This is a genomic window from Bradyrhizobium sp. CCBAU 65884 (assembly GCF_028128835.1).
Taxonomy (GTDB): Bacteria; Pseudomonadota; Alphaproteobacteria; order Rhizobiales; family Xanthobacteraceae; genus Bradyrhizobium; species Bradyrhizobium ottawaense.
Genome location: NZ_LBJU01000096.1, coordinates 1 through 57165 on the forward strand (window position 1 = coordinate 1; position 57165 = coordinate 57165).

General features: G+C 65.3%; 50 protein-coding genes and 1 pseudogene (1 of these 51 only partly in view). 24 read left to right on the top strand and 27 right to left on the bottom strand.

Translation table 11 applies throughout. The features are described 5' to 3' along the window. Positions 1–80 precede the first annotated feature (80 nt). Positions 81–2147: a prolyl oligopeptidase family serine peptidase gene (locus tag XI03_RS08230; RefSeq protein WP_271591846.1), complete on the bottom strand. Its 2067-nt coding sequence runs from the start codon at positions 2145–2147 to the stop codon at positions 81–83. A gap of 194 nt (positions 2148–2341) precedes the next feature. Here XI03_RS08230 and XI03_RS08235 point away from each other — a divergent pair, with 194 nt between their 5' ends. Both XI03_RS08235 and XI03_RS08240 read left to right on the top strand, forming a co-directional pair. Beyond that, positions 2342–3589: an MFS transporter gene (locus XI03_RS08235; protein ID WP_271591847.1), complete on the top strand. Its 1248-nt coding sequence runs from the start codon at positions 2342–2344 to the stop codon at positions 3587–3589. Positions 3590–3801: 212 nt separating this feature from the next. Further along, positions 3802–5037, top strand: a complete 1236-nt coding sequence (locus XI03_RS08240) for an MFS transporter (RefSeq protein ID WP_271591848.1) — start codon at positions 3802–3804, stop codon at positions 5035–5037. A 79-nt stretch (positions 5038–5116) separates the two neighbouring features. Here the strand turns inward: XI03_RS08240 and XI03_RS08245 are convergent, their stop codons facing one another. Next, the gene (locus XI03_RS08245; protein ID WP_038946856.1) at positions 5117–5611 is read right to left on the bottom strand and encodes a VOC family protein; all 495 of its coding nucleotides are present in this window, start codon (positions 5609–5611) and stop codon (positions 5117–5119) included. A gap of 89 nt (positions 5612–5700) precedes the next feature. Further along, on the bottom strand, positions 5701–6246 hold the full coding sequence (locus tag XI03_RS08250) for a carboxymuconolactone decarboxylase family protein (RefSeq protein WP_271591849.1): 546 nt from the start codon (positions 6244–6246) through the stop codon (positions 5701–5703). Between the two features lie 138 nt (positions 6247–6384). Between XI03_RS08250 and XI03_RS08255 the strand changes: the two genes are divergently transcribed. After that, complete coding sequence (locus XI03_RS08255) at positions 6385–7599, top strand: acyl-CoA dehydrogenase family protein (RefSeq protein ID WP_271591850.1); 1215 nt, start codon at positions 6385–6387, stop codon at positions 7597–7599. A gap of 157 nt (positions 7600–7756) precedes the next feature. Continuing rightward, positions 7757–8896 carry an acyl-CoA dehydrogenase family protein gene (locus XI03_RS08260; protein ID WP_271591851.1) on the top strand — a complete coding sequence of 380 codons (1140 nt, stop codon included), beginning with the start codon at positions 7757–7759 and terminating at the stop codon, positions 8894–8896. A 195-nt stretch (positions 8897–9091) separates the two neighbouring features. Here the strand turns inward: XI03_RS08260 and XI03_RS08265 are convergent, their stop codons facing one another. The 10 genes from XI03_RS08265 to XI03_RS08310 form a co-directional block, all read right to left on the bottom strand. Continuing rightward, a complete protein-coding gene (locus XI03_RS08265) occupies positions 9092–10129 on the bottom strand; it encodes an amino acid ABC transporter substrate-binding protein (RefSeq protein ID WP_028139718.1) in 1038 nt (345 codons plus the stop codon). 87 nt (positions 10130–10216) lie between these two features. Further along, positions 10217–10810, bottom strand: coding sequence for a L,D-transpeptidase (locus XI03_RS08270; RefSeq protein WP_028139719.1), 594 nt, complete (start codon positions 10808–10810; stop codon positions 10217–10219). 359 nt (positions 10811–11169) lie between these two features. Then, positions 11170–12144, bottom strand: a complete 975-nt coding sequence (locus XI03_RS08275) for a hypothetical protein (RefSeq protein ID WP_271591852.1) — start codon at positions 12142–12144, stop codon at positions 11170–11172. 82 nt (positions 12145–12226) lie between these two features. After that, positions 12227–12790, bottom strand: coding sequence for a thioredoxin family protein (locus XI03_RS08280; RefSeq protein WP_271591853.1), 564 nt, complete (start codon positions 12788–12790; stop codon positions 12227–12229). Positions 12791–12821: 31 nt separating this feature from the next. Continuing rightward, complete coding sequence (locus tag XI03_RS08285; protein WP_271591854.1) at positions 12822–13520, bottom strand: cytochrome c biogenesis CcdA family protein; 699 nt, start codon at positions 13518–13520, stop codon at positions 12822–12824. Between the two features lie 434 nt (positions 13521–13954). Further along, complete coding sequence (locus XI03_RS08290) at positions 13955–14566, bottom strand: sigma-70 family RNA polymerase sigma factor (protein ID WP_018316842.1); 612 nt, start codon at positions 14564–14566, stop codon at positions 13955–13957. Positions 14567–14998: 432 nt separating this feature from the next. After that, positions 14999–15736, bottom strand: coding sequence for a response regulator (locus XI03_RS08295; RefSeq protein WP_028139723.1), 738 nt, complete (start codon positions 15734–15736; stop codon positions 14999–15001). Between the two features lie 10 nt (positions 15737–15746). After that, positions 15747–17492 carry an ATP-binding response regulator gene (locus tag XI03_RS08300; protein ID WP_028139724.1) on the bottom strand — a complete coding sequence of 582 codons (1746 nt, stop codon included), beginning with the start codon at positions 17490–17492 and terminating at the stop codon, positions 15747–15749. Beyond that, positions 17462–19540 carry a sensor histidine kinase gene (locus XI03_RS08305; RefSeq protein WP_246554422.1) on the bottom strand — a complete coding sequence of 693 codons (2079 nt, stop codon included), beginning with the start codon at positions 19538–19540 and terminating at the stop codon, positions 17462–17464. Before XI03_RS08305 ends, XI03_RS08300 begins: the two co-directional genes overlap by 31 nt. Before the next feature lie 6 nt (positions 19541–19546). Beyond that, a complete protein-coding gene (locus XI03_RS08310; protein ID WP_050995577.1) occupies positions 19547–20542 on the bottom strand; it encodes a TRAP transporter substrate-binding protein in 996 nt (331 codons plus the stop codon). Positions 20543–20743: 201 nt separating this feature from the next. Between XI03_RS08310 and ugpB the strand changes: the two genes are divergently transcribed. From ugpB to XI03_RS08360, 10 genes are all read left to right on the top strand, one after another. After that, positions 20744–22069 (top strand): sn-glycerol-3-phosphate ABC transporter substrate-binding protein UgpB, encoded by a 1326-nt coding sequence (gene ugpB, locus XI03_RS08315; protein WP_404515856.1) that lies wholly within the window; start codon positions 20744–20746, stop codon positions 22067–22069. 234 nt (positions 22070–22303) lie between these two features. Continuing rightward, positions 22304–23263 carry an aminoglycoside phosphotransferase family protein gene (locus XI03_RS08320; RefSeq protein WP_271591855.1) on the top strand — a complete coding sequence of 320 codons (960 nt, stop codon included), beginning with the start codon at positions 22304–22306 and terminating at the stop codon, positions 23261–23263. A 360-nt stretch (positions 23264–23623) separates the two neighbouring features. Beyond that, entirely contained in the window at positions 23624–25246 is a 1623-nt protein-coding gene (locus tag XI03_RS08325; protein ID WP_271591856.1) for an ABC transporter substrate-binding protein, read from the top strand. A gap of 230 nt (positions 25247–25476) precedes the next feature. Continuing rightward, positions 25477–26490, top strand: coding sequence for an ABC transporter permease (locus XI03_RS08330; RefSeq protein ID WP_152102247.1), 1014 nt, complete (start codon positions 25477–25479; stop codon positions 26488–26490). 9 nt (positions 26491–26499) lie between these two features. Beyond that, a complete protein-coding gene (locus XI03_RS08335) occupies positions 26500–27399 on the top strand; it encodes an ABC transporter permease (protein WP_212428745.1) in 900 nt (299 codons plus the stop codon). Between the two features lie 289 nt (positions 27400–27688). Continuing rightward, complete coding sequence (locus tag XI03_RS08340) at positions 27689–29512, top strand: dipeptide ABC transporter ATP-binding protein (RefSeq protein ID WP_028139732.1); 1824 nt, start codon at positions 27689–27691, stop codon at positions 29510–29512. Positions 29513–29593: 81 nt separating this feature from the next. Then, positions 29594–29773, top strand: coding sequence for a DUF4089 domain-containing protein (locus XI03_RS08345; RefSeq protein WP_018316853.1), 180 nt, complete (start codon positions 29594–29596; stop codon positions 29771–29773). A 7-nt stretch (positions 29774–29780) separates the two neighbouring features. Further along, positions 29781–31175: an AtzE family amidohydrolase gene (locus XI03_RS08350; RefSeq protein WP_271591857.1), complete on the top strand. Its 1395-nt coding sequence runs from the start codon at positions 29781–29783 to the stop codon at positions 31173–31175. A gap of 1 nt (position 31176) precedes the next feature. Further along, entirely contained in the window at positions 31177–31569 is a 393-nt protein-coding gene (gene hpxZ, locus XI03_RS08355) for an oxalurate catabolism protein HpxZ (RefSeq protein ID WP_028139734.1), read from the top strand. A gap of 4 nt (positions 31570–31573) precedes the next feature. Beyond that, positions 31574–32296: a GntR family transcriptional regulator gene (locus XI03_RS08360; RefSeq protein WP_271591858.1), complete on the top strand. Its 723-nt coding sequence runs from the start codon at positions 31574–31576 to the stop codon at positions 32294–32296. A gap of 144 nt (positions 32297–32440) precedes the next feature. Here the strand turns inward: XI03_RS08360 and atzF are convergent, their stop codons facing one another. Continuing rightward, on the bottom strand, positions 32441–34246 hold the full coding sequence (atzF, locus tag XI03_RS08365) for an allophanate hydrolase (protein WP_442869702.1): 1806 nt from the start codon (positions 34244–34246) through the stop codon (positions 32441–32443). Between the two features lie 208 nt (positions 34247–34454). Continuing rightward, a complete protein-coding gene (locus XI03_RS08370) occupies positions 34455–34949 on the bottom strand; it encodes a MarR family winged helix-turn-helix transcriptional regulator (protein WP_028139737.1) in 495 nt (164 codons plus the stop codon). A gap of 152 nt (positions 34950–35101) precedes the next feature. Here XI03_RS08370 and XI03_RS08375 point away from each other — a divergent pair, with 152 nt between their 5' ends. Beyond that, a complete protein-coding gene (locus XI03_RS08375; protein ID WP_271591860.1) occupies positions 35102–36952 on the top strand; it encodes a feruloyl-CoA synthase in 1851 nt (616 codons plus the stop codon). A gap of 344 nt (positions 36953–37296) precedes the next feature. Here the strand turns inward: XI03_RS08375 and XI03_RS08380 are convergent, their stop codons facing one another. Continuing rightward, complete coding sequence (locus XI03_RS08380) at positions 37297–37803, bottom strand: MarR family winged helix-turn-helix transcriptional regulator (protein WP_038970757.1); 507 nt, start codon at positions 37801–37803, stop codon at positions 37297–37299. An 83-nt stretch (positions 37804–37886) separates the two neighbouring features. Between XI03_RS08380 and XI03_RS08385 the strand changes: the two genes are divergently transcribed. Genes XI03_RS08385 through XI03_RS08395 form a run of 3 tightly spaced genes read left to right on the top strand, consistent with a single transcriptional unit; the run spans position 37887 to position 40711 of the window. Beyond that, positions 37887–39107: a cytochrome P450 gene (locus XI03_RS08385; RefSeq protein WP_038946875.1), complete on the top strand. Its 1221-nt coding sequence runs from the start codon at positions 37887–37889 to the stop codon at positions 39105–39107. A gap of 12 nt (positions 39108–39119) precedes the next feature. Beyond that, positions 39120–39443, top strand: a complete 324-nt coding sequence (locus XI03_RS08390) for a 2Fe-2S iron-sulfur cluster-binding protein (protein ID WP_271591861.1) — start codon at positions 39120–39122, stop codon at positions 39441–39443. 56 nt (positions 39444–39499) lie between these two features. Then, on the top strand, positions 39500–40711 hold the full coding sequence (locus XI03_RS08395) for an ABC transporter substrate-binding protein (protein WP_271591862.1): 1212 nt from the start codon (positions 39500–39502) through the stop codon (positions 40709–40711). Positions 40712–40887: 176 nt separating this feature from the next. Here XI03_RS08395 and XI03_RS08400 read toward each other — a convergent pair whose 3' ends face one another. Next, positions 40888–42150: an NAD(P)/FAD-dependent oxidoreductase gene (locus XI03_RS08400; protein WP_271591863.1), complete on the bottom strand. Its 1263-nt coding sequence runs from the start codon at positions 42148–42150 to the stop codon at positions 40888–40890. Positions 42151–42450: 300 nt separating this feature from the next. On the opposite strand from XI03_RS08400, the gene XI03_RS08405 reads away from it, so the two are divergent. Continuing rightward, positions 42451–43623 carry an ABC transporter substrate-binding protein gene (locus XI03_RS08405; RefSeq protein ID WP_026201746.1) on the top strand — a complete coding sequence of 391 codons (1173 nt, stop codon included), beginning with the start codon at positions 42451–42453 and terminating at the stop codon, positions 43621–43623. A 177-nt stretch (positions 43624–43800) separates the two neighbouring features. Here the strand turns inward: XI03_RS08405 and XI03_RS08410 are convergent, their stop codons facing one another. The 10 genes and pseudogenes from XI03_RS08410 to XI03_RS08455 all read right to left on the bottom strand — a co-directional run bounded on the left by XI03_RS08410 (position 43801) and on the right by XI03_RS08455 (position 53955). Further along, a complete protein-coding gene (locus tag XI03_RS08410) occupies positions 43801–45672 on the bottom strand; it encodes a bifunctional sugar phosphate isomerase/epimerase/4-hydroxyphenylpyruvate dioxygenase family protein (protein ID WP_271591864.1) in 1872 nt (623 codons plus the stop codon). Next, the gene (locus XI03_RS08415) at positions 45669–46727 is read right to left on the bottom strand and encodes a Gfo/Idh/MocA family protein (RefSeq protein ID WP_271591865.1); all 1059 of its coding nucleotides are present in this window, start codon (positions 46725–46727) and stop codon (positions 45669–45671) included. Before XI03_RS08415 ends, XI03_RS08410 begins: the two co-directional genes overlap by 4 nt. Further along, complete coding sequence (locus tag XI03_RS08420) at positions 46724–47461, bottom strand: ABC transporter ATP-binding protein (protein ID WP_028139746.1); 738 nt, start codon at positions 47459–47461, stop codon at positions 46724–46726. Before XI03_RS08420 ends, XI03_RS08415 begins: the two co-directional genes overlap by 4 nt. Positions 47462–47472: 11 nt before the next feature. Further along, positions 47473–48216 carry an ABC transporter ATP-binding protein gene (locus tag XI03_RS08425; protein ID WP_271591866.1) on the bottom strand — a complete coding sequence of 248 codons (744 nt, stop codon included), beginning with the start codon at positions 48214–48216 and terminating at the stop codon, positions 47473–47475. After that, on the bottom strand, positions 48213–49211 hold the full coding sequence (locus tag XI03_RS08430) for a branched-chain amino acid ABC transporter permease (protein WP_271591867.1): 999 nt from the start codon (positions 49209–49211) through the stop codon (positions 48213–48215). Before XI03_RS08430 ends, XI03_RS08425 begins: the two co-directional genes overlap by 4 nt. Beyond that, the gene (locus XI03_RS08435) at positions 49208–50083 is read right to left on the bottom strand and encodes a branched-chain amino acid ABC transporter permease (RefSeq protein WP_038946887.1); all 876 of its coding nucleotides are present in this window, start codon (positions 50081–50083) and stop codon (positions 49208–49210) included. Before XI03_RS08435 ends, XI03_RS08430 begins: the two co-directional genes overlap by 4 nt. Positions 50084–50271: 188 nt before the next feature. Then, positions 50272–51402, bottom strand: coding sequence for an ABC transporter substrate-binding protein (locus XI03_RS08440; protein WP_018316871.1), 1131 nt, complete (start codon positions 51400–51402; stop codon positions 50272–50274). A 58-nt stretch (positions 51403–51460) separates the two neighbouring features. Next, positions 51461–52339 (bottom strand): shikimate dehydrogenase, encoded by an 879-nt coding sequence (locus XI03_RS08445; RefSeq protein WP_271591868.1) that lies wholly within the window; start codon positions 52337–52339, stop codon positions 51461–51463. A 143-nt stretch (positions 52340–52482) separates the two neighbouring features. Then, a pseudogene (locus XI03_RS08450) lies at positions 52483–53423 on the bottom strand (LysR family transcriptional regulator). A gap of 355 nt (positions 53424–53778) precedes the next feature. Beyond that, positions 53779–53955, bottom strand: a complete 177-nt coding sequence (locus XI03_RS08455) for a hypothetical protein (RefSeq protein WP_085968000.1) — start codon at positions 53953–53955, stop codon at positions 53779–53781. A gap of 165 nt (positions 53956–54120) precedes the next feature. On the opposite strand from XI03_RS08455, the gene XI03_RS08460 reads away from it, so the two are divergent. The 5 genes from XI03_RS08460 to XI03_RS08480 form a co-directional block, all read left to right on the top strand. Continuing rightward, complete coding sequence (locus XI03_RS08460) at positions 54121–54849, top strand: helix-turn-helix transcriptional regulator (RefSeq protein ID WP_028139752.1); 729 nt, start codon at positions 54121–54123, stop codon at positions 54847–54849. Positions 54850–54931: 82 nt separating this feature from the next. Next, positions 54932–55591: an acyl-homoserine-lactone synthase gene (locus XI03_RS08465; RefSeq protein ID WP_028139753.1), complete on the top strand. Its 660-nt coding sequence runs from the start codon at positions 54932–54934 to the stop codon at positions 55589–55591. Between the two features lies 1 nt (position 55592). Continuing rightward, positions 55593–55811, top strand: a complete 219-nt coding sequence (locus tag XI03_RS08470; protein ID WP_028139754.1) for a hypothetical protein — start codon at positions 55593–55595, stop codon at positions 55809–55811. Positions 55812–56110: 299 nt separating this feature from the next. Beyond that, positions 56111–57028 carry a branched-chain amino acid ABC transporter permease gene (locus XI03_RS08475; RefSeq protein WP_028139755.1) on the top strand — a complete coding sequence of 306 codons (918 nt, stop codon included), beginning with the start codon at positions 56111–56113 and terminating at the stop codon, positions 57026–57028. Beyond that, positions 57025–57165 carry the 5' portion of a branched-chain amino acid ABC transporter permease gene (locus tag XI03_RS08480; protein WP_028139756.1) on the top strand. Its footprint extends 804 nt past the window's final position, so the window shows 141 of its 945 coding nt (coding positions 1–141); its start codon is at positions 57025–57027; its stop codon lies off the right edge, out of view. Before XI03_RS08475 ends, XI03_RS08480 begins: the two co-directional genes overlap by 4 nt.

Genomic DNA, 57165 nt, shown 5'->3' on the forward strand with positions numbered 1-57165 from the left:
ATGGCCAACCTGTCAGTGATGTGTCCGAACAGGTGTCAGCCATGTCCCCGGACTAAACAGCAAGCCCGGTCATGACGGGCCTAGCCTTCATCCCCCCACCCGATCTTCTCCTTCAAGAACCGAAAACCGAGCACCTCGAAGCCGGCGCGCTCCTTGTTGTCCTTGCCGTAGCCGTGGCCGCCGGCTTCCGGCTCGTAGAACCAGGCCTCGTAACCCATGGCCTGCAGCTTTGCCGCCATCTTGCGGGCGTGGCCGGGATGAACGCGGTCGTCGCGCCGCGTGGTGGCGATCAGGATCGGCGGATAGGTCTGGCCGGCTTTCACATTATGATAGGCCGAGTAGGTCTTGAGCCACTCCCACTCCTCGGCCTTGTCGGGGTCGCCATATTCCGCGATCCAGCTCGCGCCCGCGAGCAGTTTTGTGTAGCGGCGCATGTCGATCAGCGGGATGGTGCAGAACAGCGCGCCGAAGCGCTCGGGGTAGCGCACCAGCATGTTGGTGATGAGGATGCCGCCGTTCGATCCGCCCTGGGCCGCGATCCGTTTTGCGCTCGTCACGCCGCGGCGGACGAGATCGGCCGCGACCGCGGCGAAATCGTCATGCGAGAGTTTCTTGCCGGCGAGCCGGCCGGCATCGTGCCAGCGCGTGCCGAACTCGCCGCCGCCGCGCAAGTTCGCCTGCACAACGGTGCCGCCGCGCTCCAGCCAGAGCTTGCCGAGCGAGGCGTTGTAGTACGGCTTCACCGAATGGGCGAAGCCGCCATAGGCGCTCATATAGACCGGCGCATCGCCGGTCTCGCCGCCCGGGCCGGTCTGGACATAGGGAATGCGCTCGCCATCGATCGAGACCGCCTCGTGCTGCGTCACCACGAGCCCGTCGGCGGTGAACGTCTTCGGCGCTTGCTTCAGCACGACCGGGCTTGCGACGCCGCGCTCGATCAGCAGCAGCGACGGCGGGGTGAGCGGATCCTGCACATTGGCGAGCAGATCGCCATTGCTCTCGCTGGGATGACGATCGAGCGGCCAGACGTCGACGACGCCGATCTCGGGCAGACCGCCAAGCGTCTCGTGGCTCCAGCCGGTGGCCGAGGGCGTGAAGGTCTCAAAGCGCGGACGCAGCTCGTCGAGGATCGACAGCACGAGCTTGCCCGCAGCCCAGAACAGGCCTTGCAACGCGCGCCGCGGTGCCGGCTCGAACAGCACCGCAAAATCGCGACTGCCGTTCAGGAATGCCGACAGTGAGATGCCGAGCACGGTGTCGGTGGCGTAGGTCCGCCCGCCGGCCGTCCAGTCCTTGCGCAGCTTCATCGCGAACCAGTCGCCATGGGCCTGCAGCCAGATGCCGGTCGGCAGATCGAGCTTGGTCATGCGACCGGCGGCATCGCGCAGCCAGACCGCGTGATTGAAGAAGTCGATCTGCTCGACGATCCAGACCCGCGGCTCAGGTCCGGTGTCGTCGGCGCCGCCATAGATCATCATGTGATCGGCGGTGGTCTCGATGATCACCTCAGCCTGATCGACCGGCTGGCCGCGCCGCCACAGGCGAACTGTCCGCGAGTATCCGGAGTCCGTCACCATGCCCTCGCCATGCGCGCTCGACAGCAGCAACGTGTCGGCATCGAGCCAGTCCGCGCCGCCCTTGGCTTCCGGCAGTGTAAAGCCGTCGGCGACGAAGCTCTTCGTAACGAGGTCGAATTCCCGCAACGTCACGGCGTCGCTGCCACCGCGCGACAGGCTCAAGATGGCGTGCGAGCTTCCCGGCGTCGTGGCGATCCCGCTCAGCAGCCAGTCCTCGCCTTCGCGCGCTGCGAGCTGGTCGATATCCAGCATGGTCTCCCACGCAGGACCGGCTTTGCGAAACTCCGTCAGCGTGGTCCGCCGCCACAGGCCGCGCGGGTTGGCGGCGTCCTTCCAGAGATTGTGCAGGTCGCTGCCGCGCCGGCTGACATAGGGAATGTTGTCGGGGCGATCATAGATCGCTGCGAGGATGTCGCGGTCGTGCTCGAAGGCTTTGCCACCGAACGCCTGGAGCGTCAGGCTGTTCTGCCGCTCGACGAAATCGAGCGCTTGCGTGCCCTCGATCTCCTCCAGCCACAGCCAGGGATCGTCGTCGGGAGCGCTGAGTGTAGGCCTGTCGTCGACGGTCATGAACGAAACTCCCAGAAGTCGCGGCGATAGGATTTGATCGAGCGCAAGCCGTCAAGCGCGCGGCCCGCTATCATCGCACCGATTGCGTCAGAGGCATGGCCTGCGCCCGTTTGCGCCGGTTGCCCGGCCACTCGCGTCACTCCATAGTGCCGGGAATCAACCAGCCCTCGAGCCCGTTCGGGCAGAAAAAGCCGATGCTTGACGTGACTTCTGCCCATGAGATCGCCGACGACGCCCGCGTGCGCGCCAATGTGGTGCGCCTGGCCGCGGCCCAGGCGCTGACGGGCGCCAACTCGGCCGTGATCTTCGCCACGGGCGCGATCGTCGGGGCCACGCTCGCGCCGGACATGTCGTTCGCAACCGTGCCGATCTCGATGTATGTGGTCGGACTTGCTGCCGGCACGCTGCCGACCGGCGCGATCTCGCGCCGTTTCGGCCGCCGCGTGGCCTTCGTCATCGGCACGGGCCTCGGCACGCTCACCGGCGTGCTCGGCTCGTTCGCGATCCTGCACGGCTCGTTCGCGCTGTTCTGCATCGCGACCTTCCTCGGCGGCCTCTACGGCTCCGTCGCGCAGTCCTATCGCTTCGGCGCTGCCGATGGCGCCAGCGCGGCCTACCGGCCCAAGGCGGTGTCCTGGGTGATGGCCGGCGGCGTGTTCGCCGGCGTGCTCGGTCCGCAGCTCGTGCAATGGACCATGGACGTCTGGCAGCCCTATCTGTTCGCCTTCAGCTTCCTGGTGCAGGCCGCCGTGGCGCTGATCGCGATGGGCATCGTCGCCGGCGTCGACATGCCCAAGCCCGCGCCGGCCGATCTGCATGGCGGCCGGCCGTTGCTCACGATCGTGACGCAGCCGCGCTTCGTCGCGGCGGCGCTGTGCGGCATCATCTCCTATCCCATGATGAATCTGGTGATGACCTCGGCGCCGCTCGCCATGAAGATGTGCGGCCTGTCCGTGTCCGATTCCAATTTCGGCATTCAATGGCACATCGTCGCGATGTACGGGCCGAGCTTCTTCACGGGCGCGCTGATCGCCCGTTTTGGTGCGCCGAAGATCGTGGCAGCCGGCCTGCTGCTGGAGGCTGGCGCTGCCGGCATCGGCCTCTCCGGGCTCACCGCGATGCATTTCTGGGCCACGCTGATCGTGCTCGGCGTCGGCTGGAATTTCTCCTTCATCGGCGCCTCCGCGCTGGTGCTGGAGACGCACCGGCCGCAGGAGCGCAACAAGGTGCAGGCCTTCAACGATTTCCTGGTGTTCGGCATGATGGCGATCGGCTCGTTCTCCTCCGGGCAATTGCTCGCCAATTACGGCTGGTCGGCGGTGAACCTGGTGGTGTTTCCGCCGGTCGTTCTCGGTCTTGCCGTGCTCTCGCTGGTTTCCTGGGCCCGCCGTCGCAAGGCGCGGCTGGAGGCGGCGATGGGCGAGTTCCCGGACGCGATTTGACTGGCAGGAGATTGTCAGCAACGTTGATACTTCGATCCAGGTCGAAGTGATTTTTTGGCGAGGGCTATTTAGATGTTCGTCATGGCCGGGCTTGTCCCGGCCATCCACGTCTTAGGGACGCGGATCGAAGAACGTGTATGCCCGGGCATAGGCGAGCGGAAGCGACGCCGTCCTTCAGACGGCTATGCCCGGGCATGACGGGAGTAGGCGGCATGCTCGACAATCCTCAACAGCCAGCGATCGACGAATCCTCCCTGCGTTACGAAGGCTGGCGCATCGTTGCGGTCTGCTTCCTGCTTGCGACCTTCGGCTGGGGGCTCGGCTTCTACGGCCAGAGCGTCTATGTCGCCGAGCTGCAGCGCGCGCGGGGCTGGCCGACCACGCTGATCTCATCGGGCACCACGTTCTTCTATCTGTTCGGCGCGCTGCTCGTCGTGTTCGTCGGCGAAGCCGTGAGGAGATACGGCCCGCGCCTCTGCCTGATCGCCGGCACGCTGGCGATGGCGGCAGCTAGCGTTGCGATCGGCGCCGTGCGCGAGCCCTGGCAGCTTTATCTCGCCGATGCCGTGCTCGCCTTCGGCTGGGCCGGCACCAGCCTCGCCATGATCACCAACACGATCAGCCTGTGGTTCGACCACAAGCGCGGCATGGCGATCAGCCTTGCGCTGAACGGCGCCAGCTTCGGCGGCATCGTCGGCGTGCCGCTGCTGGTGACCCTGATCGGCCATGTCGGCTTTGCCAGTGCGATGTATGCCGCCGCCGGCGCCATGCTGGTGCTGCTGCTGCCAGTGATCCTTGTTCTCGTCGGCCGCCCGCCCGATCACCACGGCTGGCACGCGGCGGCCAAGGCGAACCCGCAATCATCGACGCAGATCCGCGCATGGGCGCTGCGCGACGTCGGCTTCCTCACGGTGACGATTGCGTTTGCGCTGGTGCTGTTCGCGCAGGTCGGCTTCATCGTGCATCTGATCTCGTTCCTCGATCCCGTGATCGGCCGCGAGCGCGCCGCTGTCGCCGTCGCGGTGCTGACTGCGATGGCGGTGGTCGGCCGCGTGCTGTTCTCGTTGGTGATAGATCGTCTCAACCAGCGGCTGGCCTCCGCGCTGTCGTTCCTCAGCCAGGCCGCGGCGCTTCTGGTCGTCATCAACCTCCACAACGACTACGTGCTGATCGCGGCCTGCGCGGTGTTCGGCTTCTCCGTCGGCAACCTCATCACGCTGCCGTCGCTGATCGTGCAGCGGGAGTTCGATTCGGCTTCGTTCGGCGTGCTGATCAGCCTCAACACCGCGATCAACCAGGTGACCTACGCGTTCGGTCCGGGCGTCGTCGGCTTTCTGCGCGATTGGTCCGGCGGTTATGCGCTGCCGTTCTATCTCTGCATCGCGCTGGAAGTGGCGGCCGCGGCGTTGATCATGGTGCGGGGAAACAGGTTTCGTAGGGCGGATTAGCGAGGCGTAATCCGCCAACTTCGCTCCGCATTCGCTGAGACATGGTGGGTTACGGCTTCGCCTAACCCACCGTACGGCATCACGTTTCCCGATCCCTCAACAACCCCTCCACATCCAGCCGCTTCGTCACCATCGCGAGCTTGCCATCCGGCCCGAACGGCCATTGCTCCCTCGGCTTGTCCCAATACAGCTCGACGCCATTTTCATCCGGATCGCGCAGATACAGCGCCTCGCTGACGCCGTGATCGCTGGCGCCATCCAGCGCAATGCCGGCCGAGCGCACGCGGTGCAGCGCATCGGCGAGCGCGGCGCGCGTCGGATAGAGGATGGCGGTGTGATAGAGGCCGGTCGTGCCGGGCGGCGGCGGCGAGCCGCCCTTGCTTTCCCAGGTGTTGAGCCCGATGTGGTGATGATAGCCGCCGGCCGAGATGAAGGCCGCGCCCGAACCCATGCGCTGCATCAGCTCGAAGCCGAGCACGCCGCAATAGAAGCCGAGCGCGCGATCGAGATCGGCGACCTTGAGGTGAACGTGGCCGATCCTGGTGCCGGCGGCGACGGCTGGGCTTTGCGACATGGGAATGCTCCGTTGAAGGCATGCACATAAGGCGGGCTTCGGGGCTCTGCTACGGCCGATCCCGAAACCCAGCGTTTCCGGAACAGAAATTAAGCCAGTTCCGACACCTCGCCCTCCGGCAGGCCGAACTCGAACGTGTTCAGCGTCATCGACACCATCGTGTAGTAACCGCACAGGCCGATCACCTCGACCACGCCGCGTTCGCCGAGCAGCTTCACCGCCTCATCATAGAGGCCCTTCTCGACGCCGTGGCCCTCGTGCAGCGATTTCGCCACGTCGTAGATCATCCTGCCCTTGGGATCGTCGAACTCGGGCGTGCGGCGGTCGCGGATCGCGTCGATGATCTCAGGATCCATGCCGCCCGCCAGTGCCAGCCGTTTATGCGCGTACCATTCGTAATGCGCGGTCCAGTGCCGCGCCGTCACCAGGATCGCAATCTCCGAAAGCTTTGCGGGAAATATCGTGTCGTAGCGCAGCACCTCACCGAGCCGCGTGGCGTGACGGGCCATGTCGGGGCTGCTCAGCCAGGCCATCATCGGCGCCGGCGGCTTGCCGCGCTTGCCGGCAATCGACTCGTCGTAGGTCTGCCGCTGGCTCTCGTTCATTTCGCCAGGCGAAAGAAGTTTCAGGCGCATCGTCGTTTCCTCTTTGTTTTCAAGCACCGTCTTGGTCGCGACTATAGCGGAATGCGGCTCGCGGAAGTGGTTGAATTCCGCGGGAGCTTGGCCCAGAGTCGCGCCCAACAAGTCGATTTTGATTGATGGAAACGACCAATGTCTGAATCCAAAACCAGCGATTCTGAGACCGCCGATCTCGAAACATTCCGCGCTGAGACGCGCGCCTGGCTGGAAGCCAATTGCCCGCCGGAAATGCGCAAGCCCGCGACGTCGGATGCCGACGTGTTCTGGGGCGGACGCAACGCAAAGTTCTCGTCCGAGCCGCAGCGCATCTGGTTCGAGCGCATGCGCGACAAGGGCTGGACCGTGCCTGACTGGCCCAGGGAATATGGCGGCGGCGGTTTGAGCGCCGCCGAGCACAAGGTGTTGCGCGCGGAGATGGGAAAAATCGGCGCGCGTCCGCCGCTGTCGAGCTTCGGCATCTGGATGCTCGGGCCGGCGCTGCTGAAATACGGCAACGACGCCCAGAAGCAGGAGCACCTGCCCAAGATTGCCGCGGGCGAGATCCGCTGGTGCCAGGGCTATTCCGAGCCGAACGCCGGCTCCGACCTTGCTTCGCTGCAGACCCGCGCCGAGAGCGACGGCGACGATTTCGTCATCACGGGTTCGAAGATCTGGACCTCCTACGCCAACTACGCCGACTGGATCTTCTGCCTGGTGCGTACCGATCCCGCTGCGAAGAAGCATGACGGCATCAGCTTCATCCTGTTCGACATGACCTCGAAAGGCGTGACGACCAAGCCGATCCTGTTGATCTCCGGCTACTCGCCGTTCTGCGAGACCTTCTTCGACGGCGTCCGCGTGCCGAAATCGCATGTGGTCGGCACCGTCAACCGCGGCTGGGACGTTGCGAAATACCTGCTGCAGCATGAGCGCGCGATGATCTCGGGCATGGGCGAGCGCGGCGTCGGCCGTCCGCTCGGTCAGATCGCGGCCGATACCGTCGGCACCGATGCGCAGGGCCGGCTCGATGATTCCATGCTGCGCGGCAAGATCGCCAGCTTCGACGTCGATGAAGCCGCGCTTGCGGCCTGCGCCGAGCGCGCCGTCGATCTCGCCAAGGCGGGACAGGCGCATCCGGCGTTCTCCTCCGCGATGAAATATTACGGCACCGAGCTCAACAAGCGCCGCTACGAGATCCTGATGTCGGCCGGTGGCGTCGATGCGCTGGAATGGGAGAGCGAACGCTCGAAGCAGGGCGCCCGCCCGCGCGCCTGGCTGCGCACCAAGGCCAACTCGATCGAAGGCGGCACGAGCGAGGTGATGCTCGGCATCGTCGCCAAGCGCATCCTGGATTTGCCGGGGGCGTAAGCCACGCTCTCTTACGGCGTCATTCCGGGGCGCGACGAAGTCGCGAACCCGGAATCCATCTCACCGCATATAAGCGGCCCGATGGATTCCGGGCCTGGCCCTTCGGGCCATCCCGGAATGACGAGACAACATAGATTTTCGAATCGGAAACACGCACATGGCCCTCGTCCTCACCGAAGAACAATCGATGCTCCGCGATAGCGCGCGCGGGCTGATCAGCGACAAGGCGCCGGTGTCGCATCTGCGCCATTTGCGCGACAGCAAAGACCCCACCGGCTTCTCCAAGGAGTTTTGGCATTCCTTCGCCGAGATGGGCTTCGCCGGCCTTTTGGTGCCGGAAGAATTCGGCGGCAGCGGGCTCGGCTATGTCGAGGCCGGCGTCGTGATGGAGGAGATCGGCCGCACCTTGATGCCGTCGCCCTTCCTCGCCACCAGCGTGATTGCGGCCTCGGCGCTGAACCGCGGCGGCAATGCTGCGCAGAAGTCGGAATATCTGCCGAAGATCGCGAGCGGTTCGCTGCTCGCGACGCTCGCGATCGACGAAGGCGCAAAGCATCGTCCGCTCCAGACCAACCTGCAGGCCGTGCGCGCCGGCAACGGGTTCAAGCTCTCCGGCGCCAAGGCGCTGGTCGTCGATGGCCACGTTGCCGATTTGCTCATCCTCGCCGCGCGCACGGGCGGCACCGCCGGCGAGCGCGAAGGCTTGACGCTGTTCCTGGTGAACCCTGCGGCCAAGGGCGTCGCGATCGAGCGCACCATCATGGTCGACGCGCACAATGCGGCGCGGATCGAGCTCGCCAATGTGGAGGTCAATGCCGACAGCGTGCTCGGCGAGGTCGATCAGGGCGCCGCGCTGCTCGACGGCGTGCTCGACATCGGCCGTGGCGCGGTCGCAGCTGAAATGGTCGGCCTCAGCGAAGAAGTTTTCAACCGTACCGTCGAGTACCTCAAAAATAGAAAGCAGTTCGGCAAGCTGATCGGCGAATTCCAGGCGCTGCAGCATCGCGCCGCCGAGCTCTATGTCGACATCGAGATCACCCGCGCCGCCACCATGAAGGCGCTTCAGGCGCTGGATACCGATGTTGCCAAGGCAACGTCAGCCGTCGCGGTGGCAAAAGCCCGCGGCGGCACCACCGCCACCCGCGCGGTCCAGGAAGGCGTACAGATGCATGGCGGCATGGGCATGACCGACCAGTTCGACATCGGCTTCTTCATGAAGCGCGCGCGGGTCTGCGAGGAGCTGTTTGGGGATGCCAACTACCACACTGAGCAGCTGGCGCGGGCGCGGGGGTATTGAGGCGAGGGCGAGTAAAAGCGTGCAGCGTCGCCTCAATCTCGATGTCGTCCCGGCGAAAGCCGGGACCCATAACCCCAGGGAGTAGTTTGGCGAAGGCTCGTGGTTAAAGAGCCTTCCCGCGGTACGGTCACCTGCGCTTATCGATAAATCACGCGGTATGGGTCCCGGCGTTCGCCGGGACGACACGCGTGAGGCCTACCGCATCGGCGGCGCGTACTGCACGCCACCCGCGTTCCACAGCTGGTTCATGCCGCGCGGGATCTTCAGCTTCGACTTCTCGCCGATGTTGCGCTCGTACATCTCGCCGTAATTGCCGACGTGGCGGATGATGCGGACGGCCCAGTCCTTGGTGAGGCCGAGCTGCTCGCCGTAATTGCCTTCGGTGCCGACGAGGCGCATCACTTCCGGCTTCTTCGACTTCAGGGCCTCGTCGATGTTCTCCGAGGTGACGCCCAGCTCTTCGGCGTTGATCATCGCATAGAGCGTCCACTTCACGATCATCATCCAGTCGTCGTCGCGCTGGCGCACCACGGGGGCGAGCGGCTCCTTGGAGATCATGTCCGGCAGGATCATGTGATCGGCCGGCTTCGCCAGGTTCAGCCTGAGCGCGTAGAGCTGGGAGACGTCGGCGGAGAACGTGTCGCACTTGCCGGTGTCGTAGGCCTTCACGACCTCGTCGAGCTTGTCGAACTTCACCTCGTCATACTTCATGTTGTTGGCACGGAAGTAATCGGCGACGTTGAGCGCCGTCGTGGTGCCGGCCTGGACACAGACCTTGCTGCCGGTCAGGTCCAGCGAGGTCTCCTTGTTGCGCGAACGCGGCAGCATGAAGCCGGCGCCGTCGTAATAGGCGACCGCGGGGAAATAGAGGTCGTAGTCGAGCTCACGCGCCATGCTCCAGGTCGAGTTGCGCGAGAGGATGTCCACCTTGCGGCTCTGCAGTTCCTTGAAGCGCTCGCTGGCATCGAGCGGAATGAACTTCGCCTTGCCCGGGTCGTTGAAGATCGCCGCGGCCACCGCGCGGCAGAAATCGACGTCGAAGCCGGCCCAGTTCTTGTTGTCTTCCGAGTACGAGAAGCCCGGCAGCCCCTTGTTGACGCCGCACAGCACCTCGCCGCGGCGCACGGTGCGCTTCAGCGTGCGGGTGTCGTAGAATTCATAGATGATGGCCAGAACGGCGACCAGCACGGCGACCGCGAGCCCGATCAGCAGGCCGCCACGAAAAGTGCGCATCATGTTGCTCTCTCGAAAAATCGGGAAAAGGAATTGGGGGGAGGGCGCGGAGCATGATCCCCTGGGGATCATGCTCCGACGATAGCCTTACAGTTCGGGCTTCTGCCGGATCACGACCTTGGTGCCGACAGGAACGCGGTCGTAGAGATCGGCGACGTCGTTGTTGACGAGGCGGAAGCAGCCCGAGGACACCTTGGTCCCGATCGTATCGGGGCGGTTGGTGCCGTGGATGCGGTAGACGGTGGTGCCGAGATACATGGCGCGTGCCCCGAGCGGATTGCCGGGGCCGCCGGCCATGAAGCGCGGCAGATAGGGCTGGCGCTGGATCATCTCCGGCGGCGGCGTCCAGTCCGGCCATTCCTTCTTGTTGGTGATGTTCACCAGCCCCTGCCACTGGAAACCGTCGCGGCCGACACCGATGCCGTAGCGGATCGCGCGACCGCCCGGCTGCACCAGGTAAAGGTGGCGCTCGGCCGTGGAGATGATGATGGTGCCCGGCGTCTCGGTGGTGCGGAAATAGACCACCTGCTTCTGCCATTCCGGCTCGAGCTGGTAGCCGTCGTCGGCGACCAGACCCGGCTCGTCGCCGCGATCAGGCTGCTGCGCGATGGCATGTGGTGCGGACAGGATCAGGCCGATCGCGGCCACGAACGTCCCGGTCAGGCGACGAAAATCCGTCATTTCAAGCTCTCCCCACTGCCACGGCGCAAATCATTCGGAACCATCAAACCTGAGGGGCATGTTCATGGCAAGTTGATGGCGCGCCACCCTGATATGTCACGAGAATGCTTTGGTTTTTTGACGGGGTCCTCGCAATGCCACAAACAGGGGATGGCGCGAAAAGCATAGGGCTGGGCTCGATGCGCTCCCTCCCCCGCGTGCGGGGGAGGGCGGGGGAGAGGGCTGTCTCCGCAATGGGACACTCCCGATGTGGAGAGAACCCTCACCCGCGCCTTCGGCGCGACCTCTCCCGCAAGCGGGAGAGGCGCAGACCGAGTTCGCGGGAAAGACCGCCTCCGACGATGAGCGCTGTGCGCCAATCAGATCTTATTGCTCTCCGCAGCGATCCCCAGCCGCCTCACAATCTCCGTCCCCACCGCCCGCGCCTCCACCCGCGATCCGATCCGTGGGCTGCGAAACCGTTGCCCCGAGCGCAGCCGGATCGTGACGATGCAGTGCTCGTCCTCGGACCGGCCGCGGCGGTCGACGGTGATCGTCTTCACGTCGCGCCCCTCGATCTGGTCGGCGCGCGGCGTGCCGTCGCCCCACAGGCGTTCGATACGGATATCGCCCTCGCGGATGATCCAGAACGCGCCGGTCACGAGATTGGCGTAGCGATGCACCGCGAACGCCGCGAGCGCGCCGAGCGGCAGCAGCAGGATATCGACATGGCTGGGCGGCCATCCGCGCCAGAGCTTGTAGGCATAGGGCACAGCGGACAACGCGACGGCGATCAACGCGACGATTCGGATGTCCCGTGCGGGAAACGCCTCGAGAGGCTCGCCAAGATGCATCTCGGGATTGCTGGCATCGAGCGGATTGACGGGTTCCTCGACATTGGGAACGTCGAATTGCGTGGCGATCCGGGCCACGGTGTCATGAACATGCGTGACGTCGGAGATCGGCGGCGACGTCAGTCGTTCCCCCGAGGTCAGCGTGAAAACGAGTTGAAAGCGGGCCTTCACCCGCTTGTTGCCGGGAACCTGCAACGCCGTGATGTCGTCCTTCGCGACGATGCGTGTGCGCAGCTTCCCAAACGGGCTTTGCCGCCCGATCAGGATCTCGTTCGCCGTGATGATCCACACCACCGCCGGCGCCATCATGATGCCGACGACGAACCCGGCGCCCACCAGCAGCGCCACCACCGAGATGACGATTTCCAGCGTGTCGTGCGTGAACAGGCCGGGCGTGAAGCATAGCGCAACGGCCGCGGCAAAGGCGGACATGACCAGCCGCTGCGCGATCGAGGAGCCTTCACGAAGGCGAATGTCGTTATTGAGGGGCGTGTCGTCCATTGCGGGCGGCTGATTGCGTCAGCGCGAAACTCCACGGACGGGTCCGTGGAGTCAAGCAACAAGGGAGCCGCGCGTGCCGCACTCAGCCATTGACGTTCAGCAGCTTGGCCACGGTGCGGTCGATCTCGTCGTAGCGGCCTTCGCCGGCGTGCTGGAACACGATCTTGCCGGTCTGGTCGATGATGTATTGCGCCGGCCAATACTGGTTGCGGTAGGCGTTCCAGGTCTTCGAATCGTTATCCTGCGCCACCGGATAGGTGATGCCGTGGCGCTTCAGCGCCGCCTGCACGTTGGAGGCCGAGCGCTCGAACGGGAATTCAGGCGTGTGCACGCCGACCACGATCAACCCTTTGTCCTTGTACTTCGCATAGAGGTCGGTGACGTGCGGCAGCGTGTTGACACAGTTGACGCAGCCATAGGTCCAGAAATCGACCAGCACGACCTTGCCGCGGAGATCGGCCATGCTCAGTGGTTTCGAGTTGAACCAGGTGGTGACGCCGGCGAAGTCCGGCGCGGTCTGCTGGCTTGCGGCGGCGGTGACGACGGGGGTCGCGCGCGCAGCCTCGTCGCAGATGCCGGGAATGACGGCGCCGGTGACGGTGAAGCCGATCAGGGCGGCGGAGACGGCGAGCAGTCTGAAAGTCATGGAAGCGTCCTCCGGTGACGATGAGGGATGATCACAGGCCGATCTGGCCGGTGGGATAGAAGCCGGTGAGCCACGCCACGATCAGCGTGTCGTATTGGAAATAGGCGGCGACCGCGAAGCCGATCACGACGATGCCAAAACCCTGCTGCAGCCGCGGCGAGATCCGCGAAAGGCTGCGCACCCGTGTGGTCGCGGCCTGCCCGCCATAGGCGATTCCCAGCATCGGGATCGCGGCGCCGATGGCATAGGCGATCAGCAGCGTGCCGGCCCACGCAAGATTCTTCGAGGTCGCGACCAGCGTCAGGATAGAGCCGAGCACCGGGCCGGCGCAGGGCGTCCACACCAGGCCGAGCGTGGTGCCGAGGATGAGCCCGCCGAGCGCGCCTTCGCGTTGCGTGCCGCCGGCCGCGCCGAGATCGAGCCAGCCATTGAGCCGGCTCGACAGCCATTCGAACGGCGCCGGCCACAGCATCAAGAGGCCGAAGCCGAGCAGCAGGATCGACGCCGCCTCGCGCAGCACATTCGGATCGAAATCGAACAGCCGCGTCAGCGCACCGAGCAGCAGCGCGACCGCGGAGAAGGAAACGACGAAGCCGAGCGCGATCATCGCCGGGCGCAGATGTCCCGCGCGCCCGATCGAGGCGCCGAGCAGGATCGGCAGCATCGGCAGCGTGCAGGGCGCGGCGATGGTGAGGATGCCGGCAAGGACGGCGAAGATCAGGTCGAGCATGGGGCACTCGTGGTGGAGGTCACGAGGGCAGTTCGGGCGGGATGCGTGGATCGTTACAGAGCGTCACGGCTTCGTGACGGGGGGCAATTTTCTCCTCAGGTCGTCATGCCCGGGTTTGTCCCGGGCATCCACGTTCTTGGTGCCGCGCCGAAGGCGTGGATGGCCGGGTCAAGCCCGGCCATGACGATGGAGGACCCAGCGGGGGTCGCAATGCCCACGTCACGGCTCGCCAAACACAAAACGACCCGGAGGGGGGCATCCCGTCCGGGTCGTGGAGTCCTTGGGAGGTTTAACGAAACCGTATGTGAGCTTTATAGGGGGGAAGTTTTTCCGCCTGATGTTGTGCTTTGTTTCAATTGTTTCGTCGGCGGTAACACTTCCGTGTCCCGGGAGAGGGCCAGATCGGCGGCCCTATCCCTTTGAAATCCTTGGCCTCAGGCAGCGAAGCGCTCGACGCCGCAGCCCTTAAGCAATTCGGCCAGCTGCTTGCGGGCGTAGAACATCCGCGTCTTCACCGTGCTCTGGGGGATGCCGATGATCTGACCGACCTCCTCCACCGACTTCTCGTGGTAGTAGACGAGGGTGATGATCTCGCGATGCGCGGGCGACAGCTTCTGCACGCAGGCGCGCAGGATGGCGCTGGTGTCGCTGCGGTCGAGCGAGGTCTCCGGCGTATCGGAATCGTCGGGGATCTGCCGCACGTCCTCCTGGTCGATGTCCTCGAAGCGGCGCTGGCGCATCGCAGTCAGCGCCTTGAAGCGGGCGATCGACAGCAGCCAGGTCGAAACCTGGGAGCGGCCCTGGAATTGGCCGGCGGTCCGCCACACGTCCAGGAACACCTGGCTGACGAGGTCTTCCGCCGCGGTGGCGTCACGCACGATGCGCAGGATGAAGCGGTACACCCGCACGCTGTGCCGACAATAAAGGATATGCATCGACGTCCGGTTGCCGTCGGCAATGCTCTCGAGAAGCATGTCGTCCGAAGTCGCCTGAGCGGCGATGATGCTCTGGCTGGCCTGGGCGTTGATGGCGATGACGTTCCGCATTGACTTGGCTCCCCGTAGCGCCGCAACCGAGCGGCGTTTCCTGGACCAAAGTGTTAATCAGCCACCGTTTCGGGACGTCTGCGCGAAAAGCGGAAAATGGTTTCGTGCGCCGCCAAATTGTTTCGTCCCAGAGGGCGCGACGAAACATTCGGGACAAAAAGTCGTGGAATTTCAATATACGGAAAATACGGGGATAGGGGTGTTGAGGCGGACGGGGGCGCCACGGAACGAATCTCGGTGACTTGCGTTCGGTCGCGCCAGACTGTCGTCCCGGGGGCGCGAAGCGAACCCGGGACCCATACCCACAGGGAGGAGTGGTTCCGGGGACTCGGAGTGGGCGCTTTCACGCCAAACCACGGCCTGGGGTTATGGGTCCCGGATCTGCGCGCGCCTAAGGGCGCGCTTGTCCGGGACGACGGCGGAGTGTGAGGCTTACGCCTTCTCGCCCGCCGGCGAGAACAGATAGCCGCCGCCGCGGATGGTGCGGATCACGGCGGGCTTGGCCGGATCGGGCTCGATCTTGCGGCGGATGCGCATGATGCGCAGGTCGACGGCGCGGTCGAAGGCTTCGGCGTCGCGCGCGTTAGCCAATTCCAGCAAGCGCTCGCGCGACAGCACGCGCTTCGGATTGGCCGCGAACACCTTCAACAGCCCGAACTCGGAGGCGGTCAGCGGATGCTCGTTGCCCTCGTCGTCGCGCAGGGCCTGGGCTTCGAGATCGAGCCACTTTGTCCCGAACCGTACCAATTGCTCCTTGTCGGATTTCGCCGCCGCCGCATCAGGCGCTGCGGCCTTGGCCGGCACGCTCCGCCGCAGCACCGAGCGGATGCGCGCCATCAGCTCGCGCAGCTCGCAGGGCTTGGCCACGTAATCGTCGGCGCCGAGCTCGAGGCCCACCACGCGGTCGATCGGGCTCGCGGTTGCCGTCAGCATGATGACTGGCACGTTGATGCGGCTCTTGAGGTCGCGGATGATCGAGAGGCCATCTTCCTCGGGCATGTTGAGATCGAGCACGACGAGATCGGGCATGCTGCCCTGGATCGCGGCGCGCAAGGACTTGCCGCCGTCGCACAGCGTCACGGTGAAGCCGTGCATCTTGAGATAATCGCCGACCATCTCCCGGGCCGGGGCTTCATCGTCGACGATCATGATGTGCTGGCTTTGGGTCATGGTCTCTACGTCACGGCATTTCGGTCGCGGGAAGGGTGATGGTGAAGGTCGAGCCCTTGCCGGGCCCTTCGCTGTCGGCGGTCACCTCGCCGCCATGCATGTCGACAATACGCTTGACGATGGAGAGCCCAAGTCCCGTCGAGCTCTCGCCGGCGGTCGGTTTGGCCGACAGCCGCTGGAACCGGCCGAACAGGCGGCCGAGATCTTCCGGCGACAGGCCGGCGCCCTCGTCGCTGACGCGGACGACGGTGTCGCCGCCCTCGTGGCTGACGACCACGTCGATCTTGCCGCCGATCGGTGAGTATTTGATGGCGTTGCTGATGAGATTGTCGATCGCCTCGCGGATGCGGTCGGTGTCGCACATGGTGACGATGTTGGCCGGTGCGGCGACGCTGATCGCCTGCTGCTTGTTGACGGCGAGCGGCTGGTTGGCCTCGGCGACCTCCTTGACCAGGGCGGCGACGTCGACCGGCTCGCGGCGGATGGTGATGTCGAAGGCATCGGCCATCGCGTCCGAGATCAGATGGTCGACCATCGTGGTCAGGCGCTTGGTGGCGTCGCGGATGTGGTCGACCTGGGCGACCACGCCGTTTTCCGAGGCGCCGGTCGAGATCAGCTCCTTCAGCATCTCGGTGCGGCCGAGGATGACGCCGAGCGGGTTCTTCAGATCGTGCGCGACCGTGCCCAAAATCTCGTTCTTGAAGCCGTTGGCGCGCTGCAGCCGCAGCCATTGCGCGGAGAGGCGGCGGTTGGCCTGCATCAGCGCGCGGGTGCGCTGGGCGACGCGGTCCTCCAGCTGGGTATTGGCGGCTTGAAGCTGCTGATAGAGGATGACGTTGTCGAAGGCGATCGAGAGCCTTGAGGAGAAAATCTCGACCAGCGAGCGGTCGGTCTCGGACAATTCGCGCTCGGCCTGCAGCAGCACTACCACCTCGCGGCCGGACCCGGTGCGCAAATAGATCACGCTGCGGTGGTCGGCGAATTCGTTCTTGCGGCGCTGAAACGCGGCCTCCACCATCTCGCGCAGTTCGGGGTCGAGCGCCTTCGACGTCGTGGTGCCGATGAAGCGGCTGTAGCAGCCGCTGCCGGCGAGGACCGAGAGTTCGGGGTCGATGCCGCCATTGTCGCGCAAGACCAGTATACCGGCGCAATCGACGTTGAGCAGCGAGGCCAGCTGGGTCAGCACGCCCTCGGCGAGCCGCTGCATCGACTTGAAGTCGTACAGCGTCGAGGCCGCGTCGATGATGATCTCGAGCCCGCGCCGTGTCTGCACCATGCGCTCGAGCTGCTGATAGGAGCGCAGCGCCGCGGTCAGCGAGGTGAACAGCTTGTCGGCGGTGAGCTCGGTCTTGGCCTTGTAGTCGTTGATGTCGTACTGCACGATCACGCGCCGCTCGGGCGCCTGGCCGGGCTGTCCCGTGCGCAGGATGATGCGCACCGTCTCGTTCCGGATCTCGTTGCGGATGAACTCGACCAGCTCGAGGCCGGCGACGTCGGTCTCCATGATGACGTCGAGCAGCACGGCGGCGATGTCGCTGTGCTCGGCCATCAGCTTGCGGCCTTCCGCCGCGGAATAGGCCGACAGGATCTCCAGGCTCTGGCCGTTGAGGCTGTAGTCGGACAACGCAAAACGGGTGCCGTCATGCACGGCCGGATCGTCGTCGATGACGGCGATCTTCCATTTCCGGGCGTTGGCATCCTCCGACGCGGTACCGGTATCGTCGATCAGGTGGAGGACATCGTCCTGTTCGGCCATTGAGAAGTCCCGTCACTTTCTGTGCTTTGCGCGCCGCCCTTGGCGACCCGGGGCATGATAATGCGAAAAGTGGTGCCTTGTCCCAGCTTGGATTCCAGCATCATGCGCCCGCCGAGCTGCTGGGTGACGAGGTTATAGACGATATGAAGCCCGAGTCCCGTGCCGCCTTCATTGCGCCGGGTGGTAAAGAAAGGGTCAAAGGCCTGGCGCTGCACGTCGGAGGTCATGCCGGCCCCGTCGTCGGTGAAGATGAGCTCGACGTCGTCGGCCCCGCGCGGCCGCGCCGAGATGATGATCGTGCCGGCGCGCCCGTCGGCGAAGGCGTGGTTGGCGGCGTTGAGGAAGAGGTTGGTCAGGATCTGGCCATAGGAGCCGGGATAGCCGTCGAGCAGCAGCCCCTCGGGCACGTCGACCTGGAGCGTGATCGGCGAGCGCTTCAGCACCGGACGCAGGCTGGCGATGATCTGGTCGGTGGCCTCGCTGAGCGAGAATTGCCGCCGCTCGGCATGGGAGCGGTCGACCGCGACCTGCTTGAACGACTGGATCAGCTCACCGGCGCGCTGCAGATTGGCGACCAGCTGCTGCGAGGCGTCGCGTGAGGACTGCACGAATTCCTCCAGCTGCGAGCGACGCAGGCCGCCATCGCCCTTGAGCTGGGCCTCGAAGATCTCGCTGCGACGGGCAAAGCTTGAAGCCACCGTCAGACTGATGCCGATCGGATTGTTGACCTCGTGCGCGACGCCGGCGACGAGGCCGCCGAGCGCCGCCAGCCGTTCGGCATCGATCAAATTCTGCTGTGCGGTATTGAGCTCGAGCAGCGCGCTCTCGGCCTTCTCCTTGGACGCGCGCAGCTCGTCCTCGGTCTGCCGCTTCGCGATCGCGTTCTCGCGGAACACCTCCACCGCGCGCGCCATGGCGCCGACCTCGTCGCGGGCCTTGGTGCCCTGCACCTCGCGGTCGAGATCGCCGAGCGTGATCGCGCGCATCGCCGCCATGATCTGCTGCAGCGGCAGCCGGATCGACAGCGCGATCATCACGCCGGCGGTGAGGATGATGCCGAGGAAGATCACCGCAATGGAAAGGACACGGCGGGAAATATCCGCCAGCGTGCGGTCGAAGGTCTCCTGCGCCTTCTGCTCGCGCTTGCGCATCTTGGTGGAGAGGTCGTCGATGGCGCCGATCGCCTCGGCCTGGCTGGCGTCGATGGTGTTGCGGAGCAGCTCGGTGCGGCTGGCAAGTTGCTCGGAGAGCTTTGCAAAGCCCTCACGCAGTGCGGCGGTGCGGGCCCCGAGCCGCCGCAAGGCCATCTTCTGCAGGTCGTTGTCGGCGAGATCGATCATCACGGGGATGGTCTTCTCGATCGTCTCGGTGTTGCGGCGCGCGTCGTCGGCCGCGCCCGATGACAGCGACAGATAGTAGGAATTGGCCGCCACCAGCATCGCGGTGAAGGCCTCGCGGGATTTGCCGAGCGAGGGCCAGATCAGGGCGTCGCGATGGCCGGTGGCGCCTTCGATGATGGAATAGAGGCCGGCCATGTCCCTGGCCGGGCCCTGCACCTGGTCCTCATAGGTCTTGGCAATGGTGGCCTGCACGCTGCGCAGCTCGCCGAAACCGTTGAGGAAGCGGTCGGTGGTGCGCTCCAGCTCCTCGACCGAGCCCGACAGCATCGGGTCCTTGGCGGCGCGGTTGGTCAGCGTGCCCAGCACCGCCTCGCGCAGCAGCAGGATCTCGGCGAACAGGTCGGGGCTCGGCTGGTTGATGTAGCGGTGGATCAGATTGTGCAGGCGCCCGGTCTCGCTTTCGAGCAGCGCCAGGATCCGGTCGGATTCGCGCACCTGGCGCACGTCGTCCCAGGCCGAGCCCAGCACCTGCGCGCCGTTCCAGATCATGGCGACCAGCACCACCACCACGGCGGAGTTCAGCGCCGCGATCGACAGGATGCGCCAGCGGATCGGCACCGCCCGCAGCACGCCGACCAGCCGTGCGCGCAGCCGTCCGATCGGGCCGGACGGCCGGTCTGCGTGCTCGGTATGTCCAAGTGCAGCCAACGCGGCTCACTCCACCTTGCGAATACGTTCAATCAGCGCGGCCGCGGCGGGATCGCGCCCGGCCTTGGCGTAGATCGGGGCCATCGCGTCCTCGAACGGCTTGCGGTCGATCTCCCTGATGATGGTGACGCCGGCTTCCTGCGCCTTGCGCTGCGACTGCTCCTCGAGGTCGCGCCATTTCTCGCGCATGAACCGGCTGGAGCGCTGCGCGGCCTCCCGGAAGATCTTCTGGTCGTCCGGCGACAGGCTCTGCCAGGCCTTCAGCGAGATCACCAGCACCTCGGGGCTCATCGTGTGCTCGGTGAGCGTATAATGCCCGGCGTGCGTGTAATGATCCGTCGTCACGAAAGATGGCCAGTTGTTCTCGGCGCCGTCGATCAGATGGTTGGCGAGCCCGGTGAGCACCTGCCCATAGGGCATCTCGACCGGCTCGGCGCCGAGCGAGCGGATCATCTGGCTCATCAACTCCGACTGCTGCACCCGGATCCGCAATCCCTTGAGATCCGCGATGGTCTTCACCGGGCGGGCGCCGTTGTAGATCGACCGCGCCCCGGAATCGTAGAAGGCGAGCCCGACGAAGCCATAGGGCTCGAAGCTGTTCAGGATCTCGCTGCCGATCGGCCCGTCCAGCACCTTCTGCATGTGCTCGATGGACCGGAACAGGAACGGCATGGCGAGCACGTTCATCGCCGGCACGAAGTTGCCGATCAGCGCCACGTTGGTCCGGTTGAGGTCGATCGCGCCGGCCCGGGTCTGCTCGATGGTCTCCTTTTCCTCGCCGAGCTGGCGGGAGTGGAACACCTTGATCTCGTGGCGGCCGCCGCTGCGCTCGGCGATCAGCGCGCCCATGTAGCGCAGCGCCTGGACGGTCGGGTAATCCTCGGTCTGGGTATCGGCGGCGCGAAATTCGCGTGCAACGGCGCCCGTCGCACAGACGGCAAGCAGAAGCGCGACGACGATCACTCCGGTCCGCGAGAGTTCGGCACGGCTCAACACTGGCACACTCAACCCCTCAGTGGTGGAGTCTATGGCGGGAGCAAAAGGTTCAATGCAATCTAGCAGATGGTCGGGGGAAGGCCATCCCGCCCGGCGCGGCCGTGTAATTGTGCGGCGCGGCCGGCGTTCATTCCCGGTTGAAACCGGGTATGCCGCGCCGTAAGCAGGGTCGCCCGCCGTTCGGCGCGCGACACGGGAAGAGCCATCGTGACGTCAGCATTGCGCGTTTTGCGAATCGCCGCCGCCCTGGCGGCTCTCTCATTGGCTGCGCCCGTGCACGCCGCCACCGACATCGCGTGGTGGCACGCCATGTCCGGCGAGCTTGGGCGGCAATTGGAAAAGCTCGCCTCGGACTTCAACGCCTCGCAGTCCGATTACCGCATCGTGCCCGCTTACAAGGGCAACTACACCGAGACGGTGACCGCCGCGATCTTCGCCTTCCGCTCGCGCAGCCAGCCCGCCATCGTCCAGGTCAACGAGGTCGCCACCGCCACCATGACCGCGGCCAGGGGCGCGATCTATCCGGTGTTCAGCCTGATGCGGGACATGCACGAGCCGTTCTCGCTGACCGATTACCTGCCCGCGGTCTCCGGCTATTACACCGACGCGGCCGGCAATCTGTTGTCGTTCCCGTTCAACTCATCGACGCCGATCCTCTACTACAACAAGACCATGTTCCGCGACGCCGGCCTCGATCCGGAGGCGCCGCCGAAGACCTGGCCGGAGCTTGGCGCCGCCGCAAAGCGCCTGCGCGACCGTGGCGCTGCGTGCGGCTTCACCACGTCCTGGCCGTCCTGGATCCATGTCGAGAATTTCTCTGCTTTCCATAATTTGCCGCTGGCGACGCGCGGCAACGGCTTTGCCGGGCTCGATGCCGAGCTGACCATCAACAATCCGGTCGTGGTGATGCACATCGCCCAGCTCGCCGAATGGCAAAAGACAAAACTGTTCGACTATGGCGGCCGCGGACAAGCGGCCGAGCCGCGCTTTCAGAAGGGCGAATGCGGCATCTTCATCGGATCCTCGGCGACGCGCGCCGACATCAGAGCGAATTCGAAATTCGAGATCGGCTACGGCATGATGCCGTATTGGCCCGACGTGAAGGGCGCGCCGCAGAACTCGATCATCGGTGGCGCCACGCTGTGGGTGCTGCGCGACCGGCCGCGCGAGGAATACAAGGGCGTGGCGCGGTTCTTCGCCTATCTGTCGCAGCCCGGCGTGCAGGCCGCCTGGCATCAGAACACCGGCTATCTGCCGATCACCCGGGCCGCGTCCGAGCTGACGCGCGCGCAGGGCTTTTACGAGCGCAATCCGGGCTCGGCGATCTCGTTCGAGGAAATCACGCTCAATCCGCCGACGGAGAACTCGAAGGGCATCCGGCTCGGCTCCTTCGTCCTGATCCGCGGCGCGATCGAGGACGAGCTGGAGCAGGCGTTCGCCGGCCAGAAGAGCGCGCAGGCCGCGCTGGATTCCGCCGTCGAGCGCGGCAACAAGCTGCTTCGCCAGTTCGAGCGGGCAAGTCCGGAGCGGTAATGCATGTTGCGATTGGACACCGCTGCGACCTCGAGTGAGGTGCGCCCCCTCTCCCGCTTGCGGGGGAGGGCTGGGGTGGGGGTGTCTCCACAACGGGATAATCCCCTAGAGGAAAGAGCCCCCACCCGGCGCGGGACGATGCTTCGCATCGCCCGGAACGCGCCGACCTCCCCCGCAAGCGGGAGAGGTGCACCGTCTTCTTGGCTCGCACTGAATCAACAAAAAAACACCTGAATGACGATCGCTCCATCGCAAACACTGCCGGCCCTCACCGACTCCGAAAGCTTTCGCGCCTTTCGCTCCGCGTCCTCGCAATGGCTGCCGATCGCCCTCGACATCGCGCGCAGCCACGATCTCGATACCAGCGCGCCGCATGTGTTTGCGACCGGCACCAACCTCGTGGTTGGTCTCGGCGAGACGCTGATCCTGAAAATCTTCCCGCCGATGCTGCACGCACAATTCGTCTCCGAGCGCGGCTCGCTGATGCAGCTCGACGGCCATCTCGATCTGCCAATCCCCGAGATCGTCGCCGAAGGAACGCGAGACGGCTGGCCCTATCTCGTCATCACCCGTCTTGCCGGCAAGCTTGGCTCGGAGGTCTGGCCGCATCTGCCCGAAGCGCAGAAGGAGCGCCTGCTGCGCCAGATCGGCGAGACCATCGCGAGCGTCCAGCGCGTCCCGCTCGGACCGCTGGCGAACATCGAGCCGCGCTGGGACGACTTCATGCGTGCGCAGATGCTAGGCTGCCGTGCCCGGCACACGCGCCTCGGCCTCGCGCCGAAATTCCTCAAAGGCCTCGACGATCTCCTGCGCGATGCGGAAAAGCTCATTCCGATGGATGCGCCGCCGGTCTTTCTGGTCGGCGAGTACATCCCGGAGAACTTCCTGCTCGCCTGCGATGACGGCCAGTGGTCGCTCAAAGGCCTGTTCGACTTCGGCGACGTGCTGGCGGGATGGCGCGATTACGACCTGCTCGGCCCCGGCGCGTTCATGGCGGCGGGCCGGCCGGGGAGGGTGAAGAGCCTGCTCGAAGGCTTTGGCTATACGAAGCTCGACTATACGCTGAAGCGCCGGCTGATGGCCCTGATGCTGCTGCACCGCGCCAGCGACCTCAACAGCCACATCTGCATCGCGGGCTGGCAGGAGCAGGCGGATGACCTGGTCGAGCTGCAGGAGCTGATCTGGGCGGGTTGAGGCCGGTCAGCGCCGGCCCCGCCTCTCTCCGTCATTCCGGGGCGCCGCGGAGCGGCGAGCCCGGAATCCATGATCCTGCGCGTGCTGCCGCCCGATGGATTCCGGGCTCGATGCTGCGCATCGCCCTGGAATGACAGCCGTGCTTATCGGGCGGGCGCCAATCAAAATTCAGCCCATTGAATAGGCAAATCTGTATCTTTGTATGCAATCTCGGGAGATCGAGACGAAGGCCACGACGCGCCTAAATCGACATTTCATAAGCGATATCAGTTCATTAACTTGATCGTAAATACCCGTTAAGCCTTGGCACGAACTTTGCGAATCCGGTTCCAACCAAAAACTTTGAGTTGGAGCGATTTCATGAAGCGCCGCGATTTCCTCAAGTCCGTTTCCGGATTGGCCGCCGGGGCGGCGCTTCCGGCGATGCCTCAGGTGATTTCCTCGGCCTATGCCGACGCCCGCTCCGAGACGCTGCTGATCGTCTCGGAAGGCGGCCCGAACAATCTCGACATCCACGGCGTCGGCACCAACGTGCCCGGCTATGAGGTGTCCTGGAATTGCTACGACCGCCTGATCAGCCACGAGATGAAGAGCGGCCCCGGCGGGGTGCCCTATTACGACCGCGACAAGTTCAAGGGCGAGCTCGCCGAGGAGTTTAGGATCGACGACATGTCGGTCACCTTCAAGCTGAAGAAGAACGCCAAATTCCACGACGGGGCGCCCGTTACCGCCAAGGACGTGAAGTGGTCGCTCGACCGCGCCGTCAGCGTCGGCGGCTTTCCGACGTTCCAGATGAGCGCGGGCTCGCTGACCAAGCCCGAACAGTTCGTCGTGATCGACGACCACACGGTGCGCGTCGACTTCCTGAAGAAGGACAAGCTGACGGTCCCCGATCTCGCCGTGATCGTGCCCTGCATCGTCAACTCCGAGCTGGTGAAGAAGAACGCCAGCGAGAAGGACCCCTGGGGCCTCGAATTCACCAAGCAGCAGACCGCGGGCTCCGGCGCCTACAAGGTGGCGAAATGGACCGCGGGCACCGAAGTGATCATGGAGCGCAACGAGGATTGGGTCGGCGGCCCCTTGCCGAAGATCAAGCGCGTGATCTGGCGCATGGTGCCGCAGGCCGGCAACCGCCGCGCGCTGCTGGAGCGCGGCGATGCCGACATCTCCTACGAGCTGCCGAACAAGGACTTTCAGGAGATGAAGGCCAACGGCAAGCTCAACGTGGTGTCGCTGCCGTTCTCCAACGGCATCCAGTATATCGGCATGAACGTCACCAAGCCGCCCTTCGACAATCCGAAGGTGCGTCAGGCGGTCGCCTACGCGCTGCCCTATCAGAAGATCATGGACGCCGTGATGTTCGGCCTCGCCAACCCGATGTTCGGCGCGGCCAAGGACAAGGCGACCGAGGTCGCCTGGCCGCAGCCGCATAAATACAACACCGACATGGACAAGGCGAAGGCGCTACTGGCGGAGGCCGGCTACGCCAACGGCTTCGAGACCACGATCTCGTTCGACCTCAATTTTGCCGGCGTCAACGAGCCGCTCTGCGTGCTGGTGCAGGAGAGCCTGGCGCAGATCGGCATCAAGACCACCATCAACAAGGTGCCCGGCGCCAACTGGCGCACCGAATTGAACAAGAAGGAGATGCCGCTCTTCACCAACGTGTTCTCGGGCTGGCTCGATTACCCCGAGTACTTCTTCTACTGGTGCTATCACGGCAACAATTCCGTCTTCAACACCATGAGCTACAAGTCGGCGGAGATGGACAGACTGATCGACGGCGCCCGCACCGCCGCCGCGGCCGGCGACAAGTCAACTTACGATGCCGACGTGAAGGGCTTTGTCGATCTCGCCTTCACCGACATCCCGCGCATCCCGCTGTACCAGCCCTTCGTCAACGTCGCGATGCAGAAGAACATCAGCGGCTATCAATACTGGTTCCACCGGAGGCTCGATTATCGCGCGCTGGCGAAGGGGTGAGGTGTCGTGCGTGCGTGCGATCTGGCCGTGTCTTTCAGCTCTTGGAGTGAGGCTGCCACCGCTCCCTCATTCCCTCCCCCCTTGTGGGGGAGGGGCAGGGAGGGGGGTAGCCACAAACTCAGACCTCTCCCGGAGCCACCCCCCTCCCTAGCCCTCCCCCACAAGGGGGGAGGGAACGCAGCCGAACGTGCCGCACGATCTCGTTCCCATACGCAGCGCAGGAGCACCCCATGCTCACCATGATCGGCAAGCGCCTGATGTTTGCGATTCCCTCGCTGATCGGGGTCGTCATCGTCACCTTCCTGCTGACGCGCGCGCTGCCGGGCGATCCCGCCGCCTACTTCGCCGGCCCCGCTGCGACGAAGGAAGCCGTCGAGCAGATCCGGAAAAAACTCGGCCTCGACAAGCCGCTGATCGAGCAGTTCTTCCGCTACACGGCCGATCTCGCCCATGGCGATTTCGGCAATTCGCTGACGACGGGACAGCCGGTCGCTGCCGAAATCCGCAACCGCCTGCCGGCCTCTGCCGAGCTGACCTTGCTCGGTCTCATCGTCTCGGTCGTCATCGCCATCCCACTCGGCGTGCTCGCTGCAACACGGCCGGGATCATGGGTCGATCACTTATGTCGGGTGACGACGACAGCCGGCGTCTCGCTGCCGGTGTTCTTCACTGGCCTCGTGCTGGTCTATGTCTTCTATTTCCGGCTCGGCTGGTCGCCGGCGCCGCTCGGGCGTCTCGACGTGTTCTACAGTGCGCCGCCGACGGTGACCGGCTTCTATCTGATCGACACCTTGATCGCGCGCGATCTCGAAGCGTTCCGCTCGGCGCTGAGCCAGCTCATCCTGCCGGCGACGACGTTGGCGATCTTCTCGCTGGCGCCGATCGCACGCATGACACGCGCCTCGATGCTGGCGGTGCTCGCGTCCGAATTCGTCCGCACCGCGCGCGCCAGCGGCCTGTCACCTTCGACCGTGATCGTCACTTACGCCTTCCGCAATGCGATGCTGCCCGTGATCACCACGCTCAGCATGGTGTTCTCGTTCCTGCTCGGCGCCAACGTGCTGGTGGAAAAAGTCTTCGCATGGCCCGGCATCGGCTCCTACGCGGTGGAAGCGCTGATCTCGTCGGACTTCGCGCCGGTGCAAGGTTTTGTCCTGACCATGGCGGTCATGTACGTGCTGCTCAATCTCGTGATCGACATTTTGTACGGCGTGATCGATCCGCGCGTGCGGTTGGAAGGGTAGGGGGCATTCATGAGTTCTGTTGCGCCTGCTGTCGAGCCTGTCGGTCCCGCACGTACCTCGGGACTGGCTGCGATCCTCGAACAGACCCGCTACGTGCTCGGCGAGAACAAGGTCACGGGCTTTGCCTTCGCCTTGCTGATCCTGATCCTCGCCGCCGCGATCTTCGGTCCCTATGTGGTGCCGTACGATCCGCTCGCCTCGGATACAGCTGCTGCGCTGAAACCGCCATCGGCCGCGCACTGGTTCGGCACCGACCAATTGGGGCGCGATATCTTTAGTCGCGTCGTCGTGGCAACGCGGCTCGACACTTTTATCGCGGTCGCCTCCGTCGCGCTGGTGTTCCTGATGGGCGGCCTCGCCGGCATCGCTGCCGGCTATTTCGGTGGCTGGACCGATCGCATCGTCGGCCGCATCGCCGACACCATCATGGCTTTCCCGCTGTTCGTGCTGGCGATGGGCATCGTCGCCGCGCTCGGCAACACCGTGCAGAACATCATCCTCGCCACAGCCATCGTGAACTTCCCGCTCTACGCCCGCGTCGCGCGCGCCGAGGCCAACGTCCGCCGCAACGCCGGCTTCGTGCAGGCCGCGCGCCTCTCCGGCAACGGCGAATTCCGCATCCTCTTGGTGCACATCCTCCCGAACATCATGCCGATCATGATCGTGCAGATGTCGCTGACCATGGGCTACGCCATCCTCAATGCCGCCGGTCTCTCCTTCATCGGCCTCGGCGTCCGCCCGCCCACCGCCGAATGGGGCATCATGGTCGCCGAAGGCGCCGGCTTCATGGTGTCAGGCGAATGGTGGATCGCGCTATTCCCCGGCCTCGCCCTGATGATCGCCGTGTTCTGCTTCAACCTCCTGGGCGACGGCCTGCGCGACATCGTCGATCCCCAGCGGAGGACGTGATGATTGCTTTGTCTGAAGCCGGTGCTGCCGTTCGCCTCTCCCCGCGTGCGGGGAGAGGCCGGGCCGCGTTAGCGGACCGGGTGAGGGGGGGGCTCCGCGAACTCCTCTGCCAGCCGTTTGCGCGGAGAGAGGCCCCTCACCCCAACCCTCTCCCCGTAAGAACGGGGAGAGGGAGCGAGAGGCCCGTGCACGCCTCACGCGCAAACACCCGTCAAAAATTCTCCAATGATTCTAATCCCGTTCTACTGTGCATGGGGTTGTTTTCGCGTTTTTTGGTTCGTAGGCCCGCATGACCGCCCAGCCGCTGCTCGACGTCCAGGACCTCACCGTCGAATTCTCCACCCGCCGCGGCATCGTCAAAGCGGTGCAGCACGTCAACATCTCCGTCGCCAAGGGCGAGACGCTTGCCATCGTCGGCGAGTCCGGCTCGGGCAAGTCGGTGACGTCCTACGCGGTGATGCGCATCCTCGACCGCGCGGGGCGGATCGCCGAGGGCTCGGTGATGTTCTCCGGCATCGACGTCAAGGCCGCGACCGAGGACCAGATGCGCGATCTGCGCGGCCGCGAAGTCTCGATGATCTTTCAGAACCCGCGCGCCGCACTCAACCCGATCCGGAAAGTCGGCGACCAGATCGAGGACGTCTTGCGCACCCACGTGCAGCAGGCCCAAGTCAAGGATCACGGCGAGAAGGCGATCGAGGCGCTGGAGCAGGTCAAGATCGCCCGCCCGCGCGAGCGCTACCACGCCTATCCGTTCGAGCTCTCGGGCGGCATGTGCCAGCGTGTCGTCATCGCGCTCGCGCTCGCCTGCAATCCGCAGCTGCTGATCGCGGACGAGCCGACCACCGGCCTCGACGTGACCACGCAGAAGGCGGTGATGGACCTGATCGTGGAGCTGACCAAGCGCCGCGCGATGTCGACCATCCTGATCACCCACGATCTCGGCTTGGCAGCCGCCTATTGCGACCGCGTCGTGGTGATGGAGAAGGGCCGCGTGGTCGAAACCGCGAAAGCCGCCGACATCTTCGCCAACCCGCAGCATCCCTACACCAAGAAGCTGATGCGCGCGACGCCGCGGCTCGGCGTGAGCCTGCGGGATCTGCTGCCGGAGGAGGAGACTCTAGCCTCTCCCCGCGTGCGGGGAGAGGCCGACGCGCGGAGCGCGGCGGGTGAGGGGGGCTCTCCCAGCACCGTGCTCGCGGAGAGTCCCCCTCACCCCGACCCTCTTAGCGCGAGCGAAGCTCGTCGCGACCCCGCAAGCGGGGAGAGGGAGAAGACGCCGCTCCTCCTCATCGAAAAGCTCGTCAAGGAATACCCGCGCCAGGGCGCCACCGCCACGCTCGGAAAGCTGTTCGGCCGCAAGCCGCCGCTGGAGCCGGATGTCTTCCGCGCCGTTGACGGCATCAGCTTTTCGATCGGCCATGGCGAAAGCGTCGGCCTTGTCGGCGAGTCTGGCTGCGGCAAATCGACCACGTCGATGATGGTGATGCGCCTGCTCGACCAGACCTCCGGCCTGATCCAGTTCGACGGCGAGGACATCGGCGGCATCGCGCCGGCCTCGTTCGCCCGGCTGCCGCAGCGCAGCCGCATCCAGATGGTGTTCCAGGATCCGACCGACAGCCTCAACCCGCGCTTCACCGCCGCGCGCGCCATTGCCGACCCGATCATGCAATTGGGAGATATCAGGGGACGCGATGCGCTCCGCGCCCGCTGCGAGGAGCTGGCCACCATGGTCGGCCTGCCGCACAACCTGCTGGATCGTTTCCCGCATCAATTGTCCGGCGGCCAGAAGGCCCGTGTCGGCATCGCCCGCGCCATCGCGCTGCATCCCAAGCTGGTCATCCTGGACGAGCCGACGGCGGCGCTGGACGTCTCGGTGCAGGCTGTCGTTCTGAACCTGCTGCAGGACCTCAAGGCGCGGCTAGGTATGAGCTATCTGTTCGTCTCGCATGATTTGAATGTGGTGCGCTTGCTGTGCGATCGTGTCATTGTGATGCGGACGGGGCGAATCGTCGAAGAGGGCTCTTCCGAGCAGGTCTTGAGCGATCCGCAGGACGACTACACCAAGGAGCTGCTGACGGCGATCCCGCATCCGCCGCTGCAGGTACACTGAGCATGATCAGGAAAAGTGTGACGCGGTTTTCCGAAAAGATCATGCTCAAATGACAACCTAGAGAGCTAGTTTGGGAGCGTGATGGCCGAGCCGCTGGACGATTATATCGACGCCGTATCGAAAGCGCTGGCGCTGCCGGTCGAGGAGGCCTGGAGGCCCGCGGTGCGCGCCAATCTCGAAGTCTCGCTGCGCCTCGCTCGCCTGGTCGACGAATTCGCGCTGCCGGACGAGACCGAGCCGGCGCCGATTTTCACCGCTTGATGCTGCCATGACCAGCAAGCCAGAGATGACGGCCTCGGACATCGCGAGTGCGGTTGCGGGCCGCCGGATGTCCGCGCTCGATGCCACGGAAGCGGCACTTTCGCGCATCAAGCAGCATGACGGCATCCTCAATTCCTTCACCGACGTCACCGCCGATCGCGCCCGCGCCAAAGCGCGCGCCGTCGACGCCGATATCGCCGCCGGCAAGGAAGTCGGCCCGCTCGCCGGCGTTCCCTTCGCGGTGAAGAACCTGTTTGACGTCGCCGGGCTTCCGACGCGCGCCGGCTCGAAGATCAACCGCGATCGCGCGCCCGCAGCGCGCGATGCGACGCTGATCGAGCGGATGGAAGCCGCCGGCGCCGTGCTGGTCGGCGCGCTCAACATGGGCGAATACGCCTATGATTTTACGGGCGAGAACGTCCATGACGGTCCCTCGCGCAATCCGCACGACACCACGCGGATGACCGGCGGCTCCTCGGGCGGCTCCGGCAGCGCGGTCGGCGGCGCGCTGGTGCCGATCGCGCTCGGCTCGGACACCAATGGCTCGATCCGCGTGCCGTCCTCGTTTTGCGGCATTTTTGGTTTGAAGCCGACCTATGGCCGGCTGTCGCGCGCGCGCTCGTTCCCGTTCGTCGCGAGCCTCGATCATCTCGGCCCGTTCGCGCGCTCCGTCACCGATCTCGCGCTCGCCTATGACGTGATGCAGGGCCCGGACGCGGAGGACAGCGCCTGCACGACGCGCGGGCTGGAGCCGACGCTGCCGCTGATCGCCAATCCCGTCTCGGATCTGCGCATCGCGATCGCCGGCGGGTATTTCCAGAAGAACGTGTTTCCGGAAGCGGTCGAGGCCGTCAGCCGCGTCGCCAAGGCGCTTGGCGCAACGAAGGTGGTCGACGTTCCCGAAGCCGCGCGCGCCCGCGCGGCCGCCTATGTCATCACCACCACCGAAGGCGCGTCGCTGCATCTCGATCGCCTGCGCAAGCGGCCGAACGATTTCGATCCTGCGGTGCGCGACCGGCTGATCGCTGGCGCGATGGTGCCGGCGCCGATGGTCGATCGGGCGCAAAAATTTCGGCGCTGGTATCGCGCGCAGCTCGCCGAGATCTTCAAGACCGTCGACGTGCTGCTCGCGCCGGCAACGCCCTGCACCGCGCCAAAGCTCGGGCAGGTGAATTTCAACCTCGACGGCGTCGAGCTGCCGGTGCGCGCCAATATCGGCGTCCACACCCAGCCGATCTCCTTCATCGGCCTGCCGGTGGTGGCCGTCCCGGTGCCGCTCGAGCCGCTGCCGATCGGCGTGCAGATCATCGCTGCGCCCTGGCGCGAGGACATCGCGCTCCGCGTCGCCTACGCTTTGGAAAAGATGGGCGTCGCGGCAGCGCCCGCGCCGAGAGGACTCTGACATGGAGATCGATCTCCCTGAGGTGATCGCGGAAGTCAAAGCCGCATTCGATCGTTATGAGCAGGCCCTCGTCAGTAACGATGTCGCCGTGCTCGGCGAGCTCTTCCGCAACGATCCCCGCACGCTGCGCTACGGCATCGGTGAGAACCTCTACGGCTACGAGGCGATCAACGGCTTCCGCGCCGCGCGCTCGCCGGTCGGCCTGAACCGCCGCACCGCCAAGACGGTGATCAGCAGCTATGGCCGCGACACGGCGGTGGCCTCCACCCTGTTCTACCGCGATACGGCGCCCGGCAAGGTCGGCCGGCAGATGCAGACCTGGATTCGCTTTCCCGAGGGCTGGCGCGTCGTCGCCGCCCATGTCAGCATGATCGACGAGCCGAAAGAGACCTGACCGCATGACGCTCGACGATCTTCCGCAGGGAGCACTGCCGGCCGAGCCGGTGGTGCCCCGCGTCGACCGTGCCTCGCCATCGCTGCAGAAGGTCACGCGCGCCGAGGAGCTGCGCCTGCAGCTCGCCGACGAAATCGTGCGCGGCACCCTGGCCCCCGGCGCGCCCCTGGACGAGACCGACATCGCGCGCCGCTTCAGCGTCTCGCGCACGCCGGTACGCGAAGCGCTGCGTCAGCTCGTGGCCAGCGGCCTCGTCGAAGCGCGTGCCCATCGCGGCGCGGTGGTGGCGCAGCCCTCGATCGAGCGTCTGACGAGCATGTTCGAGGCCATGGCCGAGCTCGAGGCGCTGTGCGCCGGGCTCGCCGCCGAGCGCATGTCCGCGGCCGAGCGCCATGGGCTGGAAGCCATCCACGAGGAGCTGCGGGTGCTGAGCTACACGGGCAATCCCGATCGCTTTCACGAGGTCAACGAACGCTTCCACAACGCGATTTATGCGGGATCGCAGAACGGCTACATCGCCGAGATCACGCTGGCGACGCGGGTGCGCGTGCAGCCGTTCCGCCGCGCCCAGTTCCGCAACCTCGGCCGTCTCGCCAAGTCGCAAGCCGAGCACGACCGCGTCGTCGTCGCCATCATGCGCGGCGACAAGCAGGGCGCAGCCGCCGCGATGCGCGCGCATATCGAGCTGGTACGCGGGGAGTACGAGATTTACGCGGTGTCGGTGTAGGGCACGTCCGTGTCCCGGACGCGATGCAGCGCGTAGCGCTGCTCCGCAGAGCCGGGACCCATCTATCCATCTCGCACAGCAGCTCTATGGGTCCCGGTTCAGCAGCGCACCACTGCGTGATGCGCTGCGCCCGGGACACGAGACCTACGTCTTGGCAGCTTCCGCCATGAATTTCCGCCATCCCCCAAACGCCGTGATGTCGCGCGCGTCGCCCAGCACTTCGGGCTCGACGAGAAACCCTTTCACGCTGCGGCCATCGGCAAGGCGCACCGTGCCGATCGCCATCGGCGAAGGAATCGCATTGACGAATTTGCCGAAGGCGGACGGCGACAGCGACCAGATCTCCAGCTCGATGGCGGCGCCCTTGCCGGCTGCGACGCGCAGCATGCCGGGTTTCGGCGGCGTGGTCTTGAGCGCGTAGAGCTTGTAGTCGGGCGCAGTTCTGGTTGCCTCGATCAGGCGCCCGTTCAGTGCCTTCAATTCGCCGTTGAGCACCATGCCGGACAGATGTGCGCCGACGACCGCGATCGGGATCTCGTCGCCGCTGCTTGGCGGCAGCGGCGACAGCGGAGCTTGCGCCGTGCCCTTCGCGCCGAGACTCAGCTTGGTATCGGCATGGAAGACGCGACCGATGCTCGCGAGCAGCGCATCATGCCCCGCGGGCGCGAGCAGCGTGATGCCGAACGGAATGCCGTCGCCGCGCATCGACGCCGGCAGCGCGAGGCCGCAGAGATCGAGCAGATTGACGAAATTGGTGTAGGTGCCGAGCCGGCTGTTGAGCTCGATCGGATTGGCGAGCACCTGCGCGGTCGTATAGGCGGTCGGCGCGGTCGGCAGCACCAGTGCGTCGATATTGGCGAACGTCCGCTCGGCGATCTTGCGCAGGCCCTGCAGGCGATAGAGCGCCGAGAACGTGTCCGCAGCGGTGAGCCGCGCGCCGGCCGCGGTGATCTCGCGCGTCACCGGATGAATCGAATCGGGCGCGGACGCCAGCAGATCCTTGATCACGAGGTAGCGTTCGGCGACCCAGGGGCCCTCATAGAGCAGCCGCGCCGTCTCGTAGAACGGCTCGAGGTCGAATTCGACCAGCGTTGCGCCAAGCGCAGTCCAGCGCTTCAGCGCATCGGCGTAGGCGGCTTCCGCTTTCTTGTCGCCGAAAAAGATCAGCTGTCCGTTGCGCGGCACGCCGAGGCGCAAGCCTGCCGGGAACGGCGTGAGCGCGTCCAGCGGCCGGTCGCGCGAGAACGGATCGGCCGGGTCCGGCCCCGCCATCACGGACAGCGCCAGTGCGGCATCGTCCACGGTCAGCGCAAACACCGAGATGCAATCGAGCGTGCGGCAGGCCGGCACCAGCCCCGCATTCGAGACCATGCCGAGGCTCGGCTTCAGCCCGACGATGTTGTTGAGCATCGCCGGCACGCGGCCCGAGCCGGCGGTGTCGGTGCCCAGCGACAGCGGCACCAGCCCCGCGCCGACCGCCACCGCGGAGCCCGAACTGGAGCCGCCGGGAATAAGATCCTCGCGGATCGAATTCTTGGGAACGCCGTAGGGCGAGCGCACGCCGACGAGGCCGGTGGCGAACTGGTCGAGATTGGTCTTGCCGATGATGATGGCGCCGGCCGCGCGCAGCCGCGCCACCGCAGTCGAGTCATGCGTCGGCGCAGTGGAGAAGGCCGGGCAGGCCGCCGTGGTCGGAAAGCGCAGCGCGTCGATATTGTCCTTCACCGCAACGGGCACGCCGTAGAGTGGCAGGCTGGCGGTGTCCTTCGTGGCGAGCCTCTCAGCCTCCGCGATCGCATCCTTTTCGTCGCGCAGGCTGATGAAGATGGCGGGATCATTGTGGTCGCGGATGCGCTGATAGGTCCGCGCGACCGTCTCTGCCGGCGTCAACGTGCCCGCGCGATGCGCGGCCACAATCGCGGCGATCGTTTCAGGCTGCTCAGCCCCCATTTCAGCCCCCATGGCGACAAAACTCCGGCAACTGCTTCACCCCCCGGAGTGAAGCAAGCGATGTGCCATTGTGTACATTATCCGGGCAGGACGGAGGCTGCGGATATGATCCGTGGGATCAGTGGCTTGCGGGATATTTTGGCAGGCGGGCGGGCCGTGCCGTCAGCGCCCCGTGACGGGCATCTGCCCAAATCTTGGGCAGCCGAGATCAGGTGAAGCCAGCGAGGATCCGCAGCAGCTGCGCCCGGTTTTCCTTGCCGATCTTCTCTTCGACATGCCGCTCGTGCTCGGCCGCGAGCCGCTTGAATTTCGCCAGCGCCGTCTCGCCCTGGGTCGTGAGATGCAGCGCATGCGAGCGACGGTCCGCCTTCGATTTGACCCGCTTCACGAGCTTGCGCTGTTCGAGGCTGTCGAGCAGGTGCACCAGCCGGGCGCGCTCGATGCCAAGGCGCTTTGCCACCGCCATCTGCGACAGGCCCGGATTAGCGCCGATCACGGTCAGCACCGAATATTGCGTCGGTCGGATGTCGACATCGCCGAGCGTTCTGATGAAGTCCTGAAAGATCCAGATCTGGAAGCGCCGCACCGCATAGCCGGCGTGCCCGACCAGTGCGTCGAGGCCGATATCGTCGGCCATGTCCCGAGGCGCCGCGCCGTTGCCGGCGCGTCTGCGTGCGGAAGTCTGGGCTGAGGTGGCTGTCAAATCGCGTCTCCTGCCGGACTATTCTTGTAACGTCATTATAGCGCGGGCGGAAGATTGTTGTTGACGACAACAATTGTCATGCCCAACATTATGGCCAAAGCAGCCCGGAACGAGGCTGCGGCCGATCCGGGATCCGGGCGGAGGAGGAAGTCATGACAACCGCCGCTCGCGGCGATGCCGCAAGCCTGTTTGCAACGCCACGGACCGTCGCCGAGCATCGCGCCGACGGCAGCATCGTGCTGCGCTCGCCCGACCCCTTGCGCGACGGCGCGCGCTGCGTCGGCGACTGGCTGGAGCAATGGGCGCGGCAAACGCCGGATGCGACCTTCCTTGCCGAGCGCGGCGACGTCGAGGCGCCCTGGACCACCGTCAGCTATGCGCAGGCGCTGCGCCAGGTGCGTGCGGCGGCGTCCTGGATCCTGGCACAGGGTCTGAGCGCCGAACGCCCGCTCGCGATTCTCTCCGACAACAGCATCGACCACGCGCTGCTGGCGCTTGCGGCCCAGCATGTCGGCGTGCCCTCGGCGGCGATTTCGCCGGCCTATTCGTTGATGTCGAAAGATTTTGACAAGCTCAAGAGCATGATCGCACTGCTCGAGCCGGGCGCGATCTATGTCTCCGCCATGAAACCATTTGCGGCAGCGCTGGCGGCGATCAAACCGCTTCACACGGCCCAGATCATCAGCGGCATCGACGGCGATGCCGATGCGTTGGCCTTCGGCGCCATTGCAACAACGCCTGAAACGCCCGACGTCGCAACGGCGTTCGCCGCGGTGACGCCCGACACGATCGCCAAATTCCTGTTCACCTCGGGGTCGACAGGTACGCCCAAGGCCGTCATCAACACCCAGCGCATGCTGACCTCGAGCCAGCAGGCCAAGGCGCAGACCTGGACATTTCTGGAGCAGGGTGGTCGCGATCTCGTCATTCTCGACTGGCTGCCCTGGAGCCACACCTTCGGCGCCAACCACAATTTCAACCTCGTGCTGCGCAATGGCGGCTCGCTTTATATCGACGGCGGCAAGCCTGCGCCCGGGCTGTTTGCGACGTCGCTGGCCAATCTGAAAAGCGTGATGCCGACGGTCTATTTCAACGTGCCGCGCGGATTCGACATGCTGATCGCGGCGCTGCGCGGCGACGAGGAGCTGCGCCACCGCTTCTTCAGCGAGGTGAAATTCGCCTTCTATGCCGGTGCCGCGTTGCCGCAGAACCTCTGGGACGCGCTCGAAGAGCTCTCGATCAGGACCGTCGGCCGCGCGATGCCGATGGTCTCGGCCTGGGGCTCGACCGAGACGTCGCCGCTTGCGACCGACTGCCATTTCCTCGCGGAGCGCTCCGGCAATATCGGTGTCCCCATTCCCGGCACCGAGCTGAAGCTCGTCGCCTCCGGCGACAAGCTCGAGGTGCGGGTACGTGGTCCCAACGTCACGCCGGGCTATTGGAAGGCGCCGGAGCTGACCAGGCAGGCCTTTGATGAAGAGGGTTTTTATCTCATCGGCGATGCGGTGAAGCTTGCCGATCGCGCGCGGCCGGAGCGCGGTCTGTTCTTTGACGGCCGGGTGGCCGAGGATTTCAAGCTCAATTCCGGCACCTGGGTCAGCGTCGGCACGCTGCGCGTTGCCGGCATCGCCGCGCTGGCGCCGCTGGCGCAGGATATCGTGGTGTCAGGTCATGGCGGCGACGAAGTGCGCTTCCTGGTGTTCCCCAACGTCGCGGCCTGCCGTGCTCATGCCGGCCTGGGCGAGACGGCTGATGTGCACGAGGTGCTCGCGCATGCCAAGGTCAGGAGCGCCATTGCGCAGGGACTGGTGAAACTGAAGCAGGACGGCCCCAATTCCGCCGGCCACGCCACGCGCGCGCTGCTTCTCGCCGAGCCGCCGTCGGTCGATGGCGGCGAGATTACCGACAAGGGCTACATCAACCAGCGCGCCGTGCTGACCCGCCGCGCCAATGCGGTGGCGAGGTTGAGCGATGATGCGTCGGGCGAGTGGATTGGGCTGTAAAGGCCGAGTTAGCGAAGCCACATTCCGCTGTCATTCCGGGGCGCGCCTCTTGGCGCGAGCCCGGAATCCATTTCACCGCAGGGGTGTTGCACGATGGATTCCGGGTTCGCGCTACGCGCGCCCCGGAATGACGAGCGGATAGGCCAATCCCGCTGCCGCAATATATTGCTGATTCTTTTGTTGCCTAAGCAACTAATCTGTGCGAACCGTTCCAGACCAGGACCACGGCGGGGAAACCGCCGGGTCCGATCTCGGAGGAAACGATGCTCGGCAGGAAGGGTGCCGCGGGCAAGCGCGGGCGCATGCCTGGAGGTGGCGACAGGGCGCGGCCGCGGTGCGGTGCGTCAGGTGTAGCCACTGTCCGTGACCGCGCCGAGATTTTCGTGCAGCCGGCGGAGCAGGCCGATCAGCACCTCGCGCTCGTCCTTGCTCAGGCAGGACAACAGCCGCCGCTCGCGTTCGAGCGCTGCGGCGATCACCTTGTCGTGGGTGCTGCGGCCCTTCGCCGTCAGCGAAATCGAATGGGTGCGGCCGTCATGGGGGTCGGTGCGGATCGAGATCAGCCCGCGCTTCTCGAGGCCCGCCAGCGTCCGGCTCACCGGCCCCTTGTCGAAGCCGATGACGTGACAGATGCGCGAGGCCGGAATGCCGGGCTCGATCGCCAGCAGCGACATGATCCGCCATTCCGTGACGTTGACGCCGAACTCCCGCTGATAGAACGCGGTCGCGCTGTTCGAGAGCTTGTTGGCGATGAAGGTGACGAAGGCCGGGACGTAACGCTCGAGATCGAGCGTCGGTCCCGCCTCTGCGGGCGCAGGCTTGTGGCGGGGTCTGGTCGAAGGCGCAGGCATGTCGGCGTTCTGTCTCGCGGTGAGGCCACCGACCTAAAGGCATGCGCCGCGCTTTCACAAGATCAAAATGAGAGAGGTCTCCCATGACCGCATCCGGCACCCCTGCATCGACAGGCTCTGCGGCCGTCCCGCATCTCGACGTCGATCCCTTCGACATGAATTTTTTCGCGGACCCGTATCCGACGCATCAGCGGCTGCGGGAGGCAGGGCCGGTGGTCTACCTCGACAAATGGAACGTCTATGGCGTGGCGCGCTATGCCGAGGTCCATGCGGTCCTGAACGATCCCGCGACGTTCTGCTCCAGCCGCGGCGTCGGCCTGTCCGACTTCAAGAAGGAGACGCCGTGGCGGCCGCCGAGCCTGATTCTCGAGGCCGATCCGCCCGCGCACACCCGCACCCGCGCCGTGCTGTCGAAGGTGCTGTCGCCGACCGTGATGAAGCAGGTGCGCGACCGCTTTGCCGCCGCTGCGGAGGAGCGGGTGGATGCGCTGCTGCACAAGCGCAGCTTCGACGCGATCACCGATCTCGCGGAAGCCTATCCGCTCTCGATCTTTCCGGATGCGCTGGGCCTGAAGGCGGAGGGACGCGAGCATCTGATTCCCTATGCCAGCGTCGTGTTCAACGCGTTCGGTCCGCCCAATGAGCTGCGCCAGCAGGCGATCGCGCGCTCGGCGCCGCACCAGGCCTATGTCGCCGAGCAATGCCAGCGCGACAACCTCGCGCCCGGTGGCTTCGGCGCCTGTATCCACGCCCGGGTCGACGACGGCGAGATCACCGCGACCGAGGCGCCACTGCTGGTGCGCTCGCTGCTGTCGGCCGGCCTCGACACCACCGTCAACGGCATCGGCGCGGCGGTCTATTGCCTTGCGCGCTTCCCCGACCAGTGGCAGCGCCTGCGCGCTGATCTGACGCTGGCACGCAACGCCTTCGAGGAGGCCGTGCGGTTCGAAAGCCCGGTGCAGACTTTCTTCCGGACCACCACTCGCGATGTCGAGCTGTCAGGCGCGACGATCGGCGAGGGCGAGAAGGTACTGATGTTCCTCGCCGCCGCCAATCGCGATCCCAGACGCTGGGACGAGCCTGATAGCTACGACATCACGCGCCGCACCTCCGGTCACGTCGGATTCGGCTCGGGCATCCACATGTGCGTCGGCCAGCTCGTCGCCCGCCTCGAAGGCGAGGTGATGCTGACGGCGCTGGCCCGGCGCATCGCGAAGATCGAGATCACGGGCGAGCCGAAGCGTCGCTTCAACAACACGCTGCGCGGGCTCGACAGCCTGCCCGTCACGATCACCCCGGCCTGACCAGGAGCTTTGATGCCCGCCATCACTTTCATCCATCCCGACGGCAAGTCCGAGCGCGTCGAGACCGCGGACGGGGAGAGCGCCATGCAGGCCGCGACCCGACACGGTCTCGACGGCATTCTGGCCGAATGCGGCGGCAACGCCATGTGCGCGACTTGCCATGTCTATGTCGACGAGGGCTGGCTCGCGCGGCTGCCCGGCATGGCCGACGACGAGGATGCGCTGCTTGACGGCACCGCGAGCGAGCGGCTGCCCAACAGCCGGCTGTCCTGCCAGATCAAGATCACGCCGGAGCTCGACGGGCTCGTCGTGAAGCTGCCGGAGCGGCAGGTCTGAGTCTCGACGCGCCGGCAACGACCGGCGCGGCAAACCATCAAACAGGGGAGGGAACCATGAAACATCTGAAATGGACGCTTGCGCTGGCCGCGAGCCTGGTGACCGGCGCGGCGAGCGCCGAGATCTCGGACAATGTCGTGCGCGTCGGCGTGCTCAACGACATCTCCGGCATCTTCCAGGACACCAACGGCATGGGCTCGGTGGAAGCCGCGCGCATGGCCGCGGAGGATTTCAACGGCGGCGGCAAGAACATCAAGGTCGAGATCGTCTATGCCGACCACCAGAACAAGGCCGATGTCGGCAATGCCATTGCGCGCAAATGGCTCGACGTCGAGGGTGTCGATGCCATCGTCGACGTGCCGAACTCGGCCGTAGGCCTCTCCATCAACACGCTGCTGCGCGACAGCCGCATGACGTTCCTGGCGTCCTCGACCGCAAGCTCCGATCTCACCGGCAAGGCCTGCTCGCCCAACACCATCCAATGGGTCAACGACACCTGGGCGACCGGCAACACCACGGCGGCCGCGATGGTCTCGCGTGGCGGCAAGGACTGGTATTTCCTCACAGTCGATTTCGCGCTCGGCAAGGGCATCGAATCGGAAGCGCAGAAATACATCGAGGCGCATGGCGGCAAGGTGCTTGGCTCCTCCAAGCACCCGCTCGGCACCTCCGACTTTGCCTCCTTCCTGTTGCAGGCGCAGGGCTCGAAGGCTCAGGTGATCGGCCTTGCCAATGCCGGCGGTGACACCATCAACGCGGTGAAGCAGGCCGCCGAGTTCGGCATTCAGCAGAACGGGCAGCGGCTCGTCGCCTTCCTGCTCTTCATCAACGACGTCCACGGCATGGGCATCAAGGTCGCGCAGGGCCTCCAGCTCATGGAAGCCTTCTACTGGGACATGAATGACGACACCCGCGCCTTCGCCAAGCGGTTCGCCGCCCGTCCCGGCATGAACGGCAAGATGCCGAGCGGCAACCAGGCCGGCGTCTATGCCTCGACGCTCGCTTATCTCAACGCGGTCGCGGCGACCGGCAGCGACAATGCCAAGGACGCGGTGCCGCAGATGAAGAAGTTCAGAGGCAAGGACAAGCTGTTCGGCGACACCACCATCCGCCAGGACGGCCGCGTCGTGCACCCGATGTACCTGTTCGAGGTGAAGAAGCCGGAGGAGTCGAAATATCCCTACGACTATTACAAGCTGGTCTCGACGATTCCGGCCGACCAGGCGTTCCGCCCGCTGGCGGAGGGCGGGTGCGAGCTGGTGAAGTGACGATGTTGCGGCGAGTGCCGCTGCACCCTCTCCCCTTGTGGGAGAGGGTGGCTTCGATGCGAAGCATCGAAGCCGGGTGAGGGGTTCTCTCGTCACGAATAGTGTTGCGAGTGGAGAGAACCCCTCATCCGGCGCTTCGCGCCACCTTCTCCCACAAGGGGAGAAGGAAGAAAGACCTACACTACCTTACTGCTCCCCTGGGTGATCAGCCGCGCTGCCCGCTGGTCCCGCGCGTAGATCCAGAGCCAGCTCAGCGCGACACTGAGCCGGTGGCGCAGGCCGATCAGGAAGTAGATGTGGGCGATGCCCCAGATCCACCATGCGATCGCGCCGCGCAGCTTGAAGCGGCCGAAGTCGATCACGGCGAGGCGCTTGCTGATCTGGGCGAGGCTGCCGGCATGCTTGTAGCGGAACGCGCCCTTTGTCTCGCCTCGCAGTCGCGCCTTGATCGTTTCGGCGACGTGACGGCCCTGCTGCTTGGCGGCCGGCGCGATGCCTGGCACCGGCTTGCCGTCCCAGGCGTTGATGCTGACGGTATCGCCGATCGCAAAGATCTCGGGATGGCCTGGTATCGTCAGGTCGTCTTCGACCTGTACGCGCCCGGCGCGATCGGATGGCGCGTCCAGCCATTCTGCGGCGGGCGAGGCGCGGACGCCGGCGGCCCAGATTCGCGTCTTGGCCTCGAGCAGCTTGCCGCCGAACACCACGCCCTCACGATTGATCTCGGTGACGGCCTGCCCCAGCACGACCTCGACGCCGATCTTCTCCAGCGAGGCCTGCGCATAGGCCGAGAGATCGTCGGCGAAGCCCGCGAGCACGCGCGGCCCCGCCTCGATCAGCACCACGCGCGCCTTGGTCGTGTCGATGTTGCGGAAATCGCCGGGCAAGGTGTGACGCGCCATCTCGGCGATGGTGCCGGCGAGCTCGACCCCGGTGGGGCCGGCGCCGACGATGACGAAGGTCAGCCGCGCCGCGCGCTTCGCCGGATCGGTCTCGCGCTCGGCGCGCTCGAACGCCACCAGGATGTGGCGGCGCAGCGTGGTGCCGTCCTCCAGCGTCTTCAGGCCCGGCGCGAACTGCTCCCATTCGTCGTGGCCGAAATAGGCGTGACGCGCGCCGGTGGCGAGCACCAGCGTGTCGTAGGGCACCTCGCTGCCGTCGTCGATCAGCACGCAGCGCCTTGCCGCGTCGACGCCGCTGACCGTCGCGAACAGCGTCGTCACCTCGGGCCTGTCTCGCATCAGGTGGCGGATCGGCCAGGCGATCTCACTGGTGGCGAGCGAGGCGGTTGCGACCTGATAGAGCAGCGGCTGGAACAGATGATGGTTGCGGCGGTCGATCAGCGTGATCTCGACCGGCGCACCCGCAAGCCGGTAGGTCGCCTCCAGCCCGCCGAAGCCGGCGCCGACGATGACGACGCGATGCGGTGTCGTGGTCATGATGTGCCCTCGAATCTCGCTGCTCCACATCCCCATTTAAGTGCGGATCGGACGCTGCGGTCCAATAGCTGTCATCAATCGCCGCATAGGCCGGATGTATCGATCGGGCGCGAAAAAGCGCCGCAGGGTTGATCTAAGTAAGTAGAATTATATTTCTTGCCATCGCCGATTGGGGCGAAATATGGTGCAGGGGCGGGCGCTGAGCCATTGGCGGCGCGACAGATTTTGCGTTCAATAGAGACAGGCCCGGGGCGGCGATCACCCCGTTTTCCGGGACCGATAATAAGGAGGGGAGTGGTTATGAGGACGGCATTCTGGCTGGCGGGCGCAGCGGCGCTGGTGCTGGCGAGCCCGGCATTCGCCGGCGACACCATCAAGATCGGTTTCGTTTCGACCTTCAGCGGCCCGACCGCCGTGATCGGCAACGATATGCGCAACTCCTTCGAGCTCGCGCTGGATCACATGGGCCGCAAGATGGACGGCAAGCCGGTCGAGGTCATCTACGAGGATGACGGGCAGAAGCCCGATGTCGGCAAGCAGAAGACCGAGAAGCTGGTGCAGTCCGACAAGGTCGATTTCATCGTCGGCTACATCTGGTCGAACGTGCTGCTGGCCTCGCTGAAGACCGCGGTCGACTCGCAGACCTTCCTGATCTCGGCCAACGCCGGCCCGTCGCAGCTCGCCGGCGAACTCTGTTCGCCTTACGTGTTCTCGACCTCCTGGCAGAACGACCAGACGCCGCAGGCTATGGGCCTCTACATGAACCAGAAAGGCGTCAAGAGCGTGTTCCTGATCGGGCCGAACTACGCGGCCGGCAAGGACATGCTCGCGGGCCTGAAGAACACGTTCAAGGGCGAGATCAAGGGCGAGGAATACACGGTGTGGCCGAGCCAGCTCGATTTCTCAGCCGAACTCTCCAAGGCGCGCGCCTCGGGCGCGGAGTCGATCTTCGTGTTCTATCCGGGCGCCGCCGGCGTGCAGTTCCTCAATCAATATGCGCAGGCCGGCCTGAAGAGCACGATGCCGCTCTACACCGCCTTCACGGTGGACGAGCTCTCGCTGCCGCTGCAGAAGGAGAACGCGCTCGGCGTGCCCGGCGCGCAGGAATGGGTCAACGACCTCCCGAACGAGCAGAACAAGCGCTTCGTCGCCGACTACCGCAAGAAATATCCCGGCCTGCGCCCGACCTATTACGGCGCGCAATCCTATGACGCCGCCCAGCTCATCAACAGCGCGGTGGTCGCGGTGAAGGGCGACACCAGCAAGAAGGACGCAATGAAGGCCGAGATGGAGAAGGCCAACTTCAAGTCGCTGCGCGGCGCGTTCAAATACGGCAAGAACCACATCCCGGTGCAGAGCTTCTATCTCCAGGACGTCGTGAAGGACGCCGAAGGCCAGCTCTCGCTGAAGACGGTCGCAACCATCGTGGAGAACGACCAGGATCGTTTCCACGACAAGTGCAAGATGAAGTAGCTACAAGCGACGTTGCCCCTTCTCCCCTTGTGGGAGAAGGTGGCGCGAAGCGCCGGATGAGGGGTATCTCTCCGCAGATTCCCTGCGAGAGTTGATCGCACGGATAGAGACCCCTCACCCGTCTCGCCGCTTTGCGGCGAGCCACCCTCTCCCACAAGGGGCGAGGGGAAGAGGTGTCTACACCCTTGGCATGCTCGCGGGCCGCACTTCGCGGGCCTGGGCTGCGAGCCTGATCCCGGCATTCGCCGCACCGAACCCCTGATAATCCCTGCGCTCGACGATCTCGAAGAAGAACCGCTCGTCGAAAATGTGGGTGTAGACCTGGAAGAACTCGCCGTCGCCCTCGCGGTCGTAGAGGATGTGGTTGGCGCGCAGCTGCGCCATCAGCTCGGGCGCGAGGTCGTATTTGGCTTCGATGTCGTCGTAGTAATTGTCGGGGATATCCAGGAAATCCGCGCCGCGCTTGCGCATCTCCGCGACCGTCGCAAAAATGTCCCGGCACGAGAATGCGACGTGCTGCACGCCCGAGCCGAAGAACTCCGAGATGAAGCGTGCCGGCAACGTCCGGTTGGCGGAGGAGCCGTTGAGCACGAAGCGCAGGCTCTGGTCGGCGTTGATGATGGCCTGGCTCTGCACCAGGCCTCGGGGATCGGCGATCTCCATCTGCGGCAGGCGCTTGAGGTCGAGGATGCCGGTGTAGAACAACAGCCAGGACAGCATCTCGTCATAGGGCATCGACTGCGCGATGTGATCGACGGCGAGCAGCGCGTCCGCGCCTTTGTCGCTCGCAACAGGCTCGAAATCCGTGTCCCAGTTCTTGCCGGCCTGGTCGAGGAAATACAGCAGGCTGCCGCCGACGCCGTGGATCGCCGGGATTTCGAGCTCGCCCGGCCCGACCGGCTGGTAGAAGGTGCGCGCCTTCAGCATCTCCGCACGCTGCATGGCAAGGCCGGCATTGTCGACATCGAGCGCAATCGCGCAGACGCCGGGGCCGTGCGTCACATAATGCGAATGCGCAAAGCCGTCGGTTTCGCTGTTGATGACGAGTTCGACCTTGCCCTGCGACCAGCGCTCCACCGCCTTGCTGCGATGCGCGCCGGTCTTGCGGAAGCCGAGCTGCGCCAACAGGCGGGCGAGCTCGCCCGCCTTGGTCTCGTTGACGGCAAACTCGATGAACCCGGTGCCGCGGCTCTTCGCTTTCGGCGCCAGCGGTTCGGCGGCGAATCTCGGCCAATCCGGCGCAAGCTGGTCCTCCAGCAGGATCAGCGAGCGCACGCCGTCGAGCGCGGTCTGCGCAGCGGAGCCGGCGCGGAACTGGTCGTTGAAGATCTCCAGTGACAGCGGCCCGACATAGCCGGTCGCCGCGATCGCCGCCATGAACTCACCGACCGGCAGATCGCCCTGGCCGGGGAAGGAGCGGAAATGCCGGCTCCACGACAGGATATCGAGCTCGAGCTTTGGTGCGTCGGCAAGCTGCACCAGAAAAATCTTGTCGCCGGGAATCGAGGCCATCGCGCGGGTCGGAAGGCCCGGCGCCAGCGCGTGGAAGCTGTCGAGGATGATTCCGATCGCGGGATGATCGGCGCGGCGCACGATCTCCCAGGCGTCGCGATAGTCGTTGACATGACGTCCCCAGGCCAAGGCCTCGTAGCCGACGCGCAAGCCCCGACTGGCGGCGCGCTCGCCCAGCTCGCGAAAATCGTCGGCGGCGCGATCGATGCCGCCGAGCGAGGCGGGCGAGACGTTGGAGCAGATCAGCAGCAAATCGGTGCCGAGCTCCTGCATCAGATCGAACTTGCGTTCCGCGCGGGCAAAATTGCGTGCGCGCTGCGGCTCCGGCATGCCCTCGAAATCGCGGAACGGCTGAAACGCGCAGATCTCGAGATTGAGATCCTTGCAGAGCTTCGCGATGTCGCGCGGGCCGGCGCCGAACGACAGCAAATCGTTCTCGAAGATCTCGACCCCGTCGAAGCCGGCTGACGCGATGGCGCGGAGCTTCTCGTCGAGAGCGCCTGAGAGGGAGACGGTTGCGATCGAGCGCTTGTTCATGTTGCCTGCTCCATGATCCGCCCCGGTGAGACTTTTCGGCCCGTGCGTGCCGCTTCGCTGACGGCTTCGACGACGGCGAGTGTCGCTGTCGCATCCTCGACCGAAATCAGAGGCCGTTCGCGGTCTGCGATCACCGCCAGGAAATGCCGGAGCTGTTCAACGAGTGGATCGTAAGTGGAGAGTGCGACGGGCTCGCGAACCAGCGGCACGTGCCAGCCGGGATCTTGCGGGTAGGACCACAGCTCCATATTCGGCACCGACAGTGAGCCGCGCGTGCCGGCGAAGACGTAGCAGGGCTGATCCTGCTTCGGGTATGCCGCGTTCTCGCCCGAGGTCAGCTCCCAGCTCCACGGCGCCGGCGTCGCATCCGAAACGGTCATGGTTCCGAGCGCCCCATTGGCGAAGCGCAGCAGCAGCCCGGCGGTGTCCTCGACGGCAAAGCCGCGCACCATGTTCGACGTCAGTGCCTGCACCTCGGCGATCTCGCCGCAGATGAAGCGGAGATTGTCGATGTCGTGGATCAGATTGATCAGCAGCGGCCCGCCGCCGTGCTCGCGCCGCCAGGCGATCTCGAAGTAATCGTCGGGCTTCTTCAGCAGCCACAGCCCGGCCACGGCCGTGAGCTGGCCGAGCTTGCCGGCTGCGATGGCCTCGCGGGCGGCCTTGATGATGGGATTGTGGCGGCGATGATGGCCGACCAGCATGGGCACGCCGCTGCGCTTGACCGCCTCGCAGAGCCGACGCGCCGCTGCGACGCTGTCGGTGACCGGCTTCTCGATAAGCGCGGGCACGCCGGCCTCTGCGCAGTCGAGCGCCATCTGAAGATGCAGCGCGTTGGGGGAGGCGATGATCAGGCCGTCGGGCTTTTCCTGCTCCAGCAATGCGCGATGATCGGCGCGCCAGGGTGCGTTGCGTGCTTGCGCGAATTCCTTGGCCGCAGGCGAGGGGTCGGCAATGCCGGCCAGCACGCAGTCCGCCGAGGTCGCGATCAGTTCGGCATGGCGGCGGCCGATCAGGCCGGCGCCGGCGACGGCGATGCGCATGCGCGCACTCATGCCGCGCTCTCCTCCATGGCTCCCCCGAGAAAGAGCTGGCCGATGCGGGGATCGTTCAGGATGCGCTTGGCGTCGTCGACCATGCGGGTCTGACCGAGCTCGAGCACGATGCCGATGTCGGAGATCTCCAGCGCCGAGCGCGCGTTCTGCTCGATCATCAGGATGGTGACGCCGCGGTCGCGCAGGCTCTTGATGATGTCGAAGGTCTGCTGCACCATCAGCGGCGACAGGCCGATCGAGGGCTCGTCGATCAGCACCAGTTTTGGCTCGAGCAGCAGCGAGCGGGCGATCTCGAGCTGCTTCTGCTCGCCGCCGGACAGCGTGGAGGCCTGCTGCGTCGACTTCCGCCGCAGCGCCGGGAACAGGTCAAGCGCGGCCTCGATCCGCGCGGGCAGGTCGAGGCCCTTGCCGGCGGCGACGCCGCCGAGCTCGATATTGTGGCGCACCGACAGCTCGGGGAAGATGTTGCGGCCCTGCGGCACATAGCAGATGCCGGCATTGAGCAGCGCGCGCTGGCTCAAATTGGTGACGTCGCGGCCGGCAAAGCTGATCTTGCCCTCGCGCAGCTTCAACAGGCCGAAGATCGCCTTGAACACGGTGGACTTGCCGGCGCCGTTGGGGCCGATGATCGTGGTGATCGTGGCCTCCGGCACGGCAAAGGTCGTGCCGTTCAAGATCGTCATCTTGCCGTAGCCGCCGACGAGATTGTGAACCGAGAGGATTGGCTCGCTCATGGTCGGCTCCTTCAATGACCCAAATAGGCTTCGATCACGGCGGGGTTCTTCCGCACCTCGTCCGGCCGCCCCATCGCCAGCACCTTGCCTTCCGCCATCACCATCACGCGCGAGCACAGCGACATCACGAACTCCATGTTGTGCTCGATCACGACGAAGGTGGCGTTCTTCTCGCGGTTGATTGCGACCAGGCGGTCCTTCAGGTCGGCCAGCATCGACGGGTTGACGCCGCCGGCGGGCTCGTCGAGCAGCACCAGGCGCGGGCCGCCCATGAAGGCCATGGCGGCGTCGAGCAGCTTTTGCTGGCCATAGGATAATCCGCCGGCCGGCTCGTCGGCGAGATGATCGAGCTTGAAGAAACCGATCATCTGGTTGGCAGTCTCGGTCAACCCGGCATCGGAGCGGCCGACCAGGCGCGAGGCCATGTTGCCCTGGTGCTCCTGGCCCGCAAGGATCAGGTTCTCGCGCACCGAGAGCTTTGGAAACACCTGCAGCAGCTGGAAGGTGCGGCTGACCCCGAGCTTGTTGAGCTCGGAGGGGCGGAGACCCGTGACGAGCTTGCCGTCGAGCTTGACCTCGCCGCCTGACGGGGTGAGCTGGCCGAGGATGCAGTTGAACAGCGTGGACTTGCCGCAGCCGTTCGGACCGATCAGGCCAAGGATCTCGCCCTCGCGCACGTCGAAGGAGATGCCGTCGACGGCGCTGATGCCGCCAAAGTTCTTCTTGATATCGGTGACTTCGAGGACCGCACTCATTGCACCGTCTCCAGGCGGGATTTTGCGACGGCGCGCAGCGCGGAGGCAGCCTTGGTGCGGCGCTCGGCGAGATAGCGGTCGAGGATTCCCAGAATGCCGGTCGGCGACCAGATCAGGAGCACCATCACCGCCACCGCGTAGAGCATCAGATAATAGCCTTCGGTGAAGCGCAGCCATTCCGGCAGCAGCACCGCGATCATCGCGCCGAGGAACGGGCCGAAATAGAAGCCCGCGCCGCCGACGATCACCATCATCAGAAGGTCGAGCGAGAGCGACAGGTTGAACGGCACGGGATCGATGTATTGCGTGAGCGGCGCATAGAGTGCGCCGGCGATGCCGCCGAGCGCCGAGCCGATCGCGAACGCCATCAGCGTGTAGCGGCGGGTGTCGATGCCGAGCGATTGCGCGCGCAGCGGGTTCTCGCGTAGCGCCATGAAGGCGCGGCCCCAGGGCGAGCGAATCAGCCACCACACCGCCAGCGACACGATCGCGAGCGAGCCGAGGCAGACGTAGTAGAACGGCAGCGGCTTGTTGGTCGCGAAACCGAAGATGTGCGGACGCGGGATGTTGGAGATGCCGTAGATGCCGCCGGTGAGCCAGCTCTCGTTGCGGAACACCAGGAAGGCGAGGGTGGAGAAGGCCAGGGTGACGAAGGCGAGGTAGTGATGCTGCACGCGCAGCGCGGGATAGCCGAGCACCCAGCCGACCGCGAAGCTGAGGACGATGGCGACGACGATCGCCGCCGGCAGCGGCCAGCCATGGGTGGTCATGATCGCCGCTGCATAGGCACCGATGCCGACGAAGGCGCCCTGCGCCAGCGAGACCTGGCCGGCATAGCCGAGCGTGAGGTTGAGGCCCATCGCAGCGATGGTCATCACCGCCCACTGGCTCAGGATGAACAGGCCGTAGCGGTTGAAGTTCATGGGGACGATGATCAGGCCGGCGATGACGATCAGGCCGAGCGCGATCTTCAGAGGTTTGCCGAAGCTGATCATACCGTGCGCTCCTCGGCGCGGCCGAGCAGTCCTTGCGGCCGGAACAGGATGACGGCGATCAGGAAGATCATCGGCACGGCGGCGCGGTACTGCGTCGAGACATAGGCGGCCGCGAGATTGTCGAGCACGCCGATCAAGAGGCCGCCGGCGATCGCGCCGCGGACCTGGTTGAAGCCGCCGACGATCGCCGCGATGAAGGCGGCCTGGCCCAGCACCTCGCCGGACGAGAATTTTGCGAGGTAGATTGGTGTGATCAAAAGCGAAGCCAGTGCGACCAGGAAGGCGTTGATCAGGAAGGTCAGCAGGATCATGCGCTCGACCGGCACGCCGATGATGCGTGCCACCGTCGGGTTCTGCGCCGCCGCCTGCATCTGGTGGCCGAGCGAGGTGCGATTGAGCAGTGCAGTCAGGCCGAACACCGCAACGATGGCGACGACGAGCACGCCGATGCTTTGCAGCGATACCGCGTGGCCGAGGATGGAGATGTCACCGGTTGGCACGATCGACGGGAAGGGCGAGGCCTCGGCGCTGAAGAATTGTTTGACGGCCTCCTTGAGGCCGATCGCCAGCGCCATCGTCGCAATCGCCAGCGGCAGCACGCCGTGGCGCATCATCGGGTCGACCAGCAGCAGCTTGAAGCCGAGTCCGAGCAGGATCATCGACAAGAGGATGCCGAGGATGATCGCGAGCCAGAACGGCGCGCCGGCATGCATCGCCGCCAGCATCAGGAACGCCGGCAGCATCACGAACTCGCCTTGCGCGAAATTGATGGTCTGCGAGGTCTGCCACAGCAGCGTGAAGCCGACCGCGACCAGCGCATAGATCGCGCCGGTGGCCAGTCCCGCGACCAGAAGATCGAACAGATTGGACATTTTCTCCCCTCGTGTCCCTCGCTCTGTCTTCCCCCTCTCCCCGCTTGCGGGGAGAGGGTTGGGGTGAGGGGGAGTCTCCGCGGGGTCGCTGACAGTCGGACTCGCGGAGGCTCCCCCTCACCCGGATCGCATCTACGATGCGATCCGACCTCTCCCCGCAAGCGGGGAGAGGTGAAAGACCACGTTCCTCACTTCACCTTGGGCAGCACCTGCTTCACCACCTGCTTGCCTTCGACCACCTCGACCAGAAAACTCTGGCGGTCGATGTCGCCGGTGTCGCTGAAGGTGACGTCCATCAGGATGCCCGGCTCGTCCGCGGCCTTGATGGTGAGGCCGTGCAGCGTCTCGGCAAACTTCTTCGGGTCGACCTTGCCCATCTTCTCGGTGGTGGCTTTCACCATGTAGACGGCGAGATAGCCCTTCAGGCCGTTATGGTCGGGCACGTAATTGTACTTCTTGGAAAATTTCTCGCGGAACGCCTTGATCAGGTCGACCGGGGCATCGGTGGTGAGGCCAACATGGCCGCGTGCGCCGTTGGCGGCGTCGCCGGCGAGCTCGATCACCTTCTGGCCGATCAGCGTGGTCTCGCCCATCAGCGGCGCGGTGACGCCCTGGCGCTTCAGCTCCTTCAGGATGCGCGCGCTCTCCTCCTCGTTCAGGTAGACGAACACGGCGTCCGGATTGGCAGCCTTGATCTTGCCGACGTCGGCGGCGAAATCGGCCTGGCCCGCCTCGGTCGAGAGGTCGGCGACCACCTTGGAGCCGAGCCGGTCGAGCTCCTTGACGACGACGTCGCGGCCGCCGCGGCCGAAGTCGTTGTTGACCCAGACCACAGCGACCGTCTTCGCCTTCATCTCGTCATGGATGTATTTCGCGACCTTCGGCATCGAGGATTGCTGGCCGAACGAGGTGCGGAACAGGAACTTGTTTCCGGCCTGCGTCAGTTCGGCGGCTTCGCCACCCATGATCTGCGCGATGCCCGCTTCGGCGGCGAGCGGCGCGGTGACCTTGACCGAGCCGGAGTAGCCGGGCCCGAGCAGCACATAGGGCTCGGCGTCGAGCGCCTTCTGCACCTGGGCGCGGGCGACGCCGGGGTTGGATTGCGAGTCGGCATGGCTGACTTCCAGCTTGCGGCCGAGCACCCCGCCCTTGGCGTTGATCTCCTCGATCGCGAGGTCGATGCCATTCTTCCAGTTGGTGCCGACGGTGGCGCCGCCGCCCGAGAGCTCGGCGACGTTGGCGAGCTTGATGGCCTGGGCGTGGACGCTGGTTGCAGTCGCGAAGGCAAGCAGGGCGCCTGCCAGCAGGGTCGATTTCATGGTTTCTCCTCCCGTTTTTCGTCGAAATTGTCCGCGGCCTTGTGTCGGCCGCTTCGGTTTATGCTGCGTGATAGGCCGAGCTTCGTGCCGCCATCACCTCGTCGAATGCCTCTCCCATGACCTCGGTCGATGGGGCAAGGCCCGTGAACAGTTCGAAAGCGTCGGCCGCCTGGTAGATCGCGAGCTCCCGCCCGGTCATGATCCGCGCGTCCTTGGCTTGTGCCGCCGCCAGCAGCGGCGTGATCAAGGGCGAATAGACGGCATCCGCGACCCATAATTTTTCATGCAGCAGCGCAGCCGCAACAGGCATGCCCCGGTTCGGCAGCATGCCGACCGGCGTGCCGTTGACGAGACCGGTTGCGCCGCCCAGCGCATCCTCGACGCTTGCGGCGATCCTCGCGCCGCCCCGCGGCGCAAGCAGGGAGACGAGCGCCGCCGCGCGCGCCGGCTCACTGTCGAAGACGCGGATGTCGGACACTTTCAGGCTCGCCAGCGCAAACGCGATCGCCTTGCCGACGCCGCCGGCGCCGATCACCGCAACGGCATTCCCCGCGGGCGCCAGCAGCGGCGCCACCGCGCGGGCAAAGCCCGTGGTGTCGGTGTTGTGGCCGGTCAGGCGGCCGTCCCTGACGACGACGGTGTTGACCGCGCCCATGCTGGCTGCGCCCGGCGCCAGCTCGTCGAGCAGCGGGACCACTGCCTCCTTATAGGGGTAGGTGACGTTGACGCCGGCAAAGCCGAGCCGCCGCACGCCCTCGAGCATCATGCGAAGCCCGGCCGCATCGGCGCCGGCGACCTCGATGAGCTGGTAGTGGCCGCGCAGGCCAAGCGCCTCGGCAGCGCGCTCATGCATGGCGGGGGACGCGGAATGTGCGATCGGCGCGCCGATCAGGCCGGTGAGGAGCTTCTTGCTGGCGGCGTATCCGCGCTTGGACATGGTTCGCTATCGTCTCAAAGGGAGCGTTCGGTCCCGGCCATTAGCGGGGAAATCCCGCAAGTCCAAGGGCAGTTCCAGGTGCGACGATAGCCTTTCCCTCGCCTAACACAATTACCCTTTTATCCGGCAAACCTAACATGATGTTATTTCTTCCGTCCGCGCGCGCCGCCGGCCTTGCCGTTGCCGCGGGACGGCTCGACCGCGCGCATCTCGGTGCGCAGCGACTCGATGAAAGACTCGGCATGGAGCGACAGCGGCGCGCCGCGCTTGACCGCGATGTAAGTGTCGAACCGCGTCGGCTCGGTGATCTTCAGAAGCTCGATCCCGGGATAGCCGCCGTGAGCCACCGTGAACTGGTCGATGATGGCGATGCCGAGGCCCGCCTTCACCAGCGCGCAGACCGTGGTGCCGAAGCGCGCGCGGATGGTGATGTTGTAGGCGAGACGGTGGCGCGCAAAGATCTCGGCCATGATCCGGCCGTAGGGATCGTTGGGATCGATGCCGATCAGCGGATAGCGGGTGATCTCGGCGGCCGAGACCTGCTTGCGGCCGGCGAGCTCATGGCCCGGCGGCACGATGCAGTACAGCTCGCCCGAGGCCAGCGGCATGAAGTCGAGCCCGGAATGCTCCAGCCGGTAGCTCATCGCCACGCACTCGCCGCGGCCGAGCATGAGATAGTCGATGGCCTCCTCGAGCTTGAGGATGTTGATGTCGATGCCGAGATCGGGATAGCGGCGCCGGACGCGCTCGATCGCGCGCGGCACCATCACCTGCGAGATGCTCGGCACCGAGCCGATGCGCAGCTCCGACAGGCCGCCGCGGCCGATCTTGGAGATGATCTCGGAGAGATCGTCGACCTTCTTGTAGACGCCGTTGATCTGCTCGAAGATGCTCTCGGCTTCCGGCGTCGGGAAGTAACGCCCGTTCTGGCGCTGGAAGAAGCGGATGCCGAGCGAGCGCGCTCGGTGTACTTGACGAGGCGGCTGATCCCCGGCGCCGAGACGTTGAGCAGCTTCGCCGCACCGCCGATGGTGCCCGTCACCATCACGGCACGGATCACTTCAACCTGGCGCAGCGTCATCATGTTCTTGGCACCCGAAAGAGGATCGCGGCGGCGATCATCTCACGAGAGCCGCGATGTCATCCAGCGGCAAGTGTGTGGATGTGGATGGGAGGAGTGTGAGCTTCTCCCCTCTCCCCGTGTGGGTGGCTCGCCGCGAAGCGGCGAGACGGGTGAGGGGGCTCTGTCCGCGCGCAAATCTCTTGCAAAAGACTTCGCTGAGGCAACCCCTCATCCGGCGCTTCGCGCCACCTTCTCCCACAGGGGGAGAAGGGAAACTTCGCTGTCAGATTGTTTCGACTAAAATCGGCCCGTTCGAATGGAGGGGCTGCATCGTTGCGCGACCTGTCTCGTCGGCGTCGTCTAGCGCAGCCGCGTTCTAGCTCGCCGGCTCTTCCGGCAATACGCTCTCGGCCAGCTCCTCGCGCTCGCCTTCCAGCACCGCGCGCGCGAACTCGATGATCTTCTGCTTGTTGGCCGTTTCGCGGACGGCGAAAAACACGCGGTTCAATTCCAGGCCGAGCACGCTGTTGAGGGCGATGTCCTCGTCTTCCATCGTGGTGTTCCCGCTTCGGTCGCTCAGGTGTATCGTGACGTCAATTCTGCCACAAGTAGTTTAAATCTTCAGGGCGGATGAGCACCGGGAAACTACGGCCGCAGCGAATTGAGGCAGTCCCCAAATACGTGCTATACGGAACGGCGAGAGTCAGGAAACGCACTGATGTCCGCCGTGGATTATGGCCGGGAGGCGCTCGACTTCATTGAAGGCTTGGGGACCTATCGCAAGGTGCCCGATGCCATGAATGCGCTCGAGACGGCGTTCGGTCGCTTCGGCTTCGAAACCATCATCGTGACGGGATTGCCCAATCCCGACCAGCGGTTTGCGCAGATGGTGCTTGCCAAGCGCTGGCCGGCGGGCTGGTTCAGCCTCTACACGCAGAACAATTACGACCGCTTCGATCCGGTGGTGCGGCTGTGCCGGCAATCGGTCAATCCGTTCGAATGGTCGGAAGCACCTTATGACGCCGAACTCGAGCCGAACGCGGCCGAGGTGATGAACCGCGCCACCGATTTTCGGATGTCGCGGGGCTTCATCGTGCCGATCCACGGGCTCACCGGCTATGAAGCCGCGGTGTCGCTTGGCGGCGTTCATCTCGACCTCAATCCGCGCAGCAAACCGGCACTGCATCTGATGGCGATGTATGGCTTCGACCACATTCGCCGTCTGCTCGAGCCGGCGCCTTATCCCTCGACGCGCCTCACCCCGCGCGAGCGCGAGGTGATCTCCTGGGCCTCGCAGGGCAAGTCGGCTTGGGAGATCGGTGAGATCCTGCACATCACGCAGCGCACTGCGGAAGAGCATCTTGCAACTGCCGCGCGCAAGCTCGGTGCCGTCAACCGCACGCATGCGGTGGCGCTGGCGATTCGGAACAAGATCATCAATCCGTAAGCGCCGTACTGGGAAATTTCCCAATATCGAATCCGGCTCTTTTGGCAGAGTCTGCCCCCATTGAGGATGATTGGGGGTTTTCATGATTCACGCCATTTCTGCGGTAAATCGCCACCTGTATGAAGACGTGATCGAGCAGCATTTCCGGTTGCGCCACGATATCTTCGTCGAGGAGCGGCGCTGGGAGACGCTGCGCAGGCCGGATTGCCGCGAGATCGATTCCTATGACGACGAGGATACCGTCTATCTGCTTGCGCTGGAGGGGCGGCGCGTCATCGGTGGCCACCGGCTCTACCCGACGACCAAGCCCTCGATGATGAGCGAGGTGTTCCCGCATCTGGCGTCGGTGCGCGGCTGCCCCGCGGATCCGCTGGTCTGGGAATGGTCGCGCTACTTCGTCGTGCGTGATCGCCGCGACGGCGCGCTCAACCTGCAACTGATGGCGGCGGTGCAGGAGTTCTGCCTCAACCAGGGGATCGCGCAGGTCAGCGCGATCATGGAGACCTGGTGGCTGCCGCGCTTCCACGAAGCCGGCTTCATGGTGACCCCGCTGGGCCTGCCCGCTCTGGTGGAGAATGCATGGACCATGGCGGCGACCATCGACATTCGTCGCGAGACCCTCGATGCCCTGCACGATCGTATCGGCATGACCTCGGTCGTGCGCCAGGACGGCCCGCGTCTGGACGCCGTCGCCCGTGCCAACCTCTGCGGCTCTGCTGCCGCGCAACGAAAGAGCGCCTGAGATGTCGAACATGATGCGGGACAGCCAGATCATGGCGCAGATCAGGGACGATGATCTCGGCTACATGTCGGACATGGCGCTCGAGCTGGCGCAGATGGCGGAAGACACCGGATTGACGACGCTCGCCTATCTGTTCCGGATGGCGGCGCTGGAGGCCTCGACGGCCAACAGCGTGCTCGCCGAACCGGACGATCTTCCCCGGCAGATGACGTCGCACTAGGACGCAATCCTTCCTTACATTCTGACGAAGTCGCACCCTCTCGCCGGCCCGCCGGCGAGAGGGTCATCGTTTGGGTGCGGCAGGTTGCCCCAGCCGGCACGGCAGCTTTCTTGCAGGAGCGTCTCGACCACATGCATCGGCATGCAACAAAGTGCATGTTTGGTGTCGAATCGCTCTTGCCTCGGAACGATACTGCCATTACCCATTTTTCCGCCTTGAACAGGCAGGGGGAGCTCTTTCACTGATGGCGAACGTGTTCGAACATCGGCGCGACACCGCGTGCGCCTGAAAGAGTCTTGATGCTGCTTGTCGTCGAACAGTTCCTGAACGGGTTGCAGTTCGGCCTGCTGCTGTTCCTGCTCGCCGCCGGCCTGACGCTGGTGTTCGGGATCATGGATCTCGTCAACCTGGCGCACGGCTCGCTCTACATGATGGGCGCCTATTTCGCCGCGACCTTCGCGGCGTGGACCGGCAGCTTCCTGCTCGGGGCGCTGATGGCGCTGGGGGCCACGCTGGTGCTCGGCATCGTGCTGGAGATGAGCGCGCTACGGCATCTCTATGGCCGCGACCATCTCGACCACGTGCTGGCGACCTTCGGCCTGATCCTGTTCTTCAACGAAGCCGTGCGGCTGATCTGGGGCCCGGCCGGCCTTGCGCTGCCGCTGCCGGCCTGGCTCACCGTGCCGGTGCCGATCCTGCCGGGTATTCACTATCCCGCCTATCGGCTCGCCATCATCGTGGTGGCGCTGCTGGTAGCGCTGCTGCTCTATCTCGGCGTGATGCGCACCCGCATCGGCATGCTGATCCGCGCCGGCGCCTCCAACCGTGAGATGATCGGCGCGCTCGGCATCAACATCAAGCTGCTCTACACGCTGGTGTTCGGCCTGGGCGCCGCGCTCGCCGGCCTTGCCGGCCTGATGCAGGCGCCGATCCTCACCGTGCAGATCGGCATGGGCGAGAACATCCTGATCCTCGCTTTCGTCATCATCGTGATCGGCGGCATCGGCTCGATCCGCGGTGCGTTCCTGGCCGCGATCTTCGTCGGCATGATCGACACGCTCGGCCGCGCCTTCCTGCCTAATCTGCTGCGACAGGTGCTGAGCGGCGCCGCTGCCTCCACCGCCGCGCCCGCGCTGTCCTCCATGCTGATCTACCTGCTGATGGCGATCGTGCTGGTGGTGCGGCCGGAGGGGCTGTTTCCGGCCAACCGTCGATGAAGTCTTTCACTGTGAGCAAGGCCGTCACGGCCCTGATGCTGGCGGGCCTCCTGCTGCTGCCGCTCTATTCGCAGCTCTCCGGCAACATCTTCATCCTGACGCTGTTCACCCGCATCATCATCCTGGCGCTGGCGGCC

Excerpts from the sequence above, each read along its gene's own strand:
- XI03_RS08330 (WP_152102247.1), top strand. The coding sequence starts at position 25,477 with ATGCTCACCATGATCGGCAAGCGCCTGATGTTTGCGATTCCCTCGCTG.
- XI03_RS08290 (WP_018316842.1), bottom strand. The coding sequence starts at position 14,566 with ATGCGGAACGTCATCGCCATCAACGCCCAGGCCAGCCAGAGCATCATC.
- XI03_RS08280 (WP_271591853.1), bottom strand. The coding sequence starts at position 12,790 with ATGACTTTCAGACTGCTCGCCGTCTCCGCCGCCCTGATCGGCTTCACC.
- XI03_RS08250 (WP_271591849.1), bottom strand. The coding sequence starts at position 6,246 with ATGCGCCTGAAACTTCTTTCGCCTGGCGAAATGAACGAGAGCCAGCGG.
- XI03_RS08270 (WP_028139719.1), bottom strand. The coding sequence starts at position 10,810 with ATGACGGATTTTCGTCGCCTGACCGGGACGTTCGTGGCCGCGATCGGC.
- XI03_RS08395 (WP_271591862.1), top strand. The coding sequence starts at position 39,500 with ATGAAACATCTGAAATGGACGCTTGCGCTGGCCGCGAGCCTGGTGACC.
- XI03_RS08390 (WP_271591861.1), top strand. The coding sequence starts at position 39,120 with ATGCCCGCCATCACTTTCATCCATCCCGACGGCAAGTCCGAGCGCGTC.
- XI03_RS08415 (WP_271591865.1), bottom strand. The coding sequence starts at position 46,727 with ATGAGTGCGCGCATGCGCATCGCCGTCGCCGGCGCCGGCCTGATCGGC.
- XI03_RS08260 (WP_271591851.1), top strand. The coding sequence starts at position 7,757 with ATGGCCCTCGTCCTCACCGAAGAACAATCGATGCTCCGCGATAGCGCG.
- XI03_RS08320 (WP_271591855.1), top strand. The coding sequence starts at position 22,304 with ATGACGATCGCTCCATCGCAAACACTGCCGGCCCTCACCGACTCCGAA.
- XI03_RS08335 (WP_212428745.1), top strand. The coding sequence starts at position 26,500 with ATGAGTTCTGTTGCGCCTGCTGTCGAGCCTGTCGGTCCCGCACGTACC.
- XI03_RS08405 (WP_026201746.1), top strand. The coding sequence starts at position 42,451 with ATGAGGACGGCATTCTGGCTGGCGGGCGCAGCGGCGCTGGTGCTGGCG.
- XI03_RS08375 (WP_271591860.1), top strand. The coding sequence starts at position 35,102 with ATGACAACCGCCGCTCGCGGCGATGCCGCAAGCCTGTTTGCAACGCCA.
- XI03_RS08340 (WP_028139732.1), top strand. The coding sequence starts at position 27,689 with ATGACCGCCCAGCCGCTGCTCGACGTCCAGGACCTCACCGTCGAATTC.
- XI03_RS08460 (WP_028139752.1), top strand. The coding sequence starts at position 54,121 with ATGTCCGCCGTGGATTATGGCCGGGAGGCGCTCGACTTCATTGAAGGC.
- XI03_RS08295 (WP_028139723.1), bottom strand. The coding sequence starts at position 15,736 with ATGACCCAAAGCCAGCACATCATGATCGTCGACGATGAAGCCCCGGCC.
- XI03_RS08445 (WP_271591868.1), bottom strand. The coding sequence starts at position 52,339 with ATGTCCAAGCGCGGATACGCCGCCAGCAAGAAGCTCCTCACCGGCCTG.
- XI03_RS08350 (WP_271591857.1), top strand. The coding sequence starts at position 29,781 with ATGACCAGCAAGCCAGAGATGACGGCCTCGGACATCGCGAGTGCGGTT.
- hpxZ (WP_028139734.1), top strand. The coding sequence starts at position 31,177 with ATGGAGATCGATCTCCCTGAGGTGATCGCGGAAGTCAAAGCCGCATTC.
- XI03_RS08265 (WP_028139718.1), bottom strand. The coding sequence starts at position 10,129 with ATGCGCACTTTTCGTGGCGGCCTGCTGATCGGGCTCGCGGTCGCCGTG.
- XI03_RS08245 (WP_038946856.1), bottom strand. The coding sequence starts at position 5,611 with ATGTCGCAAAGCCCAGCCGTCGCCGCCGGCACCAGGATCGGCCACGTT.
- XI03_RS08465 (WP_028139753.1), top strand. The coding sequence starts at position 54,932 with ATGATTCACGCCATTTCTGCGGTAAATCGCCACCTGTATGAAGACGTG.
- XI03_RS08400 (WP_271591863.1), bottom strand. The coding sequence starts at position 42,150 with ATGACCACGACACCGCATCGCGTCGTCATCGTCGGCGCCGGCTTCGGC.
- XI03_RS08455 (WP_085968000.1), bottom strand. The coding sequence starts at position 53,955 with ATGGAAGACGAGGACATCGCCCTCAACAGCGTGCTCGGCCTGGAATTG.
- XI03_RS08240 (WP_271591848.1), top strand. The coding sequence starts at position 3,802 with ATGCTCGACAATCCTCAACAGCCAGCGATCGACGAATCCTCCCTGCGT.
- XI03_RS08300 (WP_028139724.1), bottom strand. The coding sequence starts at position 17,492 with ATGGCCGAACAGGACGATGTCCTCCACCTGATCGACGATACCGGTACC.
- XI03_RS08410 (WP_271591864.1), bottom strand. The coding sequence starts at position 45,672 with ATGAACAAGCGCTCGATCGCAACCGTCTCCCTCTCAGGCGCTCTCGAC.
- atzF (WP_442869702.1), bottom strand. The coding sequence starts at position 34,246 with ATGGGGGCTGAGCAGCCTGAAACGATCGCCGCGATTGTGGCCGCGCAT.
- XI03_RS08440 (WP_018316871.1), bottom strand. The coding sequence starts at position 51,402 with ATGAAATCGACCCTGCTGGCAGGCGCCCTGCTTGCCTTCGCGACTGCA.
- XI03_RS08230 (WP_271591846.1), bottom strand. The coding sequence starts at position 2,147 with ATGACCGTCGACGACAGGCCTACACTCAGCGCTCCCGACGACGATCCC.
- XI03_RS08420 (WP_028139746.1), bottom strand. The coding sequence starts at position 47,461 with ATGAGCGAGCCAATCCTCTCGGTTCACAATCTCGTCGGCGGCTACGGC.
- XI03_RS08360 (WP_271591858.1), top strand. The coding sequence starts at position 31,574 with ATGACGCTCGACGATCTTCCGCAGGGAGCACTGCCGGCCGAGCCGGTG.
- XI03_RS08380 (WP_038970757.1), bottom strand. The coding sequence starts at position 37,803 with ATGCCTGCGCCTTCGACCAGACCCCGCCACAAGCCTGCGCCCGCAGAG.
- XI03_RS08430 (WP_271591867.1), bottom strand. The coding sequence starts at position 49,211 with ATGATCAGCTTCGGCAAACCTCTGAAGATCGCGCTCGGCCTGATCGTC.
- XI03_RS08425 (WP_271591866.1), bottom strand. The coding sequence starts at position 48,216 with ATGAGTGCGGTCCTCGAAGTCACCGATATCAAGAAGAACTTTGGCGGC.
- XI03_RS08275 (WP_271591852.1), bottom strand. The coding sequence starts at position 12,144 with ATGGACGACACGCCCCTCAATAACGACATTCGCCTTCGTGAAGGCTCC.
- XI03_RS08325 (WP_271591856.1), top strand. The coding sequence starts at position 23,624 with ATGAAGCGCCGCGATTTCCTCAAGTCCGTTTCCGGATTGGCCGCCGGG.
- XI03_RS08285 (WP_271591854.1), bottom strand. The coding sequence starts at position 13,520 with ATGCTCGACCTGATCTTCGCCGTCCTTGCCGGCATCCTCACCATCGCC.
- XI03_RS08385 (WP_038946875.1), top strand. The coding sequence starts at position 37,887 with ATGACCGCATCCGGCACCCCTGCATCGACAGGCTCTGCGGCCGTCCCG.
- XI03_RS08255 (WP_271591850.1), top strand. The coding sequence starts at position 6,385 with ATGTCTGAATCCAAAACCAGCGATTCTGAGACCGCCGATCTCGAAACA.
- XI03_RS08435 (WP_038946887.1), bottom strand. The coding sequence starts at position 50,083 with ATGTCCAATCTGTTCGATCTTCTGGTCGCGGGACTGGCCACCGGCGCG.
- XI03_RS08475 (WP_028139755.1), top strand. The coding sequence starts at position 56,111 with ATGCTGCTTGTCGTCGAACAGTTCCTGAACGGGTTGCAGTTCGGCCTG.
- XI03_RS08235 (WP_271591847.1), top strand. The coding sequence starts at position 2,342 with ATGCTTGACGTGACTTCTGCCCATGAGATCGCCGACGACGCCCGCGTG.
- XI03_RS08345 (WP_018316853.1), top strand. The coding sequence starts at position 29,594 with ATGGCCGAGCCGCTGGACGATTATATCGACGCCGTATCGAAAGCGCTG.
- XI03_RS08470 (WP_028139754.1), top strand. The coding sequence starts at position 55,593 with ATGTCGAACATGATGCGGGACAGCCAGATCATGGCGCAGATCAGGGAC.